Origin of the sequence: Aeromonas sp. 602396 (assembly GCF_049173735.1) — a bacterium.
GTDB lineage: Bacteria > Pseudomonadota > Gammaproteobacteria > Enterobacterales > Aeromonadaceae > Aeromonas > Aeromonas veronii_A.
This window is the reverse complement of the sequence record NZ_JAAKSD010000007.1, coordinates 111,976-169,404: the sequence shown is the minus strand read 5'-3', so window position 1 is coordinate 169,404 and position 57,429 is coordinate 111,976. Positions and strand designations below refer to the sequence as shown.

Annotated in this window: 52 protein-coding genes (2 of these 52 cut by a window edge); 29 read left to right on the top strand and 23 right to left on the bottom strand. The window is 60.5% G+C overall.

The features are described from left to right. The 9 genes from rph to G5229_RS11070 all read left to right on the top strand — a co-directional run. Positions 1–130 carry the 3' end of a ribonuclease PH gene (gene rph, locus G5229_RS11110; protein WP_005339589.1) on the top strand. It extends 587 nt beyond the left edge of the window, so the window shows 130 of its 717 coding nt (coding positions 588–717); its start codon lies beyond the left edge, outside the window; the stop codon is at positions 128–130. A 341-nt stretch (positions 131–471) separates the two neighbouring features. Beyond that, complete coding sequence (gene pyrE, locus G5229_RS11105; RefSeq protein WP_139460235.1) at positions 472–1,125, top strand: orotate phosphoribosyltransferase; 654 nt, start codon at positions 472–474, stop codon at positions 1,123–1,125. A 179-nt stretch (positions 1,126–1,304) separates the two neighbouring features. Next, positions 1,305–3,737: a heavy metal translocating P-type ATPase gene (locus G5229_RS11100; RefSeq protein WP_421209111.1), complete on the top strand. Its 2,433-nt coding sequence runs from the start codon at positions 1,305–1,307 to the stop codon at positions 3,735–3,737. A 10-nt stretch (positions 3,738–3,747) separates the two neighbouring features. Next, entirely contained in the window at positions 3,748–4,137 is a 390-nt protein-coding gene (gene cueR / locus G5229_RS11095; protein WP_106844324.1) for a Cu(I)-responsive transcriptional regulator, read from the top strand. Between the two features lie 127 nt (positions 4,138–4,264). Further along, positions 4,265–5,419, top strand: a complete 1,155-nt coding sequence (locus G5229_RS11090) for a GGDEF domain-containing protein (RefSeq protein WP_216952339.1) — start codon at positions 4,265–4,267, stop codon at positions 5,417–5,419. A 30-nt stretch (positions 5,420–5,449) separates the two neighbouring features. Then, entirely contained in the window at positions 5,450–5,713 is a 264-nt protein-coding gene (locus tag G5229_RS11085) for a YihD family protein (protein ID WP_005339598.1), read from the top strand. A gap of 155 nt (positions 5,714–5,868) precedes the next feature. Further along, a complete protein-coding gene (gene ccoG / locus G5229_RS11080; RefSeq protein WP_005356121.1) occupies positions 5,869–7,320 on the top strand; it encodes a cytochrome c oxidase accessory protein CcoG in 1,452 nt (483 codons plus the stop codon). A gap of 103 nt (positions 7,321–7,423) precedes the next feature. Beyond that, positions 7,424–8,413 carry a serine/threonine protein kinase gene (locus G5229_RS11075; RefSeq protein WP_421209110.1) on the top strand — a complete coding sequence of 330 codons (990 nt, stop codon included), beginning with the start codon at positions 7,424–7,426 and terminating at the stop codon, positions 8,411–8,413. A gap of 229 nt (positions 8,414–8,642) precedes the next feature. Next, positions 8,643–9,251, top strand: coding sequence for a thiol:disulfide interchange protein DsbA/DsbL (locus G5229_RS11070; RefSeq protein ID WP_005339604.1), 609 nt, complete (start codon positions 8,643–8,645; stop codon positions 9,249–9,251). Between the two features lie 73 nt (positions 9,252–9,324). Here G5229_RS11070 and pncB read toward each other — a convergent pair whose 3' ends face one another. Both pncB and G5229_RS11060 read right to left on the bottom strand, forming a co-directional pair. Beyond that, positions 9,325–10,503: a nicotinate phosphoribosyltransferase gene (gene pncB, locus G5229_RS11065; RefSeq protein ID WP_075116071.1), complete on the bottom strand. Its 1,179-nt coding sequence runs from the start codon at positions 10,501–10,503 to the stop codon at positions 9,325–9,327. Between the two features lie 101 nt (positions 10,504–10,604). Beyond that, positions 10,605–11,240, bottom strand: coding sequence for a nicotinamidase (locus G5229_RS11060; protein WP_043823230.1), 636 nt, complete (start codon positions 11,238–11,240; stop codon positions 10,605–10,607). 74 nt (positions 11,241–11,314) lie between these two features. On the opposite strand from G5229_RS11060, the gene G5229_RS11055 reads away from it, so the two are divergent. The 3 genes from G5229_RS11055 to G5229_RS11045 are packed head-to-tail and all read left to right on the top strand — an operon-like array spanning position 11,315 to position 12,781. Next, positions 11,315–11,965, top strand: a complete 651-nt coding sequence (locus G5229_RS11055; RefSeq protein ID WP_005339607.1) for an NUDIX hydrolase — start codon at positions 11,315–11,317, stop codon at positions 11,963–11,965. 19 nt (positions 11,966–11,984) lie between these two features. After that, entirely contained in the window at positions 11,985–12,290 is a 306-nt protein-coding gene (locus tag G5229_RS11050; RefSeq protein WP_120416227.1) for a hypothetical protein, read from the top strand. Continuing rightward, a complete protein-coding gene (locus tag G5229_RS11045; protein WP_201990897.1) occupies positions 12,287–12,781 on the top strand; it encodes a DUF523 domain-containing protein in 495 nt (164 codons plus the stop codon). The genes G5229_RS11050 and G5229_RS11045 overlap by 4 nt, the downstream gene beginning before the upstream one ends. Here the strand turns inward: G5229_RS11045 and G5229_RS11040 are convergent. The 3 genes from G5229_RS11040 to G5229_RS11030 all read right to left on the bottom strand — a co-directional run bounded on the left by G5229_RS11040 (position 12,706) and on the right by G5229_RS11030 (position 16,218). After that, positions 12,706–13,671 carry an acyltransferase gene (locus G5229_RS11040; protein WP_421209109.1) on the bottom strand — a complete coding sequence of 322 codons (966 nt, stop codon included), beginning with the start codon at positions 13,669–13,671 and terminating at the stop codon, positions 12,706–12,708. The genes G5229_RS11045 and G5229_RS11040 overlap by 76 nt on opposite strands. Positions 13,672–13,677: 6 nt before the next feature. Further along, entirely contained in the window at positions 13,678–14,577 is a 900-nt protein-coding gene (locus G5229_RS11035; RefSeq protein WP_421209108.1) for an acyltransferase, read from the bottom strand. A gap of 126 nt (positions 14,578–14,703) precedes the next feature. Further along, on the bottom strand, positions 14,704–16,218 hold the full coding sequence (locus G5229_RS11030) for a YifB family Mg chelatase-like AAA ATPase (protein WP_421209107.1): 1,515 nt from the start codon (positions 16,216–16,218) through the stop codon (positions 14,704–14,706). Between the two features lie 384 nt (positions 16,219–16,602). On the opposite strand from G5229_RS11030, the gene ilvG reads away from it, so the two are divergent. The 5 genes from ilvG to ilvA all read left to right on the top strand — a co-directional run bounded on the left by ilvG (position 16,603) and on the right by ilvA (position 22,990). Further along, entirely contained in the window at positions 16,603–18,249 is a 1,647-nt protein-coding gene (gene ilvG, locus G5229_RS11025; RefSeq protein ID WP_421209106.1) for an acetolactate synthase 2 catalytic subunit, read from the top strand. Next, the gene (gene ilvM / locus G5229_RS11020) at positions 18,246–18,524 is read left to right on the top strand and encodes an acetolactate synthase 2 small subunit (protein ID WP_005342011.1); all 279 of its coding nucleotides are present in this window, start codon (positions 18,246–18,248) and stop codon (positions 18,522–18,524) included. Before ilvG ends, ilvM begins: the two co-directional genes overlap by 4 nt. A gap of 12 nt (positions 18,525–18,536) precedes the next feature. Beyond that, complete coding sequence (locus G5229_RS11015; RefSeq protein ID WP_040067634.1) at positions 18,537–19,481, top strand: branched-chain amino acid transaminase; 945 nt, start codon at positions 18,537–18,539, stop codon at positions 19,479–19,481. A gap of 143 nt (positions 19,482–19,624) precedes the next feature. Next, a complete protein-coding gene (gene ilvD, locus G5229_RS11010) occupies positions 19,625–21,466 on the top strand; it encodes a dihydroxy-acid dehydratase (protein ID WP_421209105.1) in 1,842 nt (613 codons plus the stop codon). A gap of 3 nt (positions 21,467–21,469) precedes the next feature. Then, complete coding sequence (gene ilvA / locus G5229_RS11005; protein ID WP_167570662.1) at positions 21,470–22,990, top strand: threonine ammonia-lyase, biosynthetic; 1,521 nt, start codon at positions 21,470–21,472, stop codon at positions 22,988–22,990. Between the two features lie 49 nt (positions 22,991–23,039). Here the strand turns inward: ilvA and G5229_RS11000 are convergent, their stop codons facing one another. Next, positions 23,040–23,492 carry an HPP family protein gene (locus tag G5229_RS11000; RefSeq protein ID WP_227342965.1) on the bottom strand — a complete coding sequence of 151 codons (453 nt, stop codon included), beginning with the start codon at positions 23,490–23,492 and terminating at the stop codon, positions 23,040–23,042. A gap of 76 nt (positions 23,493–23,568) precedes the next feature. Between G5229_RS11000 and G5229_RS10995 the strand changes: the two genes are divergently transcribed. From G5229_RS10995 to mgtA, 3 genes are all read left to right on the top strand, one after another. Then, positions 23,569–24,135, top strand: coding sequence for a TetR/AcrR family transcriptional regulator (locus G5229_RS10995; protein WP_182963048.1), 567 nt, complete (start codon positions 23,569–23,571; stop codon positions 24,133–24,135). A 126-nt stretch (positions 24,136–24,261) separates the two neighbouring features. Next, on the top strand, positions 24,262–25,356 hold the full coding sequence (gene ompA / locus G5229_RS10990) for a porin OmpA (protein WP_421209104.1): 1,095 nt from the start codon (positions 24,262–24,264) through the stop codon (positions 25,354–25,356). Between the two features lie 1,221 nt (positions 25,357–26,577). After that, positions 26,578–29,340 carry a magnesium-translocating P-type ATPase gene (gene mgtA, locus G5229_RS10985; protein WP_421209103.1) on the top strand — a complete coding sequence of 921 codons (2,763 nt, stop codon included), beginning with the start codon at positions 26,578–26,580 and terminating at the stop codon, positions 29,338–29,340. A gap of 129 nt (positions 29,341–29,469) precedes the next feature. On the opposite strand, the gene G5229_RS10980 is transcribed toward mgtA, so the two are convergent. From G5229_RS10980 to G5229_RS10960, 5 genes are all read right to left on the bottom strand, one after another. Beyond that, on the bottom strand, positions 29,470–30,579 hold the full coding sequence (locus G5229_RS10980) for a YeeE/YedE thiosulfate transporter family protein (protein ID WP_216952316.1): 1,110 nt from the start codon (positions 30,577–30,579) through the stop codon (positions 29,470–29,472). 129 nt (positions 30,580–30,708) lie between these two features. Continuing rightward, positions 30,709–31,632 carry an EamA family transporter RarD gene (gene rarD / locus G5229_RS10975; protein ID WP_421209102.1) on the bottom strand — a complete coding sequence of 308 codons (924 nt, stop codon included), beginning with the start codon at positions 31,630–31,632 and terminating at the stop codon, positions 30,709–30,711. Positions 31,633–31,757: 125 nt separating this feature from the next. Then, entirely contained in the window at positions 31,758–31,928 is a 171-nt protein-coding gene (locus G5229_RS10970; RefSeq protein WP_005341999.1) for a hypothetical protein, read from the bottom strand. A gap of 125 nt (positions 31,929–32,053) precedes the next feature. Then, entirely contained in the window at positions 32,054–33,550 is a 1,497-nt protein-coding gene (locus G5229_RS10965) for an aldehyde dehydrogenase (RefSeq protein WP_421209101.1), read from the bottom strand. Between the two features lie 125 nt (positions 33,551–33,675). Next, complete coding sequence (locus tag G5229_RS10960) at positions 33,676–34,218, bottom strand: cupin domain-containing protein (protein WP_042012327.1); 543 nt, start codon at positions 34,216–34,218, stop codon at positions 33,676–33,678. Between the two features lie 186 nt (positions 34,219–34,404). Here G5229_RS10960 and G5229_RS10955 point away from each other — a divergent pair, with 186 nt between their 5' ends. From G5229_RS10955 to G5229_RS10930, 6 genes are all read left to right on the top strand, one after another. After that, positions 34,405–35,736, top strand: a complete 1,332-nt coding sequence (locus G5229_RS10955) for an aspartate aminotransferase family protein (protein WP_266135664.1) — start codon at positions 34,405–34,407, stop codon at positions 35,734–35,736. An 82-nt stretch (positions 35,737–35,818) separates the two neighbouring features. Continuing rightward, positions 35,819–37,315: a CoA-acylating methylmalonate-semialdehyde dehydrogenase gene (locus G5229_RS10950; RefSeq protein WP_421209100.1), complete on the top strand. Its 1,497-nt coding sequence runs from the start codon at positions 35,819–35,821 to the stop codon at positions 37,313–37,315. Between the two features lie 86 nt (positions 37,316–37,401). Beyond that, a complete protein-coding gene (locus tag G5229_RS10945) occupies positions 37,402–38,130 on the top strand; it encodes a glutamine amidotransferase-related protein (RefSeq protein ID WP_421209099.1) in 729 nt (242 codons plus the stop codon). A 155-nt stretch (positions 38,131–38,285) separates the two neighbouring features. Further along, positions 38,286–39,257, top strand: a complete 972-nt coding sequence (locus tag G5229_RS10940; protein WP_033114758.1) for a LysR substrate-binding domain-containing protein — start codon at positions 38,286–38,288, stop codon at positions 39,255–39,257. Between the two features lie 106 nt (positions 39,258–39,363). Continuing rightward, a complete protein-coding gene (locus G5229_RS10935; protein ID WP_216952307.1) occupies positions 39,364–40,203 on the top strand; it encodes a PfkB family carbohydrate kinase in 840 nt (279 codons plus the stop codon). A gap of 356 nt (positions 40,204–40,559) precedes the next feature. Further along, positions 40,560–41,012 (top strand): Rrf2 family transcriptional regulator, encoded by a 453-nt coding sequence (locus G5229_RS10930; RefSeq protein WP_005341983.1) that lies wholly within the window; start codon positions 40,560–40,562, stop codon positions 41,010–41,012. A 68-nt stretch (positions 41,013–41,080) separates the two neighbouring features. Here G5229_RS10930 and G5229_RS10925 read toward each other — a convergent pair whose 3' ends face one another. Then, positions 41,081–41,602 (bottom strand): ferredoxin-type protein NapF, encoded by a 522-nt coding sequence (locus G5229_RS10925; protein WP_216947716.1) that lies wholly within the window; start codon positions 41,600–41,602, stop codon positions 41,081–41,083. Between the two features lie 140 nt (positions 41,603–41,742). Between G5229_RS10925 and G5229_RS10920 the strand changes: the two genes are divergently transcribed. Together G5229_RS10920 and rmuC are read left to right on the top strand one after the other, a co-directional pair. Further along, the gene (locus G5229_RS10920) at positions 41,743–41,958 is read left to right on the top strand and encodes a hypothetical protein (RefSeq protein WP_033114762.1); all 216 of its coding nucleotides are present in this window, start codon (positions 41,743–41,745) and stop codon (positions 41,956–41,958) included. Then, positions 41,955–43,295, top strand: coding sequence for a DNA recombination protein RmuC (gene rmuC / locus G5229_RS10915; RefSeq protein WP_421209098.1), 1,341 nt, complete (start codon positions 41,955–41,957; stop codon positions 43,293–43,295). The genes G5229_RS10920 and rmuC overlap by 4 nt, the downstream gene beginning before the upstream one ends. A gap of 66 nt (positions 43,296–43,361) precedes the next feature. Here the strand turns inward: rmuC and G5229_RS10910 are convergent, their stop codons facing one another. From G5229_RS10910 to glnA, 6 genes are all read right to left on the bottom strand, one after another. Then, on the bottom strand, positions 43,362–43,658 hold the full coding sequence (locus G5229_RS10910) for a hypothetical protein (RefSeq protein ID WP_421206314.1): 297 nt from the start codon (positions 43,656–43,658) through the stop codon (positions 43,362–43,364). A gap of 204 nt (positions 43,659–43,862) precedes the next feature. Continuing rightward, positions 43,863–44,864: an adenosine deaminase gene (add, locus tag G5229_RS10905; protein WP_236095642.1), complete on the bottom strand. Its 1,002-nt coding sequence runs from the start codon at positions 44,862–44,864 to the stop codon at positions 43,863–43,865. Between the two features lie 141 nt (positions 44,865–45,005). Continuing rightward, positions 45,006–46,424 (bottom strand): nitrogen regulation protein NR(I), encoded by a 1,419-nt coding sequence (gene glnG / locus G5229_RS10900; RefSeq protein ID WP_005339666.1) that lies wholly within the window; start codon positions 46,422–46,424, stop codon positions 45,006–45,008. Between the two features lie 9 nt (positions 46,425–46,433). Continuing rightward, the gene (gene glnL, locus G5229_RS10895) at positions 46,434–47,489 is read right to left on the bottom strand and encodes a nitrogen regulation protein NR(II) (RefSeq protein ID WP_005356202.1); all 1,056 of its coding nucleotides are present in this window, start codon (positions 47,487–47,489) and stop codon (positions 46,434–46,436) included. Positions 47,490–47,569: 80 nt separating this feature from the next. Next, positions 47,570–48,151 (bottom strand): DUF4124 domain-containing protein, encoded by a 582-nt coding sequence (locus tag G5229_RS10890; protein WP_100647086.1) that lies wholly within the window; start codon positions 48,149–48,151, stop codon positions 47,570–47,572. A gap of 115 nt (positions 48,152–48,266) precedes the next feature. Then, positions 48,267–49,676 (bottom strand): glutamate--ammonia ligase, encoded by a 1,410-nt coding sequence (gene glnA / locus G5229_RS10885; protein WP_005339672.1) that lies wholly within the window; start codon positions 49,674–49,676, stop codon positions 48,267–48,269. A 351-nt stretch (positions 49,677–50,027) separates the two neighbouring features. On the opposite strand from glnA, the gene typA reads away from it, so the two are divergent. Then, positions 50,028–51,839 (top strand): translational GTPase TypA, encoded by a 1,812-nt coding sequence (gene typA, locus G5229_RS10880; RefSeq protein ID WP_106844305.1) that lies wholly within the window; start codon positions 50,028–50,030, stop codon positions 51,837–51,839. A gap of 239 nt (positions 51,840–52,078) precedes the next feature. Here the strand turns inward: typA and G5229_RS10875 are convergent, their stop codons facing one another. From G5229_RS10875 to def, 5 genes are all read right to left on the bottom strand, one after another. Beyond that, positions 52,079–53,521 (bottom strand): TrkH family potassium uptake protein, encoded by a 1,443-nt coding sequence (locus G5229_RS10875; protein ID WP_216952300.1) that lies wholly within the window; start codon positions 53,519–53,521, stop codon positions 52,079–52,081. A 96-nt stretch (positions 53,522–53,617) separates the two neighbouring features. Continuing rightward, positions 53,618–54,994 carry a Trk system potassium transporter TrkA gene (trkA, locus tag G5229_RS10870; RefSeq protein ID WP_005339689.1) on the bottom strand — a complete coding sequence of 459 codons (1,377 nt, stop codon included), beginning with the start codon at positions 54,992–54,994 and terminating at the stop codon, positions 53,618–53,620. Between the two features lie 87 nt (positions 54,995–55,081). Continuing rightward, on the bottom strand, positions 55,082–56,374 hold the full coding sequence (gene rsmB / locus G5229_RS10865) for a 16S rRNA (cytosine(967)-C(5))-methyltransferase RsmB (protein ID WP_421206317.1): 1,293 nt from the start codon (positions 56,372–56,374) through the stop codon (positions 55,082–55,084). A 60-nt stretch (positions 56,375–56,434) separates the two neighbouring features. After that, a complete protein-coding gene (fmt, locus tag G5229_RS10860) occupies positions 56,435–57,379 on the bottom strand; it encodes a methionyl-tRNA formyltransferase (protein WP_421172637.1) in 945 nt (314 codons plus the stop codon). 12 nt (positions 57,380–57,391) lie between these two features. Continuing rightward, positions 57,392–57,429: the 3' portion of a peptide deformylase gene (gene def, locus G5229_RS10855; RefSeq protein WP_216952294.1), read on the bottom strand. The gene runs 475 nt beyond the window's last position; 38 of the gene's 513 nt are visible here — the last part of the coding sequence; its start codon lies off the right edge, out of view; the stop codon is at positions 57,392–57,394.

The window sequence follows — 57,429 nt, the reverse complement described above, 5'->3', positions numbered from 1 at the left end:
TCGCATCATCGAGGTGCAGGGCACCGCGGAGGCCGAGCCCTTCACCCATGAGGAGCTGCTGGAGATGCTGGCGCTCGCCAAGGGCGGCATCGCCGACATCATTGCGCTGCAGAAGCAGTCGCTCTCCTGATACCAGGACCTGTTGATGTTTCGGCACAAGTCGCGTTGCAGTGTCAAAGGATGCCAGGCTAGGCGCAGGATGCCGCCAATGGTTATTCCCTTGGCAAGTCCTGCAACAACGCATGGCATCCTTTGCCACGCAACCCGTAGGGACGGGTCTGTTTTTGTGCATAACGTCGTTATTCGATGCCTCGTTTGGATTACCAAACTTCGCATCTCATGCCTAGTTCTGCGCAAAAACCGACTCCGTCGCGGCTGTGACGAAGCGTCAACAGATCCTGCAAACGCGGCATTGACCGCGTTTTTTTATACCCCCACACAAGACAACGACAAGCCAAGCAAGGAGCCAGAATGAAAGCCTACCAGCGTCAATTTATCGAGTTCGCCCTGGAGAAACAGGTCCTCAAATTCGGTGAATTTACCCTGAAATCCGGTCGTAAAAGCCCCTACTTCTTCAACGCCGGTCTGTTCAACAGCGGCCGCGATCTGGCCCGTCTCGGCCGCTTCTATGCCGCCGCTCTGATGGATGCCGGTATCGAGTTTGATGTGCTGTTTGGCCCGGCCTACAAGGGGATCCCCATCGCCTCCGCTACCGCCGTGCAGCTGGTGGAGCAGCACGATGTGGACGTGCCCTGGTGCTTCAACCGCAAGGAGGCCAAGGATCACGGCGAGGGCGGCAATCTGGTGGGCAGCCCGCTCAAGGGGCGCGTCATGCTGGTGGACGACGTCATCACCGCCGGCACTGCCATCCGCGAATCCATGGATCTGATCCAGGCCAACGGCGCCTCGCTGGCTGGCGTACTGATCGCGCTGGACCGTCAGGAGAAGGGCAAGGGCGAACTCTCCGCCATTCAGGAAGTGGAGCGTGACTACGGCGCTCACATCATCGCCATCATCCAGATGAGCGACTTGATCCAGTATCTGGAAGAGAAGCAGGCCGAACAGCCGGAGCTGGCGGCGCAACTGGCGGCCATGAAGGCTTATCGCGCCCAGTACGGTATCTGAGCTCCGCTCGCACCGCGCAATAGCTGAATGCGGCGCCCGTTTGTTCTCTGGCAGCAAACGGGCGCCGTTTTTTTCATCTGCAAAAAGTGGATCATGTGGCTTGAGCTTGCCCTTACAGTAAAGGTTAGGGTTTGCCAGTCGGCGTTTTGTTGTGCCGACGGGTTCCGGGGAGGAACAACATGACCACTCATCTTCAATCACCCATTCATCTGCAGTTGCCGCTCAGCGGCATGAGCTGCGCCAACTGCGCAGGCCGCATCGCGACCGCCCTCAACAAGCTTGAAGGGGTCGAGGCCACCGTCAACTTCGCGCTGGAGCAGGCGGCCATCGAGCTGGCCAGCCCCGATCGCCTGCCTGCGGTGCTCGACAGCATCAAGAGTCAGGGTTACGACTACGGCAGCGAGACCTTTTTGTTCCAAATTACCGGCATGACTTGTGCCGGTTGTTCGGCTCGGTTGAACAAGATGCTGGCCGCGCTGCCCGGCGTTATCTCGGCCGAGGTCAATTTCTCTATCGAACAGGCCCGCATCGTGCTGGTCCCCGGGATGCAGACGCCCGCCGCTTTGCGCGAGCAGATCGAAGCGCTCGGCTTTGGCGCCCAGCTGGCACAAGGCTCGGCCAGCGGCCGCCGCCAGCAGTTGCTGGAGCGGGAAGCGCAGGAGGCCGCCACAGCCCGTCAGGCTCAAACCCGGGTCATCGTCTCGGCTTTGCTGACGTTGCCGCTGCTGGTGGGGATGCTGGCCATGGCCGGACTGTTCCCCTGGCATCTACCCGCCTGGCTGGAGCTGGTGTTCGCCACCCCGGTGCAGTTCTGGATCGGGGCCCGTTTCTATCGCGGCGCCTGGCTTGCCATCAAGAATCGCGCAGCCAATATGGATGTGCTGGTGGCCACCGGTACCAGCGCCGCCTACTTCTACAGCCTCTATCTGCTGCTGACGTTGGGGATGGCCGCCAGCGGCAAGCTCTATTTCGAGGCGAGCGCCATCATCATTACCCTGATCTCCCTCGGCAAGTTGCTGGAGGCTCGGGCCAGACGCAGCACTCAGTCCGCTATTCGCGAACTGATGGCGCTGCGGCCGGAAACCGCCACCGTCTGGCGTGGTGAGAGCTGGCAGAGCGTCGCCATCGACGAGGTGCTGCGCGGCGATCGGCTGCGGGTGCTGGTGGGTGAGCGGGTGCCGGTGGATGGCAAAATCGTGAGCGGCGCCAGCGAGCTGGACGAGTCGATCCTCACCGGCGAGAGCCTGCCGGTGCCGCGCGGCGAGGGCGACAAGGTGCTGGGCGGTGCCATCAACCGCTCCGGCGTGCTGGAGATCGAAGCCACTACCGTGGGGGAGGATTCCAGCCTCAGCAAGATCATCGCCCTGGTGGAGAGCGCCCAGATGGGCAAGGCCCCGCTACAACAGCTGGTGGACAAGGTCTCTGCCGTGTTCGTGCCGGTGGTGATGGCCATCGCCCTGTTCACTCTGTTGGTGTGGTATGCCATCAGCAACGACTTCGGTCAGGCGCTGCTGGCGGCGGTAGCGGTGTTGGTGATCGCCTGTCCCTGTGCGCTGGGACTGGCCACGCCGGCTGCCATCGTCACCGGTACCGGAGTGGCGGCGCGCCACGGCATTCTGATCAAGGATGTGGATACCCTGCAAAAGGCTCACGCCATCAAGGCGCTCATCTTCGACAAGACCGGCACCCTGACTCAGGGGCGGCCTGTGCTGGCCAGCTGGAGCGGCACAGCCGAGCAGCTTCGTCTCGCCGCCGCCCTGCAGCAGGCGAGCGAACATCCGCTGGCGCTGGCCATGCGCGAGGCGGTCGGCAAGGAGGCTATACTGCCCCAGCCGGAGGCGGTCGAGGTGCGGGTCGGTGCCGGTATTGTCGGTCAGGTGGCGGGCCACAGGGTCGCCATCGGCAATCGTTCTCTGCTGGCCCAGCTCGGCATTGAGGTGCCACAACAGGATGAACAAGCCGCCGACGGTGCGACCCGGGTCTGGATGGCCATCGACGGCGTGGTGGCCGGCATTGCGGCGCTGGCTGATACCCTGCGCCCCGAGAGCCCGGAAGCCATCGCCACCCTGCGTCTGCGCGGCATCGCCAGCTGGCTGGTGAGCGGCGATGCGCCGGCGCCGGTGGCCCATATCGCAGCCAAGCTGGGACTGGACGGAGCCTTTGACTCCGTGTTGCCGGCCGGCAAGGTGGAGAAGGTCGCGGCGCTGCGGGCGCAAACCCGCGGGCTGGTGGCCATGGTGGGGGACGGGGTGAACGACGCCCCGGCGCTGGCGGCGGCGGATGTCGGCATCGCCATGGGCTCCGGCTCCGATGTGGCGATGGAGACCGCCTCCATCACCCTGATGCGATCCGACCCGCGGCTGGTGGCCGATGCCATCGACATCTCGGCGGCGACCTGGCGCACCATACAGCAGAATCTGTTCTGGGCCTTCGTGTTCAACATCATTGGCATTCCGCTGGCGGCATTGGGCTACCTCAGCCCCGAGTTGGCGGGGGCGGCCATGGCCCTGAGCAGTATTACCGTTTTGAGCAATTCCCTGTTATTGAAGCGTTGGCAGCCGCGGGCCCTCGCCCAAGTCGGCCACAATCTCAGCACAGAATCGAACCGTTAAGGAGTCATCCATGAACATCAGCAAGGTAGCCAAGGCGACGGGGCTGACCGCCAAGACCATCCGCTACTACGAGAGCATCGGCCTCATCACAGCCCCGGTACGCAGTGACAACGGCTATCGCAGTTACACCGAGGGGGCCTTGCGCGAGCTGCGTTTCGTCAAGCGGGCGCGGGAGACCGGCTTCAATCTGGAGGAGTGTCAGGAGCTGCTGGCGCTCTACCGGGACGAGCACAGAACCAGCGCTCAGGTGAAGAAGTTGGCGCAGGAGAAGATCGTCGATCTGCGTGCTCGCATCGCCGGGCTGCAGGCCATGCTCAGCTCGCTGGAAGGGTTGGTCTGCTGCTGCCACGGGGATGAAAATCCCGAGTGCCCGATCCTAGACGAGCTGGAGAAGGGGTGAGCAAGGGCTCACCGGCCAGCGCAGGAGAAAGCGCCGATGATTGATTAACTTCTTAATAAACGGCGCTTTATTGTTGCCGGTCAGGGGGGAGTGGTAGACTGCTCGGCTCTTGTACAGGAGTACTCAGTTGACCCAGAGTGTGACACGCCAGGTTAAGCAGGCCATCATGGTCCAGCTCTATACCCATGCATCGTTCAGTCTCCCCTGTTTGGGCCTGCTGGCGTTTGGCTGGAGTCTGCTGTTTCACGACTATCTGCCTGCCGTCGAAGCGCTCGGCTGGTTGGCCGGGATCTTCTTCTGGCTGCTTGGTCGGGGGTGGCACCTGCGCTGGAGGCAATCCCGCCTGTACCAGACGCCATTGCCGGTGCTGGAGCGGGAGCTCTTTATCGGAGCCACCATCACCTCCATTATCTGGGCCCTCGGGGTGCTGCTCTACATGGACAAGTTGCCCGACACCTACCGGGCCGCCATGATGATGCTCTCCAGCCTCATTCTTACCGGCAGCGCCATCATGCTGTTTGGCAGCCGCCGTACCCTCTATGGTGCCGTGTTGCCGCTGGGTTGCGCTATGTTGTTTGAACTGGGGGCGGGCAATGAGCAGGAGCGAATCGTCTCCTGCATGCTGGCGGGCTATCTGTTTGTCTTTCTGCCGACCCTGTTGCGCCGGATGCGGCGGGAGCAGATCGCCTCGCTCCACCACCGTTTCTCCAACGCCGAACTGGTGGCCGAGCTGAAGGCGGTCTCCGAACATCTGCGTCTAACCTCCCGCCTCGATGGCCTGACCGGCATCGCCAACCGCGCCCACCTCGACGACTCTCTGGAGCGGGCCTGGCGCCGCTGTCACCGTGCCCGGGCACCGCTGTCGCTGGTGCTGGTGGATGTGGATTACTTCAAGCAGTTCAACGATCTCTACGGCCATCAGCTGGGGGATGACTGCCTGCAACAGGTGGCTGGCTTGCTGGCCGAGGTGGAGCGGCGCGAGGACGATCTGGCAGCCCGTTACGGTGGCGAAGAGTTTGCCTTGCTGCTGCCCTGCACCGGCATGCAGGGGGCACTGCAGGTGGCGGACAATGTGCGGCAGGCACTCAAGGAGCTGGCCATCCCGCACCAGAAGTCACTGGTCTCCGGTCGGGTCACATGTAGTTTTGGTGTTGCGACACTGATACCGGACAACAGCATGAAAATCGCCGATTTGATCCAAAAAGCGGATGCGGCACTCTATCAGGCCAAGCATAATGGACGGGATCGAATCGAAGTAGCCTTGATGGGTAAGGTTGCCTGAATTTAACGTGACAGATTAAAGAGGTTGTCTATGCAATGTCATCGTATCGAAGAGCTGCTGGAGTTGTTGCAGCCTGCCTGGATCAAGGAACAGGATCTCAGCCTGGTGCAGTTTGTTGCCAAACTGGCCCAAGAAGCGGGATTTGAAGGGCCTCTGTCCGAGCTGACCGACGACATGCTGATCTATCACCTCAAGATGCGGGAATCCGACAAGCAGGCGATGATCCCCGGTCTGGCCAAGGATCATGTGCCCGATTTCAAAGAGGCGCTGCTCAAGGCGCGCGGAATCAAGTGAATCTTTAGCGGAAGCGCATCACCTCGTGGTGATGCGCTTTTTTGTTGCCGAAAATTGCGATCCAACCCCAATGTTAGATACATCTAATCCACACAATTAGCATGCCGTTTAAGATATAATCCGCTCCATAACAAATAAGGGAGCGATGTCTTGCAATGGCCGATCACGACAAAATCGATATCAAGGATGTCACCGACAAGGGCGTAACCGGGACCTTCAACCCCAATACGTTCAAAGCCAGCGACGACAGATTCAACCCAGGCAACCGCATCTATGTGCGGGCCCAGAAAGGGTATTGGCAGCGGATGCGCAAGGCCATGGGCTGGTTCTTTGTGGCGCTGTTCGTGCTGCTGCCCTGGCTGCGTTACGACGGGCGACAGGCGGTGCTGTTCGACCTCGGTCACCAGCAGTTCCATATCTTTGGCGCCACCATCTGGCCGCAGGATCTGACCCTGCTCGCCTGGCTCTTCATGATCGCCGCCTTCGGACTCTTCTTTATTACCACCTTCCTCGGTCGGGTCTGGTGTGGCTATCTCTGCCCGCAGACGGTGTGGACCTTCATGTTCATCTGGTTTGAAGAGAAGCTGGAAGGGCCCGCCAACAAACGGCGCAAGCTGGACGAGGCGCCCTGGAGCGGCGAGAAGCTGGCTCGCAAGGGGGCCAAGCATCTGGCCTGGCTGGCGATCTCGCTGGTGACCGGTCTGACCTTCGTCGCCTACTTCCAGGATGTGACTGAACTGGTGCCGGACCTCTTCACTCTGCAGGCCAGCGGATGGGTGCTGTTCTGGGTGCTCTTCTTCACCATCATCACCTACGGCAATGCAGGCTGGATGCGTGCCATCATGTGTATCCACATGTGCCCCTATGCCCGCTTCCAGTCCGCCATGTTCGACAAGGACACCTTCATCGTCGGCTATGACACCAAGCGTGGCGAGACCCGTGGTGCCCGCTCCCGCAAGGCAGATCCCAAGGCGATGGGGCTGGGCGACTGTATCGACTGCGATCTTTGCGTGCAGGTCTGCCCGACCGGTATCGATATCCGCGACGGCCTGCAGTACGAGTGCATCAACTGCGGCGCCTGCGTCGATGCCTGCGACCAGACCATGGAGCGGATGGGCTACCCGAAAGGGCTCATCAGTTACACCACCGAGCACAAGCTGGCCAACGACTCCACCCATGTGGCGCGGCCCAAGCTGATTGGTTACGGTCTGGTGATGGCGGTGATGCTGGGGGTGTTTGTCTACAACGCCATGTCCATCATGCCGATGGGGCTCGATATCCTACGGGATCGCAACCAGCTGTTCCGCGAAAACAGCGAGGGGCTGATTGAGAACACCTACACCCTCAAGATCCTCAACAAGACCCTGCAGTCCCAGACCTACCAGCTGGATGTGGAGGGCTTGCCCGAGTATCAGTGGTTCGGCCCCCGTGAAGTGACCCTGAAGGCGGGCGAGATCTACACCCTGCCGGTCAGTCTGGCGGTCGATCCTTACAACCTGAAACGGCCGGCGCTGGATATCCAGTTCGTGCTGAAACGGGAGGGTGCGGCGCCCGATGACAGCAAGGGCAACCTGCGCCAGGGCAGCAAGTTTATCAGCCGGTTGTAACTGCGTGTGGCTGCGGGCCGGGCGTGACACCAGTCCGGTCACCAACGAGCACGGCAATGCCGGTCAGTAGTGATAGAATGGGGCGCAACGGCGCCCCTTTCTTATGGTGGATGACATGCGTTTCAACTATTCCGACCTCAATCCCGACCTCATCATGGATGCGCTCGATCTCAGTGGCCTGCGGCTCGACTCCGGCCTTATCGAGCTCAACAGCTACGAAAACCGGGTCTACCAGTTTCAGGATGAGGATCGTCGCCGCTATGTGGTGAAGTTCTACCGTCCCGGCCGTTGGAGCCGGGCCCAGATCCTCGAGGAGCACGAGTTTGCCACCCGCCTTGCAGAGGCGGAGATCCCGGTCGCCGCGCCACTCGCCTTCGCGGGCGAGACCCTGCTGGAGCACGAGGGCTACCCCTTTGCCATCTGGCAGAGCGTCGGTGGCCGCCAGTTCGAGGTGGATAACCTCGATCAGCTGGAGTGGGTGGGGCGTTTCCTCGGCCGTATTCATCAGATCGGCGCCAGCAAGCCGTTTCATCATCGGGTGCGGCTCGATGTGGAGAGCATGCTGCACGAACCGCGTCAGCTGCTGGCGTCTGGCGAGTGGCTGCCAAGCGGGCTGGCGAAGCAATTCTTCGGGGTGCTGGACGAGCTGATCAAGCATGTGAGCGACGCCATGACCCTGGATGTGGCGCAGATCTCCCTGCATGGCGACTGCCACCCGGGCAACATCCTCTGGCGTGACGGTCCCATGTTTGTCGACCTCGATGATTGCCGCACCGGCCCCGCGATTCAGGATCTTTGGATGATGCTCAGCGGCGAGCGCCACGAGCAGCAGATCCAGCTCGACACCCTGCTGGCGGGCTACGAGGAGTTTATGGAATTCGAGTCGCGGGAGCTGGCGCTGATCGAGCCGCTGCGGGCGATGCGCATCGTTCACTACATGGCGTGGCTGGCGCGGCGCTGGGAAGATCCCGCCTTCCCCCGTCACTTCCCCTGGTTCAATACCGATCACTACTGGCGTCAACAGATAGCGACACTGCACGATCAGCTGGAGACGCTGAAGGCACCGCCGTTGACCCTTATGCCGGGGTGGTAACTTATCCGGCGGCCAGCAGATAGCCCCACCTTTGGCACGATCAGCTGGAAGTACTGAAGGCACCGCCGTTGAGTCTGATGCCAAACTGGTGAAATAGAAGGGATCTTGCGCGGCAAGCGGGACTCGATCTCCGGCCCTGACCATTGACGTCAGCATGGCGAAACAATAGGCTTGGCACTGCTTCGGTTCGCCGGGCGTGCCTCACAGTGATCCCTTAACAGGAAACATCATGAAAAAAGTTCTATTTTTCCTTGCTGCCATGCTGATGATCCCCATGGTTCACGCCGCCCCCGAGTTCAAGGAAGGCGTCAACTACGATGTGGTCAAACAGACTGGCAGTGCCCAGCCGGAAGTGATGGAGTTCTTCTCCTACTACTGCCCGCACTGCGCTACCTTCGAACCGATCGTTGAACAGTTGAAGGCCGGGTTGCCAGAGGGTGTGCCCCTCAAGAAGAACCCGGTTGCCTTCCTCGGCCGCGAGATGGGCCCCGAGATGCAGCGCGCCTATGCCGTTGCCAGCCTGCTCAATGCCGAAGCCAAGCTGACTCCGGCCATCTTTACCAAGATCCACACCCAGCGTCAGCCGCCGATGAGCCGTGACGATGTGAAGAAGATCTTCGTGGATAACGGCGTACCGGCTGAAGAGTTCGACGGTGCTGTCGACAGCTTCGCCGTCTCCGGCATGGTCTCCCAGTTCGATCGCAACACCGAGAGCTACAACATTCGCGGTGTACCGGCTTTCCTGGTGAACGGCAAGTACATGGTGAAGATTGAATCCATCACCTCTCAAGAGCAGTTCAACAAGCTGGTGCAGTTCCTGCTGGCCAAGAAAGACTGATACCTTTTGAGTTGATTAAAAAAGCCTGCCGGTGCGAACCAGCGGGCTTTTTGTTTTCTGGTGTTGGGGAAGATCAGACCCCGACGTGGAACGCCTGTTTGAGGTTGCGGATAAACTCCGCATCCCGGCAGAGGGTCTTGCCCGGGCTGTCGGAGATCTTGGCGACCGGGCCGCCATTGCACTCGATCAGCTTGAAGACGATGTTCATCGGGCTGACACCGGGCAGATCGCAGGTGAGCTTGGTGCCGATGCCGAAACTGGTGTTGATGCGGCCACGGAAGTGGCGGAACAGCTGCACCGCCTTGTCGAGGTTGAGCCCGTCGGAGAAGACCAGAGTCTTGTCGGTGGGGTCGATGCCAAGGCGCTGATAGTGGCTGATCGCCTTCTCGCCCCACACCACGGGATCGCCGGAGTCGTGGCGCAAGCCCTGATAGCTGCTGGCCAGCTCGAAGTCGAAGTCGCGCAGGAAGGCATCCATGGTGATGCAGTCGGTCAGGGCGATGCCGAGATGGTCGGTGAACTCGTCCAGCCAGCTGGTGAGGGCTGCGCGCTGGCTGTGCTCCAGCGGGAAGCCGAGCTGCTGGTGCGCCTGGAACCACTCATGGGCCTGGGTGCCGACCGCGGGCAGCTTGTACTTCTGGGCCAGCATATAGTTGCTGGTGCCGCGAAACGCCGGCAGACGCTCCTTGAGGCGACCCACTACCGCATCCTGTACCGCATGGGAGAAGCGGCGGCGGGTGCCGAAGTCGATGAGGTTGAACTCGCTCATCTCGTCGCTGCTCAGCTCCCGTTCCAGCTTATCGATCTTCTGATCGAGCCGATCCAGCGCGTGGCTGACGCCGAACTGGGGGTAGCGGAAGCGGTTGCGCATCTCGCTGATGATGGCGAGCACCGGGATCTCCCACAGGATCACATCCTGCCACGGGCCCTCGACCCGCACATTGATGCGGCCATCCTGCTCGAACACCTTGAGCAGGGAGGCATCGAGCGGCTTGCGGCGCAGGTGGTCGAGGTAGTCAGGAGTGAAGAAGGGACGCTCGGCCAGAAAATCGAGCTCTGGCCTGGTCAGTCGCAGGGAACCGGCGAGGCGCAGTTGCTCCTCGATCTGCCCCATCATGGGCAGCAGATCCTCTTCATTGCGGCTGTGAAACTCGGCCACCACCTCGGCATCCGGATAGCGATGGAACACCGCCTGCTGCATATGCAGCTTGTAGGCGTCGGTGTCGAGCAGGCTGGTGAGGATTGGGGGCATATCAGGCTCCTCGCAGACTGGTGAGCACGATGGAGCTCCCCTGCCGCATATGTAACGTGCAGGCGTCGGTGTCGAGCAGGCTGGTAAGAATCGGTGGCATATCAGGCGTCCAGCAGGCGTTGTACATCGATCAGGGTCTGGGCCAGTTCGGCGCCAGCTTCGATCATCTGGGTGTGGGCGCTGGCAACCGTCTCGGGGGCGATGCCACGGCAGGCATCGAGATGGACGATTACCCGGAAACCGGCGCGGCGCAGTTGCAGCACGCTGGTTTTGACACAGTAGTCGGTGGCAAGGCCGCCGACCAGTACGGTATCGACCTGGCGGGCTTGCAGGAATTCGATGAGTCCGGTGCTGCGCCGTTCTGCCAGGTCGTGGAAGCAGGTGCCGTAGGGATGGAGATCCGGCTCGACCCCCTTCCAGACGAAGAAGTCATAGTCGATGGGAGCGGGCAGGCCGTCGAGCAGCTCGAAGCCCTTGCTGCCCGGTACGCAGTGCACCGGCCAGGTGAGGTCGGCGTTGGGCAGATCCAGCGGCAACAGCATACCGGCAGGGTCAGAGACGGCCCAGTCGGCATTGGCAGGGTGAGAGTCCTTGCTGCCGATCCGCAGCGTGGCGAGGGTGGCCTGAGCGTTGAGCGCAGCCACAATATCATCACCGCCCGCGACGGGCAGTTCGTTCGGGCAGAGAGGGGTAAAGCCCTTCTGCGCATCAATATCCAGGCTGGCGACGGTTCCCATGATTGGCTCCTGCACATACTATTCGTGTGATATTATCTACCAAACATTAATGGAAGGCGAGCAGGGCGATCGGCATGCTGAGAATGAGTCTGGATATGGTGGTGCTGCGGTTGCATGAGGAGCGGCTCGAGCTGCTGCTCGAGACCCGCGATCGCCCCCCCTTTGCCCACTGCTGGCAACTGCCTGCGCTGCGCATCGACGAGACCCGGGATCGGGATCTCGATGCCGCCCAGCGCCGTCTGCTGGCGGAGTGGGGGCTCGGTCACTGCTACAGCGAGCAGGTCTGCACCCTCGGCAATCTGGAGCGGGATCCCCGCGGCTGGTCCACGACCCTGGTCTATCTCTGTCTGGTGGATCCGGAAGTGGAGGCGATCCACGGTTGCTGGCATCCGCTCGCCAACCTGCCGGGGCTGAGCCTCGCCTTCGACCATGTCCAGCTTATCGCCAAGGGACTGGAGCGGCTGCGGATCAAGAGCCGCTACAGCACCCTGCCGCTGCAACTGCTGGGGCCCGAGTTCACCCTCTCCGAGGTGCAGCGCGCCTTCGAAATCATCCTGCAAACACCCATGAATACGGCGGCATTTCGCAAGCGGATCCATCGCGCCGACATTCTGGTAGATACCGGCCGTAAGCGCACCGGCAAACAGCGCCCCGCCATTCTCTATCGGCTGGAGAGCCCCTGCTGCGTGATGTTCGATCAGGTGATGCACGGAGCAGAAGCGTAAAAGAGAGATCGTTGTTGCTATGAATTACAAAGTGAAACTTTCGCTAATTGTGCGAGATGTGGATAAAACCTGTTTTTGTGCTGGCGCCAAAGAGCTTAGCTTGCCCTTCGTTCCATTTGTTGGGCTCCGTTTGCATGAAGATATGCAAGTCTACACACTAGCGACTGTTGGGTGGGCAGACAATGAACAGTGCTTTTATTGTTCTGTAGAAATGAGTGAAGAATTATTGTCCGATGGTGATTTGATAGACATGGATTTCATTATTGAAACAGCAAAAAATTCCGGATGGGTTGGGTTCAATAAAATTCATAGAGCAGAAGTATGAGAGGGAAGGTTTTAGTTAGCGCCTGCTTGCTGGGTCAGCCGGTGCGTTACGACGGTCAGAGCAAGGGAATCGTCAGCGACTGGCTGAGTGCGCTGGGAGCCGAAGGACGGGCGCTGGCCTTCTGCCCCGAAGTGGCGGGCGGTCTGCCGACCCCGCGCCTTCCTGCCGAGCGGCAGGGCGAGCGCGTAGTGACGGCGAGCGGACTGGATGTGACTGACGAGTTTGATCGCGGCGCCGAGCTGGCGCTGGAAATCTGTCAGACGCAGGGCATTCGCTTCGCCCTGCTGAAAGAGGGGAGCCCCTCGTGTGGCAGCGGCCGTATCTATAACGGCCGCTTCGAAGGTGTTTCTGTGGCGGGCGAGGGCAAGACCACCGCCCTGCTGCGCCGCCACGGGATTGCTGTCTTTTCCGAAGATCAGTTGGCCGAGTTGGCTTCTGCGCTCTCTTTGGATTCATTCCCGGATTTGGCGGCAACTGGCAGCGGTGACTGACCGCTCTGCCACCCCTCCAGCACCTCGTCTTTCTCCTGCCAGCGCTGGTTTAGCCACTCCTGAAAACCGCGTTTGAACTGCTTGTCGTTGAAGTAATCTCCTATCAGTTGTTCATTCACCGGCAGCTCCTCAATCCGCACCTGAATGCGTTTTACCCGTCCCATCAGGAAGTCCTTGAACGGGGTCTCGGCGTTGTCCGGATAGCGGATGGTGACGTTGATCAGGCTGTCGAACTGTTCGCCCATGGCTGCCAGCGTGAAGGCCAATCCTGCCGCCTTGGGGGGCATCAGGTGACGATAGCGGGAGCGTGATGCGTCCCGTTTCTGCTCGGTGAAGCGGGTCCCTTCCACGAAGTTGATGACGGTGGTGGGGATGTGGCGAAACTTCTCGCAGGCATTGCGGGTGGTCTCGATATCCTTGCCGCGCAGGTGCGGGTTGCGCAGCAGGAATTCCCGTGAATAGCGGCGCATAAAGGGCATATCGAGCCCCCAGCAGGCGAGCCCCAACAGCGGGATGTAGATGAGCTCGTGCTTCATAAAGAACTTGGGCACCGGCATCCTATCGCGGAACAGGTGGCCGAGCACCACGATATCGGTCCAGCTCATATGGTTGCTGATGATGAGATACCAGCCATCCTTGCGCAGCTTGGTATTGTCCTCCACCTGCCAGTCAATGCGGGTGGTGAGGCTGATCACCAGCGCATTGCAGGCCAGCCACAGGCGCATGAAGCGGTTATTGAGGCGACTGCAGGCGCGACCAAAGGCCGGGATCGGCAGCACTAGTTTGGCCAGCGACACCAGCAGGATCAGGCTGGCGCACCAGGCGGTGAAAAGGATGGTCAGGCCCGCGCTGATGATCAGCACCAGCGGGCCGGGAAGCAGGGATAGCATGAATGTTTACTGCGCCTTGGTTGCCAGCAGTTGGCTCAGGGTCTGGTCCTTCTCGTGCCAGATCCCGTTCAACCACTGTTGAAACTCTTGTTGGAACTCGGGGTCATTGAAGTAATCCCCCACCAGCTTGCGGTCGATCGGCAAATAGCGGACCTGAACCTTGATTTGCCCGACCCGACCACACATGAAGTCCCAGTAGCTGGGGATGCCGTCCGGATAGGCGATGGTGACATCCACCAGTTGATGCAACTGGTCACCCATGGCTGCCAGGGTAAAGGCGATGCCGCCTGCTTTCGGGTGGAGCAGGTGACGATAGGGCGAACCCTGCTTCTGATGTTTGCCCTTGGTGAAGCGGGTGCCTTCGACGAAGTTCATCACACTCACTGGAATGTGGCGGAACCTGGCACAGGCTTTACGGGTTGTTTCAATGTCTTTTCCCTTCAGATGGGGATGCTTTTCCAGAAATTTCCTGGAATATCGCCGCATGAAGGGGAAGTCGAGCGCCCACCATGCCAGACCGAGAAAAGGTACCCAAATCAGCTCTTTCTTGAGGAAAAACTTCAGGAAGGGGATTTTTTGGTTAAAAACCCGCTGCAGTACCAGTATGTCGACCCAGGATTGATGGTTGGCAATCACCATATACCACTCATTCCGGTGCCCTTTGTCCACTCCGACCACATCGAAAGGGGTTTTGATGATGGTTTTCTGGATCAAATTGTTGAAACCGATCCAGCAGCTGGCACAGCCATCCAGCAGCCAGTTGCAGAGGGTGCGCCACCCCTTGAGGGGGAGCAGGAGCTTGAGCAGACCCAGCGAGAAGATGGGGACAAACCAGAAGAGGGTGTTGAAAAAATAGAGCAGGGTGGAGAGGCTGCCGCGCAGTCGCTCTGTCAGCTTGTTGGGCATGAGTCGGGTCCGTCTTGCTGTCGATAAAGGGCCATCAAGTGGTCAGATCTGTGGCCATAATATCAGCCGATTGCCCGTGAGACCATTCAGAGCCGTTATGGGGTCGGACTCACCCTTTCCCTTCTGTCAGCTGCTGCGCAGTCGCGACAGCAGCCTGTCCATGGCGCGATAACCGAGCGCCTCGATAAGATGCTCCTTGCTGATGGCGGGTTGCCCGGCCAGATCGGCGATGGTGCGTGACACCCGCAGGATGCGATGCCAGGCCCGGATGCTGAGCCCCAGCTTCTGGATGGCGTTCTCCAAAAATTCGGCATCTTGCGGTGATAGGCGGCAAATATCCTCTATCTCACGGCTATCCAGCAGGTTGTTGAGCTTGCCGTTGCGACTCAGCATGCGCTCCCGTGCCACCAGTACCCGATCGCGGATCTGCTGGCTCGACTCCCCCCGCTCCGCCTTGCCGGTCAGGCTGCCCTTGGGTAGCAGTGGCACTTCCACCGTCAGATCGAAGCGGTCGAGAAAGGGGCCGGAGAGCTTGCCGAGGTAGCGCAAGATCTGATCCGGGCTGGAGCGGGTCTGGCCGTCACCATAGTGGCCGCAGGGGCTGGGGTTCATGGCGCCCACCAGCTGGAAGCGAGCGGGAAAGTCTACCTGACGGGCGGCACGGCTGATGGTGATGTGGCCCGTCTCCAGCGGCTCGCGCAGGGAGTCGAGCACCTTGCGCTCGAACTCGGGCAATTCATCCAGAAACAGTACCCCGTTGTGGGCCAACGATATTTCGCCGGGCCTTGGGTGGCTGCCGCCGCCCACCAGCGCTACTGCGGAGGCACTGTGGTGGGGCGTGCGATAGGGTCTGTGGTGCCAGTGACCGGCGCGCGGAGTGAGGCCGCCGATGGAGTGGATGGCGGCGGTCTGCTGCGCCTCCTGCTCGCTGAGCGGCGGCAGAATGCCGGGCAATCGGCTCGCCAGCATGCTCTTGCCGGTGCCGGGTGGGCCGATGAACAGCAGGTTGTGGCTGCCGGCAGCGGCGATCTCCAGCGCCCGCTTGGCCTGTGACTGGCCAATCACATCCTGCAGGTCTGGCACATCGGGCAGGCTCTCCGCGCTTTGGGGATTCGGCAGTGGCAGTTCGTATTGTCCTGCCAGCCAGGCGGTGACTGCCAGCAGCTGGTGGGCGGTGCGCACCTCGGCATCCTGAATGAGGGAGGCTTCCGGGCCGTTCTCCCGCGGCACCAGCAGGGTGCGTCCCGCATCCCGGCAGGCGAGTACGGCAGGCAGTACCCCGAGTACGGGGCGGATCTCTCCGGTCAGGGCCAACTCCCCCAAAAATTCGTGATCGAGCAGGTATTTTGCGGGTATCTGCTTGGAAGCGGCGAGAATGCCGATGGCGATGGCCAGATCGAAGCGGCCCCCCTCCTTGGGCAGATCGGCGGGGGCCAGATTGACCGTGATGTGTTTGCTCGGGAACTCGAAATTGCCGTTGAGCAGAGCGCTGCGCACCCGATCCCGCGACTCCTTCACCGAGGTTTCCGGCAGGCCGACCATGTTGAAGGCGGGCAGGCCGTTGGATAGGTGGACTTCCACTGTAACTTGCGGGGCCGCGATCCCGAGGCTGGCACGGCTATAAACCACAGCTAATGACATAAATCCCGTCCTTGAGTTGATATATGTTCTGACTAACTGCCTATTGTTGGTTTTTTATTCCATAGTTCCGGCTGAGGAATAGCCAAAATCAGTGGGTTGTCACAGAAAAAAGGCTTGCCCAATAAAAATCACCGTGCTAGTTCTAATAGCCATTCGCGGTAGAAACCGCCCCAATTTCACAGGATTTCCGGTTGTAACTATGAACATGGCCTCCCGTTTCGTCAGCATTATTGTGGTCCTAGTGGTGATTATTATCTCACCGCTCGGGGCTCGTTTAGCTGCACGGAACAAGGGATAGACCCACCACCGGACAGAACGAAACAAGCGACCCCCGAGCCTCACAGCCCGGGGGTTTTTTTTCGACCAAAGGACAGGATTTTCCACATGAACGGCGCGCAGTTTTTGGTACAGGCTCTCAAAAAACAGGGTGTGACCCAGGTGTTTGGTTACCCGGGCGGGGCCATCATGCCGGTCTACGATGCCCTGTATGACGGTGGTCTGGCCCATCAGCTCTGCCGCCACGAGCAGGGTGCCGCCATGGCCGCGGTCGGTTATGCCCGCGCCTCCGGTCAGGTGGGGGTCTGCATCGCCACTTCCGGCCCCGGAGCTACCAATCTGGTAACCGGTCTGGCGGAGGCGCTGCTCGATTCGGTGCCTCTGGTGGCCATCAGTGGACAGGTGCCCTGTTCCGCCATCGGCACCGATGCGTTTCAGGAGGTCGACGTGCTCGGCATGTCCCTCTCCTGCACCAAGCACTCCTTCATGGTGACCGATGCCACCGATCTGGGGCGGGTGCTGGCAGAAGCTTTCGCCATCGCCACCGAAGGGCGCCCCGGCCCTGTGCTCATTGATCTCCCCAAGGATGTGCAGCTGGCCGCCGTGCCGCCCCAGAGCCCGCTGTTTGCGGTAGAAGAGCCGGAGGTGCTCAACCTCTCGGAGCTGACCGCAGCCCGCACTCTGATCGCTGCCGCCGAGCGTCCGGTGCTCTACGTCGGTGGCGGAGTGGGCATGGCCAATGCCGAGCAGCAGTTGCGCGACTTTGCTGCCGCAACCGGCATGCCTGCGGTCACCACCCTCAAGGGGATTGGAGCGCTCGACCCCGATAGTTCCGTTTATCTGGGCATGCTCGGCATGCACGGCACCAAGGCCGCCAACTACGCGGTGCAGCAGTGCGATCTGCTGCTGGTGGTGGGCGCCCGTTTCGATGATCGGGTGACCGGCAAGCTGGAGGAGTTTGCTCCCGAAGCCAAGGTGATCCATCTCGATGTGGATGCCGCCGAGTTCGGCAAGCGCCGCGCCGCCGAGGTGGGTATCACCACGGATCTCAAGCAGGTGTTGCCACGCCTCGCCATGACTCTCGACATCGCCCCCTGGCGTGAACACTGCGCCGCCATGGCCCGCGAATATGCGTTTCGCTACGACCATCCGGGTCAGGCCATCTACGCTCCGGCTTTGCTCAAACAGCTATCTGCCAAGTTGCCGGAGAGCAGCGTGGTCGCCTGCGACGTGGGTCAGCACCAGATGTGGGTGGCCCAGCACATGCGTTTCACCAGCCCGCGCAACCACCTCTCCAGCGCCGGCCTCGGCACCATGGGTTTCGGTCTGCCCGCCGCCATCGGCGCCAAGATGTCGCGCCCGGAGGATGAAGTGGTGCTGGTAAGCGGTGACGGCTCTTTCATGATGAACGTGCAGGAGCTCGGCACCATCCGCCGCGCCCAGCTCAAGGTGAAGATGGTGCTGCTGGATAACCAGCGCCTCGGCATGGTGCGCCAGTGGCAGGAGCTGTTCTTCGACGGCCGCTACAGCGAGACCATCCTCTCCGACAACCCCGATTTCGTTGCCCTGGCTGCCGCTTTCGGCATTCCGGGTGAGACCATCACATGCAAGGAGCAGATAGCCGGAGCCCTCGATCGCCTGCTGGCAAGCGAGAGTGCCTACCTGCTGCATGTGGCTATTTCAGAGGAAGAAAACGTCTGGCCCCTGGTTCCGCCGGGAGTCGCCAACCACCAGATGATGGAGCAACGCCCATGAACCCGCACACCCTTGCCCAGCCCGCATTTGCACAACACACCCTGCATATCCACGCCCAGCCCAGACCGGAAGTGATGGAGCGGGTGCTGCGGGTGGTGCGTCACCGCGGTTTCAATCTCTGCGCCCTTAATATGGAGCAGGATTGCCAACAGCTGCGGATCACGGTTACTGTCGAGTCGGTACGTCCCATCCAGCAGTTGTGGAGCCAGCTGGTGAAGTTGGTGGACGTCTCCCGGGTCGATGCACTGGAACAGCAACCCCGAATCAGAGCTTAAGGAGCCAAGCCAATGTCACAGCCTTCCCAATCCGCCACTCACCCGCAATACATCTGGTTCAATGGCAAACTGGTGCCCTGGCAGGATGCCCAGGTGCACGTGATGAGCCACGCCCTGCACTACGGCTCCTCGGTGTTTGAGGGGGTGCGTGCCTACGATACCCCCAAAGGCACCTGCATCTTCCGTCTGCAGGAGCACACCCGCCGCCTGTTCGACTCCGCCAAGATCTACTGGATGGATGTCCCCTACAGCGAGTCCGAAGTGAATGAAGCCTGCCGCACCGTGGTGCGCGAGAACGGCCTGAAGAGCGGCTACCTGCGCCCGCTGGCCTTTGTCGGCAACGTGGGGCTGGGGCTGCATCCGCCGCTGGATGCCAAGGCTGACCTGATGGTGGCTGCCCTGCCGTGGGGCGCTTATCTGGGGGAAGAGGGGCTGAAAAACGGGGTGGATGTGTGCGTCACCTCATGGAACCGGCTCGCTCCCAACACCATTCCCACTGGCGCCAAGGCGGGCGGCAACTATTTGTCATCCCAGCTGATCAGCCGCGAGGCCAAGCGCAACGGCTTTGCCGAGGGGCTGGCGCTGGATGTGAACGGCTACCTGAGCGAAGGGGCGGGGGAGAACCTGTTCCTGGTGAAGAATGGCGTGCTGTTTACCCCGCCTGCCACCGCAGCCATCCTGCCCGGCATCACCCGCGACACCATCATGACGCTCGCGCGTGACTTGGGTTACGAGGTGCGCGAGCAGGCGCTGCCCCGTGAGGCGCTCTACGTCGCAGACGAGATCTTTATGACCGGCACCGCCGCCGAAGTGACCCCGGTGCGCTCCGTCGATCGGATGAAGGTAGGGGCTGGCAGCCGTGGCCCGGTGACCGAGCAGCTGCAGAACGCCTTCTTCGGCCTGTTCAATGGCAAGACCGAGGACAAGTGGGGCTGGCTGACGCCAGTCAACGACTGATGAGAGAGGGGAGGCGCTGTGCCTCCCCGAGTCGCTTCCGGTGAGAACTTCCCAGAGGAGCTTTCACCAGGATCGATTCCGATCCACTCGTATCATCACCGCATAACGCATCGAGCCCATATGGGCATTCAGGGAGTAGAGACATGCCGAAGTTGAGATCCGCCACCACCACCCACGGACGTAACATGGCCGGGGCCCGCGCCCTGTGGCGTGCCACCGGAATGACCGATCAGGATTTCGGCAAGCCCATCATCGCCGTGGTCAACTCCTTCACCCAGTTCGTGCCGGGCCACGTCCACCTCAAGGATCTGGGCCAGCTGGTTGCGCGCGAGATTGAAGCCGCTGGCGGCGTCGCCAAGGAGTTCAACACCATAGCAGTAGATGACGGCATCGCCATGGGCCACGGCGGCATGCTCTACTCCCTGCCGTCGCGCGAGCTTATCGCGGATTCGGTGGAGTACATGGTCAACGCCCACTGCGCCGACGCCATGGTCTGCATCTCCAACTGCGACAAGATCACTCCGGGGATGCTGATGGCCGCCCTGCGCATCAACATCCCGGTGATCTTCGTCTCCGGCGGCCCGATGGAAGCGGGCAAGACCAAGCTCTCCGACCAGATCATCAAGCTGGACCTGGTGGACGCCATGATCCAGGGCGCCGACCCCAAGGTTTCCGACGCCCAGAGCGAACAGGTGGAGCGCAGTGCCTGCCCCACCTGCGGCTCCTGCTCCGGCATGTTCACCGCCAACTCCATGAACTGTCTGACCGAGGCGCTGGGTCTCTCCCAGCCGGGTAACGGCTCGCTGCTGGCGACCCACAGCGACCGCGAGCAGCTGTTCAAGCTGGCGGGCCAGCGCATCGTGACGCTGGCCAAACGCTGGTATGAGCAGGACGATGCCTCGGCACTGCCGCGCAACATCGCCACCAAGGCGGCGTTCGAGAACGCCATGGCGCTCGACATCGCCATGGGTGGCTCCACCAATACCGTGCTGCACCTGCTGGCGGCGGCCCAGGAGGCGGGCGTCGACTTCACCATGGCCGACATCGACCGCATGTCGCGCAAGGTGCCGCAGCTCTGCAAGGTGGCGCCTTCTACCCAGAAATACCATATGGAAGATGTGCACCGTGCCGGTGGCGTGGTCGCCATTCTGGGTCAGCTGGAAAAAGCGGGCCTGGTGCATGGGGATACCCGTACCGTGCTGGGTTGCTCCCTCGTCGAACAGCTCAATGAATATGACGTCAGCCGCCAGCCGAGTCAGGAGGTGGTGGACTTCTACCGCGCCGGGCCGGCCGGGATCCGCACCACCAAGGCGTTCAGTCAGGATTGCCGCTGGCCGGAGCTGGATCTGGACCGCGCCGAAGGCTGCATCCGCTCGCTGGATAACGCCTACAGCCAGGAGGGGGGGCTGGCGGTGCTCTCTGGCAACCTCGCGGTCAACGGCGCCATCGTCAAGACTGCCGGGGTGGATGAGGAGAACCTCACCTTCCGTGGCCCGGCCCGGGTATTCGAGAGTCAGGAGAGCGCGGTGAGCGGCATCCTCGATGGTACCGTGAAAGCAGGCGAGGTAGTGGTGATCCGCTACGAAGGGCCGAAAGGGGGTCCGGGCATGCAGGAGATGCTCTACCCCACCACTTATCTCAAGTCCATGGGGCTCGGCAAGGCGTGCGCCCTGATCACCGACGGCCGCTTCTCCGGCGGTACCTCGGGCCTCTCCATCGGCCACGTCTCGCCGGAAGCAGCCTCTGGCGGCACCATAGGTCTGGTGGAGGATGGCGACATCATCAGCATCAATATCCCGGCCCGCAGCATGGTGCTGGAGGTGGCCGACAGCGTGCTGGCCGCCCGCCGCGTCGCCGTCGAGGCTCGGGGCTGGAAGCCGCTCGATCGTCAGCGTCAGGTCTCCTTTGCCCTGCGCGCCTACGCCATGTTCGCCACCAGTGCCGACAAGGGCGCGGTTCGCGATCGCTCGATGCTGGGGGAATAAATCATGGTCTCTGCGGCGGATTATCTACGCAAGGTGTTGCTCTCCCCCGTCTATGAGGCGGCGCGGGTGACCCCCCTGCAAACCCTGAAGAAACTTTCCGAGCGGCTCGGCAACCATGTCAGCCTGAAGCGGGAGGATCTGCAACCGGTCCACTCCTTCAAGCTGCGCGGCGCCTATCACAAGATCGCCACCCTGACCGAGGAGCAGAAGGCGCGCGGCGTTATCGCCGCCTCTGCTGGCAACCACGCACAGGGGGTCGCCCTGTCGGCCGCCAAGCTCGGCATCAAGGCGATCATCGTGATGCCCAAGACCACGCCGGATATCAAGATCGACGCGGTGCGCCGGCAGGGCGGCAACGTCATGCTGTTTGGCAACAGTTTCGACGAGGCCTACGGCGAGAGCCGCCGCCTCTCCGAGCTGGAGGGTTACACCCTGATCCCGCCGTTTGACGACGTCGAGGTGATCGCCGGGCAGGGCACCATCGGCAAGGAGTTGCTGGAGCAGGATACCCACCTCACTCACGTCTTTGTGCCGGTGGGCGGCGGTGGGTTGGCCGCCGGGGTGGCGGTCTATATCAAGCAACTGCTGCCGGATGTGAAGGTGATCGGGGTGGAGGCTGAAGGGTCTGCCTGTCTCAAGGCGGCGCTGGCGGCCGGCGAGCCGGTCAATCTGGAGCGGGTCTCGCTGTTTGCGGACGGGGTGGCGGTCAAGCGCATCGGCGAGGAGACCTTCCGCCTGTGCAACCAGTATCTGGACGAGGTGGTGACCGTCTCCAACGACCAGATCTGCGCCGCACTGAAAGACATCTTCGACGACTGCCGCGCCATCGCCGAGCCGTCGGGCGCCCTCTCGCTGGCGGGCCTCAAGGCCTACAGCGAGCGGGAGCAGGTCAAAGGGGGGCGGATGGCGGCCATTCTCTCCGGCGCCAACGTTAACTTCCACAGCCTGCGCTACGTGTCGGAGCGCTGCGAGATCGGCGAGAAGCGCGAGGGCATGCTGGCGGTGACCATCCCCGAGCGCAAGGGGGCCTTCCTCGACTTCTGTCGTCAGCTTGGCCCCCGCATGGTGACCGAGTTCAACTATCGCTACGCCGATGCCGAACAGGCGTCGCTGTTCGTTTCGGTGCGCCTCACCGGCGGTGACGAAGAGCTCGGCCAGATCATCGATCAGCTCGGTGGCAACGGCTATCCAGTGGTCAACATGACCGAGAGCGAGCTGGCCAAGAATCATGTGCGCTACATGATTGGCGGCCGCCCGGCCCGGCCCCTTGGTGAGCGTCTCTACAGCTTCAAGTTTCCGGAGCAGCCGGGCGCCCTGATGCGCTTCCTCGAGACACTGGGTTGTCGCTGGAACATCAGCCTGTTCCACTACCGTAACCACGGTGCCGACTATGGCCGCGTGCTCTGCGCCTTCGAGCTGCCGGATGAAGACGTGGCAGCCTTCCACGACTACCTGCGCGAGATTGGCTACGGCTGGAAAGAGGTGAGCGACGACCCCGCCTACCGGCTATTCCTGGCTAGTTGATGGCGGGATCGCGATGAAGCAGGAGGGAGGCGTTGTCCTCCCTCTGTTTTTAGGCTGCAATTGGGAACTTCTGTCTGAGCCATTGAAATCCATGGGCCAGTGCCATCAGCAGCAGGGTGCCGGGCAGCACCGTTTGCCACAGGAAGGCTGGCTCTTGTCCTGTCATCAGGATCAGCAAGGGATTGGCGCCCGCCGGAGGGTGAAGAATATTCAGTCCCTGCATCAGGGCGATGGCCAGCCCGGTTGCCAGAGCCATCTGCATTTCAGCAGGGAGGGGAAGCAGGCCGATGACCAGTCCGACGCAGGCCGTCAGCAGGTGTCCACCCAGCACGTTTTTGGGGCGCGCCAGCGGACTATCTGGCAGGGAAAACAACAACACACAGCTGGCCCCGAAAGGTGCCATGACTAGCGCGACATGCCAGCTCAGATTGAGCCATCCCAATATGCCGATGGTGAGTGCGGCGCCCACACCTGCCCATAACGGGCCATACCATTTTGTCATCATGCTTTCCTCTTGGTTTGCCAGAACTGATTAGGCACATTAGGTAGACAGATCGGTGTACTTCAAGAGGCAAATCATGAGTGAGAAGCGTCAACAACTGGTGGCGACGGCCTACCGTCTGTTCAACCGTCATGGCTTTCATGCCACCGGCATAGATCGCATCTGGGCCGAGGCGGGGAGTACCAAGCGCACCCTCTATCGCCACTTCCCGACCAAGGATGCCTTGATTGAGGAGGTGCTGCTCGCTCGTGACCGGGAGTTCTTCGCCTTGCTTGACCAGCGGCTGGCCGGTGTGAGCGGACGTGAAGCTCGCCTCCAGGCGCTGTTCGATGGTTTCGCGGCGTGGTTTGGCCGCTCTGATTTCTATGGCTGCAACTTTATCAACGCCAGCGCCGAGTTTGCCGACCCACGCCATCCGGTGCGCAAGCTGGTGATGGCCCACAAGCAGGCGTTATTGGGCTGGGTGATAAACCAGCTCAACTGTTCTCTGGCACAGGCCACCGAGCTTTGCCTGTTGCTGGAGGGGGCGATCGTGATGGCTCACAGCTATCAGCAGCCACTGGCGTTGGAGCAGGCCAGAATGCTGGCAAAGACCATTTTGGCCGACGATGGCGCGATAATGCAGGCCGCTTCACACTCCTGAGATGCTGGTCATTTGAGGCTGCGTTCGGATGGGATACCCTGAATAGCGGAGAGGCCGCCTGACGGCTTCACACAGGGAAGAGTGCGCACTCAGGCGCCCATAACGACTTATTGCAGAGGCGAAAATATGAATAAATCCATGCTTGCCGTATTGGTCAGTGGTTTGCTGGCGGCCGGAGCCGTGCAGGCCGCTGCTCAGGACAATACCTGGTATGTCGGTGGCAAGGCCGGTTGGTCCAATTACTATGGCGTTGACCACAACCAGTATGCCGAGTCGATTGCCCAGACGTTGGGTAATACCAGCGAGAACACGGATGATCTGGGTCTGGGTCTGTTCGCCGGTTACCAGCTCAACCCCAGCCTGGGGTTCGAGCTGGGTTATGACTGGCTTGGCAAATACGACACCACCTCGGGCACCGGCGCCAATACCCTCAATACCGAAGCCAAGAGCCAGATGATTCAGGCCACCATGAAGATCAGCTTCCCGGCAACGAATGTGCTCGATCTTTATGGCCGGCTCGGCGGTGCCTATGCCTGGACGGATAGCGAGATCAGCTTCGCCAATAGCAGCGAGACCGGTAAAAAGCATGGCGCCGCATTTGTCGGGGCGCTGGGTGCCGAGTACGCCATCGATCGTGACTGGGCCGCCCGTCTGGAGTACCAGTACACTACGCCGCTGGGAGATGCCTCTCTCGATCGCTCAGGCATCGAGCTGGATAACGGCCTGATTTCGTTCGGCATGCTCTATCGTTTCGGTCAGCAAGGGGGTGAGGTTGCTGTGCCGGCGCCAGCTCCGGCAGCCGAGCCTGCCCCGGCTGTGGTGGTGGAGCCCAAGACCTTCAGCCTGAGTTCCGATGTGCTGTTCGAGTTCAACAAGGCGACCCTGAAACCAGCCGCCAGCCAGGCGCTCGATGCCCTGTTCAGCCAGATTGTGGCGGCCAATCCGAAGGATGGCGTCGCGACCGTGGTCGGTTATACCGACCGCATCGGCTCCGACAACTACAACCTGGCCCTCTCCGAGAAGCGGGCCCAGAGCGTGGCCAGCTATCTGGTAGCCAAAGGCTTGTATGCTGACAAGGTGCGGGTCGAAGGGCGTGGCAAGGCCAATCCGGTTACTGGCAACAACTGCGCCAGCCGTTCCAAACAGGAGCTGATTGCCTGTCTGGCACCGGATCGTCGGGTTGAAATCCATCTGGAAGGGGTTTCCCAGCCGGCGCAGTGATGCTGCGGCTAGAGATGGGATTCGAGAAGAACGGGAGGCCAGGCCTCCCGTTTTCTATGGTCAGCGTGATCGGATGGTGGTGCAGACCTGATTTGCCAACATCATGAGTTATCGAATCTTTTCCTAATAGGAATAGTTATTATATTTCCAGGAAATTACAGGGTAAAAAAATAGAATTAAACTTTGCGCCTGAAGATCCTTTTGGTTAGAATCTCTGCGTGGTATCAATAGATAGGTAAATATTATGGACTGCGACAGTTGTAGCCGATTGCAAATCGCGATGCGGGTTTACCAGAGCTGAGGCCGAATATTTTATCTTCTCTCTCACTCTGATTGCTCGAATCACAAGCATAGAGTGCAGCATCTATATGAGTCAGCATCGACTCTCACAACCTCTTTATCCCGCCTTCATCAGGGATTCCGGTTGTAAATCTGGATCGTTCCGCTCATCTGCGAGCCATGCGCGCCTCGCGACCCCTGCAATTGAACGCTTCATCATGCATCCCGGTACTGCCCGTCAGGGCCGTCACAGCGTCGGAACCATGCATCCGTGCCGTGGTCGGGAAGGGATCAAGCGTAAAATAACAAGATGGATAATCTCATATTGAAAACTATTTCGTTTTCGATATGGCAGGTTGCACATTAAAATAAATGATGTGATTGATTAATATATTTCGGCGGTGGCAAGGGTCGCGCTGTAATATTTCTATAGGCGTGGTTTTCTCCGATGTTCTTACCCGCCAGATATCACTGATACTATTTCCTGCCCGCATCCAGTTATTTCAAACTGTCGTAATCCTGATTTTCTTTATGGGTGATGCCGCTCTAGTTGCGGGATCACCGGATTGGTCCGCTGATAATGCAGACTCGCGGCCATGCCTGCCAACGACAGTGTGTATCGCTGTCCATGGTTCGTCCGGCCCTCTCTCCACCCCACTCGGAGGATATCGTATGACCGAAGAGCCCAAACCTCGACCCTCGGGGTTCACGTCTCCCCACTCCTGATCCCCCCTGCGGGGACGGGATGCGGTGTTCTGACCCCTGATCTGACCCAACCATGCAGGTTAGCTCGACGGCAGACATTTGTCTGACGAGCCGCCCCGTGCGCGCCAGTTGAGCGTGCCGGCAACGAGTCGGGTTCACAGCTTTCGATATCAGTACTGACGCCTGGCCTGGCCCGCGACAGGGCCCTTCTGCAAGCGAAAATCAGGATTTAAAGTTATGAAGCAACAACATACTGCCAGCCGGCACAAGCAACAGGGGTTCGTCGCCCCGGGCCGTGCCAATGAGAAGCTCTCCTCCCGGGTGCTCGACGAGGCCGACAAGTCCCTCGAATACACCCTCACTGCCGTGCGCGGCAATATCGACGGCCTGACCGCGACCGAGGCGGCCAACCGTCTGGTCCAGTTTGGCCCCAACGAGGTGACCCACGACAAGCCGCCCCATCCATTGATCCAGCTGCTGCAGGCGTTCAAAAACCCGTTTGTGATGGTCTTGATGGTGCTTGGGCTGGTCAGTTACGTGATGGACGTGCTGATGGCCGAGCCGGGTGATGAGGACTGGGTCAAGGTGATCATCCTCGGTGTCATGGTGGGCCTGAGCGGTCTGCTGCGCTTCTGGCAGGAGTACCGTTCCGCCAAGGCGGCCGAGGCGCTCAAGTCACTGGTGCGCAACACTGCCACTGTACAGCGTCGTCCCTCGCCGGGCGCTACCCCCCAGCGCAAGGAGGTGGCAATGACCGAGCTGGTGGCCGGAGACATAGTGCACTTGCAGGCGGGAGACATGATCCCCGCCGACATCAAGCTGATTGAATCCCGCGATCTCTTCATCAGCCAGGCGGTGCTGACCGGTGAAGCACTGCCGGTAGAGAAGTATGACACTCTGGGAGCTGTGGCCGAGAAGTCGGCAGACGGCAACAGCACAGGGGACGTGGGGTTGCTCGATCAGCCCAACATCTGCTTCATGGGCACCAACGTGGTGAGCGGTACAGCCAAGGCTGTGGTGGTGGCCACCGGCAGCGACACCTACTTCGGTTCGCTGGCCCGCAACGTGGTGAGCCACAAGCGCATCGAGACCAGTTTCGATCGCGGCGTCAACAGCGTCACCAGGCTGCTGATCCGCTTCATGCTGGTGATGGTGCCCATCGTCTTTATGCTCAGTGGTATCAGCAGTGGTGACTGGATGTCGGCGCTCACCTTCGCGCTGGCGGTGGCGGTAGGGCTCACCCCCGAGATGCTGCCGATGATCGTCTCCGCCAACCTGGCGCGAGGGGCGGTGGCCATGGCCAAGCGCAAGGTGGTGGTCAAACGGCTCAACTCGGTGCAGAACTTCGGTGCCATGGACGTGCTCTGCACCGACAAGACAGGTACCCTGACCCAGGACAAGATCATCCTCGAGCACCACTACGACGTGCGTGGCAACCGGGACGACCGGATCCTGCTGCTGGCCTGGCTCAACAGTTATCATCAGAGCGGCATGAAGAACCTGATGGACATCGCGGTGATCGAGCATGCCGATGTGCTGGGAGCTGGCTGCAAGCCGGCTGGTTACAGCAAGGTGGATGAGTTGCCATTCGACTTCGTGCGCCGCCGTCTGTCGGTGATCGTACAGGATGAGCGTGGCCAGCAGCTGATGGTCTCCAAGGGGGCGGTGGAAGAGATGCTGGCCGTCTCCAGCCAGATCGCCGATGGCCAGGAGGTGCGGGATCTGACCGACGCCGATCGCCTTGCCCTGCTGCGCCAGAGCGAGGAGTTCAATGCCGAGGGCTATCGGGTACTGATCGTGGCGACCCGCGAGATCCCGGCAGGCGAGTGCAAGCAGAGCTATCGTACCAGTGATGAGGTCAATCTGGTGGTGCGCGGCTTCCTCACCTTCTTCGATCCGCCCAAGGATTCGGCCGCACCGGCCATCCGTGCGCTGAACGACTATGGTGTGGCGGTCAAGGTGCTGACCGGTGACAATCCCATCATCACCAGCAAGGTGTGTCGTGACGTAGGGCTGGAGCCCGGCTTACCGCTGCTCGGCAAGGATATCGAAGGAATGGATGACGTGGCGTTGTGCGAGGTGGTCAAGCAGACCACCATCTTCGCCAAGCTCACCCCGCTGCAGAAGTCGCGGGTGGTGAAGGCGCTGCAGGCCAACGGCAACACCGTCGGTTTCCTCGGTGACGGCATCAACGATGCGCCGGCGCTGCGGGATGCGGACGTAGGGATCTCGGTGGACAGCGGTGCCGACATCGCCAAGGAGACCGCCGACATCATCCTGCTGGAGAAGAGTCTGATGGTGCTGGAGGAGGGGGTGATCAAGGGGCGCGAGACCTTTGGCAACATCCTCAAGTACCTCAACATGACCGCCAGTTCCAACTTCGGCAACGTCTTCTCGGTGCTGGTGGCTTCCGCCTGGCTGCCATGGGCACCCATGCTGGCGATGCAGATGCTGATCCAGAACCTGGTGTATGACGTCTCCCAGATGCTGCTGCCGTGGGACAAGATGGATCCCGAGTTCCTCAAGCGGCCGCGCAAGTGGGAGGCGAGCAACATCAAGCGCTTCATGCTCTGGCTCGGCCCGACCTCGTCGGTGTTCGATATCAGCACCTACTGCCTGATGTGGTTCGTGTTCGGTGCTGGCGCCCTCTATGCCACCGCCAACGGCAGTATGGATCCGCTGGTCAACGGTCAGGCCATCATGAACTCCGGCTGGTTTATCGAGGGGCTGGTGTCGCAGACGCTGGTGGTACATATGCTGCGTACCCGCAAGATCCCGTTCCTGCAGAGTACCGCTACCCTGCCGGTGCTGCTCTCCACCTCGATCGCCATTGCCATCGGCTGTTACCTGCCCTTCTCGCCTGTGGCTGAGCACTTCGGCTTCATCACTCTGGATGGGCCCAAGTACTTCATGTGGCTGGTGATCACCATGCTGGCCTACATGGGGCTGACCCAGACCGTCAAGACCATCTACATCAAGCGCCACGGCCAGTGGTTCTGATGACGTGCTAGCTGACGGGCCGGTGTGATCCCGGCGCGACAGAAAAAAGAGAGCCAGCCCACGCAAGCGGACTGGCTCTCTTTATTTGGTGTGACCCGACTCCCTTGTTGGCGAGTACCGGCCTGTGGCTTAGAGCTTGAACAGCGGGCGCAGGCGAATACCGATCAGGCTGCCGGCGAGGGCCATCAGCATCCAGACCCAGCCGTGCAGGCTGCCGGAGGCGGTGCCGTCGAAGAAGCCGCCGAGGTTGCAGGCGCTGTACATGGCGCCCATCCCCATCAGCAGGCCGCCGAGGATGGATGCCAGACTGTTGCCGATCCGCATCGGGGCGAAGTTTCCGCCACCGCTGATGCAGCGCGCCAGCATGGCCCCCAGAATGCCGAGCCAGAACATGCCGACCATGGGATTGATGAAGAGTGGCTGGGCCAGCTTGGGGTTGCCCTCGAACAGGCCGAACAGAGAGGCGCCGCGCAGCGCCATGTCATAGACGGCGCCTGTGATGGTCCAGGCCGAGCCGTGCAGGGCGACGACAGTGGAGTTGAGTATGGCGATGATGATGCCGCCGGTCAGCACGGTGAAGCGGCCATCGCGCCAGAACAGGTTGCCGCCGCTGAAGAGGGGCTTGAGTTCGCCGGTACGCTTGAGTTCGCTGTTGCGAAACAGCAGGAACAGCGCGGCGACCAGCGCCAGGTTGAGCAGCATGCCGCTCCAGATATTGCCGGTCAAATCCTTGGCCAGCACCACATGGCTGGAGAAGGTGGCCTCCAGTTCGGGGCGGAACTGGTTGCTGATGAGGGTGCCGATTCCGTAGCAGATCAGCACCAGCCAGAAGCGGGGTTGTCCCTCGCCGCAGCAATAAAGAGTGCCGGTGGCACAGACGCCTGCCAGCTGCATGCCGATGCCGAACAGGAAGGCACCGACGATGAAGGGAATGCCGATAGCCATCACGTTGCCCACCATGGCATCGCCAAACAGGGCGTGACTAAAGGAGAGGAAGGTGGTGAACAGCAGAATTTCGATGGCGATGGTGAGCAGGTGAACCCGCACATAGTAACTGTTGCGCTTGGTCAGCATTTCGCGCCAACCGAACACGATGCCGAAGCGGCTGAAGGAGAGGGTGAAGCCAAAGCCGAATCCGATCAGGGCCATCAGGGCCCATTTCATACCAAAGGTGTTGCCAAGCCAGAGTAACGCTCCCCCCGCGATTGCCACGATGGGGAGCGACCATTTTCGAGTCATAGCTGTAATTCCTTATAGCTGGATGGAGAATAGGGAGTGCGGATCCTATTCCCACATTGAGTCCAAGGCTACCGGTTTAACAGGTCAGGGGGCGAGAAAATGGCATATCGCTTCTGATGACTTTGTTAGCTACTGATTTGATTTTGAAGGCTTTATATTGCTCGTTGCAGCAGGACGCTTGCCGTTGCGCAGCCCATCCAGCGTGAAGATCAGCAGCGCGCTCCAGATACAGGCGAAAGTAAGAGCCTTGTCCATTGCCAGCTCCTCGCCGTAGAGAGTGACAGCGAGGATGAACATCAGGCTGGGGCCTATGTACTGGAAGAAGCCCAGGGTGGAGAGCTTGAGCCGTGTCGCGGCGGCGGTGAAGCAGAGCAGAGGGGCTGTGGTGACGGCGCCAGCAGCGATCAGCAGCAGGTTGAGGTGCCAGTCGTTCTGGGTGAGATGGCTGGTGGGGCTGTCGGCAATGCCCCACAGATAGATTGCTGCCGGTGGCAGCATGATCATGGTTTCGATCAGCAGACCGGTAAGTGCATCGAGGGCCAGTTTTTTGCGCACCAGGCCATAGATGGCGAAGCTCGATGCCAACACCAGTGCAATCCAGGGCAGGGAGCCAAAGGCGATAAGCTGGATCGCCACCCCGGCAAAGGCCAGCGCCACCGCCCACCACTGCAGGCGGCGCAGTTTCTCGCTCAGAAACACCATCCCCAGCAGCACGTTGAACAGCGGGTTGATGTAGTAGCCGAGGCTGGCATCCAGCATGTGGCCGTTGTTGATGGCCCAGATAAACAGCAGCCAGTTGCCGCCAACGGTGACCGAGGTAAAAGCTAGGGTGAGCAGCACTTTTGGCTGACGCAGCACTGCCTGCACCTTGTGCCACTGGCGGCCAGCCAGGGTGAGCACCATCAGCAGCACGCAGGACCAGATCATCCTGTGGGTCAGAATTTCAGCGGCCGGGACGGCAGAGATGGTCTTGAAATAGATGGGGGCTATGCCCCAAAGGGTATAGGCGCACAGGGCGTAGATGACGCCCTGACGCTGGATCTGTTGCGGCATGCGGATGACCTTTACTGAAGCGTTGGATGCGGGAAAACATCGCAAAAAATCAGTGTAGCGATCCTTTTGCGGGGAAAGAAGCGAATAAACGAAGTTTGAGGGATAGGAGGAGTGTGGCTGGCAGGTCAGCCTTTACCGCGACGGATCTTGTCGACGTCCATCAACAGCCACAACATCAGGGCGATGGCGGAGATCCAGGGGCCCCAGGTCACGTAGGCCTCGCCGTGCCCCAGCACGAAAAACAGCAGGGGCAACCCGATCACCAGAAAAAGTACGCTTCCCAGAAAAAATAGCATTTTTGTCTTTATATTTAATGGTTTGCTTATTTGATGATTATATCGATTGTGCCGCCTGATGGAAGACCAAAATGCAAAAGGGGGGATTTCTCCCCCATTGCTGATGATGATGGCTATATATACCTTTATTCGAGCTGGATCCAGGTACTTTTCAGCTCGGTGTACTTCTCCAGCGCGTGCAGCGACTTGTCACGACCGTTACCAGACTGCTTGAAGCCACCAAACGGCATGGTCATGTCGCCGCCATCCCAGTTGTTGACGAATACGGTGCCAGCACGCAGGGCGCGGGAACCCTTCACCGCCTTGTTGAGATCCGCGGTCCAGATCGCCGCCGCCAGCCCGTAGTCGGTGTCGTTGCCCAGAGCAATGGCCTCTTCGAGCGTGTCGAAACCGGTCACTGCCAGCACAGGGCCGAAAATCTCCTCGCGGAAGATCCGCATCTCGGGTGTCACCTCGTCGAAGATGGTGGGCTCGATATAGAAGCCGCCGCTCTCAAGATTGGTGCGTTTGCCTCCCAGCAGTAGCTTGGCTCCCTCCTGCTTGCCAATCTCGACATAGCGCAGCACCTGCTCCATCTGGATGTGATCCACCATGGCGCCGATGCGGGTCGCAGGGTCGAGCGGGTTGGCTGAGATCCACTCGCGGGCATGGGCCAGCAGTCGCTCCATAAATTGCGGCTTGATGCTGTTTTGCACCAGCAGGCGAGAGGCGGCGGTACACACCTCGCCCTGGTTGTAGAAGATGGCGCCAGCGGCGCTCTTGGCCGCGGCGTCCAGGTCCGGCGCATCTGCCAGTATGATGTTGGGGCTCTTGCCGCCGCACTCCATAAAGGCGCGCTTGAGGTTCGACTTGCCGGAGCACTCCACCAGATGCTTGCCGATTTTGGTGGATCCGGTGAAGGTGATGCAATCCACATCCATGTGCATGGCCAGCGCCTCGCCCACGGTATGGCCAAAGCCCGGGAGTACGTTGAACACGCCGTCAGGAATGCCTGCCTCTTTGGCCAGACCTGCGATACGCAAGGCGGTCAGGGGGGACTTTTCGGAAGGTTTGAGAATGACCGAGTTGCCGGTAGCGAGCGCCGGCCCCAGCTTCCAGCAGGCCATCACCAGCGGGAAGTTCCACGGCACGATGGCGGCAACGACTCCGAGCGGTTCCCGGGTCACCAGCGCCAGGGCGGATTCCTCGACCGGCGCGACCTGATCGTAGATCTTGTCGATCGCTTCGGCGTTCCAGGCGATGCAGTTGGCGGCGGCAGGAGCATCGTAGCCCATGGCATCGCCGATGGGCTTGCCCATGTCCAGCGACTCCAGCAGTGCCAGCTCCACCTTGTTGAGACGCATCAGTTCGGCGAAGCGCTGCATGATCAGCTTGCGCTGTTTCGGCGGCAGGCCGCTCCAGCGCTTGTCGTTGAAGGCATCACGCGCGGCCTGTACCGCCAGCTCGGCATCGGCGGCATCGCAGGCTGCTACCCTGGTCAGCAGCTTGCCGTTGGCCGGGTTGATACAGTCGAAGGTGGCACCATCGACGGCATCCCGATAGCTACCGTTGATAAAGGCTTGTGAGGGCAGGGTCAGATGGGCGGCCTTGTGTTGCCACTGGGCCAGGGTCAGGTCACTCATGTTCACTCCTTGAACCGGCAAAAGTCATTGTCCGCGTATCAATATGCTAAACATCCTGCCACTTGTAAATCCATTTTGTAACAATTCATTAAACATTGGCGGCTGGCTGACCCCTTATCACCCTGTTAGAAACTGGCGGGGGTATTGGCCGAAATCAATACGCACTCCTGCTCGCCCACATTGCGAAAACGGTGAGGAGTGCGGCTGTCGAAGTAGTAGCCGTCCCCCGGTGTCAGCAGGTAGATCTGCTCACCCACGGTCACTTCAACCTCGCCCTTGATGACGATGCCGCACTCTTCACCCTCGTGGCTCAGCATGTCGTCGCCAGTGTCGGCGCCCGGTGGCAGCACCTCCTGCAACATGCCGATGGCACGGTTGGCACGGCTGTGGCCCACCAGCCGGTAGCTGATGGGGTGAGTGCCGAGATCCGGCATATCGGCGGCGCGAAAGATCACTTCGGAGTCCATTTCGGTCTCGTCAGTAAAGAAGCTGGCCAGTGACATGGGGATCCCTTCCAGCACCTTGCGCAGGGAGGCAACTGACGGGCTCACCTGATTCTTTTCGATCTGGGAGATGAATCCGTTGGTCACGCCCGAGCGTTTGGCCAGCTCGCGCTGGGAGAGGGCCGCCTTGGTGCGAACCGCCTTGAGACGGTGACCGATATCCATCGATAGACACTCCTTGACTGTTTACTATTATTAAATTTGTGTTAAATATCTTATACCACCCTGTAGAGTCATCTAGCTAGGGGTGGCATCAGACAGGGCGATAATGAGCCCTTTTTTATGGATTCAGGTGTTTAATTTAATGGGCAATAGCCAATAGTTGCTAAACACCTTAAGGATGAGGTGACCATGAAACCGATCAGCGACATCAATACCCCCTCCGACATGTCCGCCTTCTGGATGCCGTTCACCGCCAACCAGCAGTTCAAGGCGGCGCCGCGCATCCTGAAGTCGGCGGAGGGGATGTATTATCACTCAGAGGATGGCCGCAAGATACTGGATGGCACTGCCGGACTCTGGTGTTGCAACGCGGGCCATGGTCGGCGCGAGATTGCCGAGGCGGTCTCCCAGCAGATTTCCCACCTCGATTTCGCCCCCACTTTCCAGATGGGCCACCCCTTGCCGTTCGAGCTGGCCAACCGGCTGGTGGAGATCGCTCCCCAGGGCTTTGGCCATGTCTTCTATACCAACTCCGGCTCAGAGTCGGTCGATACCGCACTCAAAATCGCGTTGGCCTGGCAGCGGGCTCGCGGTCAGGGCACCCGCACCCGGCTGATTGGTCGCGAGCGGGGTTATCACGGGGTTGGCTTTGGCGGCATCTCGGTGGGGGGCATTCCTGGCAATCGCAAGTGGTTTGGATCCCTGCTGACCGGGGTGGATCATCTACCCCATACCCTCAATATCGCCAAGAATGCCTTCACCAAAGGACTGCCCGAGGAGGATGTGGCGCTGGCCGACGAGCTGGAAAAGATCGTCTTTCTGCACGATGCCAGCAATATCGCGGCGGTGATCGTCGAGCCCATCGCTGGCAGTACCGGCGTGCTGATGCCGCCGAAAGGCTATCTCAAGCGGCTGCGGGAGATCTGTACCAAACACGGCATCCTGCTGATTTTTGACGAGGTGATCACCGGTTTCGGTCGTCTTGGCTCCCCCTTTGCCGCACAGGAGTTCGATGTCATCCCCGACATGATCACCTGCGCCAAGGGGCTCACCAACGGCGCTATCCCCATGGGAGCTGTACTGGTGCAGAAGCACATTTATGACGACATGATGGCGGCAGGCAAGGGGGCCATCGAGCTGTTCCACGGCTACACCTATTCTGGTCATCCGGTGGCTGCTGCTGCGGGGCTCGCGACCCTCGAGATCTATCGCAACGAGAACCTGCTCAGCCGTGCCACCGATCTGGCGGGCTACTGGGAGGAGGCGGCCCATTCGCTGAAGGGCTGCAAGCATGTGAAGGATGTGCGCAACTACGGGCTGGTGGCGGGTATCGAGCTGGAATCGATGCCGGATGCGCCGGGCAAGCGCGCCTATGAGGTGTTTGTCCGCTGCTTCGAGAAGGGGGCTCTGATCCGGGTGACCGGCGACATCATCGCCCTGTCGCCACCCCTTATCATCGAGCGCAGCCAGATCGACGATCTCTTCACCCTGCTGCAGGATGCCCTGCAGGCACAACCCTAACCCATATTTGATGGCCCCGCACTGCGGGGCCTTGCGTTGATTTGCTCAGCGCATTTACCACATCAGTTATCACGGAGGATACATGACATACAGGGTCAGCAACTTCATCAACGGCCAGCCGCAGGAGAGTCGTAGCGAGCGCCAGGGCGCCATCTTCAACCCAGCCTGCGGCAAGCAGCAGGGGAGCGTCGGGCTTTCCAGCGCCGCCGAGTGTCAGGAGGCGATCGCCATCGCCGAGCGTGCCTTTGCCGACTGGTCGCAAACCCCGCCGCTGGTGCGGGCTCGGGTCTTTTTCCGCTTCAAAGAGTTGATGGAGCAGCACAGGGACGAGCTTGCCCAGCTCATCAGCCGCGAACACGGCAAGGTCTTCTCCGATGCGCAGGGTGAGTTGACCCGAGGGTTGGAGGTGGTGGAGTTTGCCTGCGGCATTCCCCATCTGCTCAAGGGGGAGCACTCCCTCAACGTCGGCCGTGGGGTGGACAGCTACTCCATGATGCAGCCGGTCGGGGTCTGCGCCGGTATCACCCCGTTCAACTTCCCGGCCATGGTGCCGCTCTGGATGTTCCCGGTCGCCATCGCCTGCGGCAACACCTTTATTCTCAAACCCTCCGAGAAGGATCCCTCTCTCTCGCTGCGGATGGCCGAGCTGCTCAAGGAGGCCGGTCTGCCGGACGGCGTGCTCAACGTGGTGAACGGTGACAAGGAGGTGGTGGATGTGCTGCTGACCGACCCGCGAGTAGGTGCCGTGTCGTTTGTCGGTTCCACCCCTATCGCCCAGTACATCTATGCCACCGCCTCGGCCCACGGCAAACGGGTGCAGGCGTTGGGCGGCGCCAAGAATCACATGGTGGTGATGCCGGATGCGGATCTCGATCAGGCGGTCTCTGCCCTGATGGGGGCCGCTTATGGGGCCGCGGGCGAGCGCTGCATGGCCATTTCGGTAGCCGTGGTAGTGGGTGACGAGACCGCCGATGCCTTGGTAGCCAAACTGAAACCGCTCGTTGAGAAGCTGCGGGTGGGCCCGGGGCTGGGCCAGAGCCCGGAAAACGAGATGGGGCCGCTCATCAGCAAGGAACATCTGGCCAAGGTGCGCGGCTACGTGGATCAGGGGGTGGCCGAAGGGGCCACGCTGCGGGTCGATGGTCGCACGCTGAGCCACGACGAGGGTTACTTTATCGGTGGCTGCCTGTTTGACGAGGTGACCCCCGAGATGCGCATCTATCGCGAGGAGATCTTCGGCCCTGTGCTCTCCATCGTGCGGGTGCCGGACTACGAGACGGCACTGCGGCTCATCAACGAGCACGAGTACGGCAACGGTACCGCCATCTTTACCTGTGACGGCGACACCGCGCGGGACTTCACGGCGCGGGTGCAGGTCGGTATGGTAGGGGTGAACGTTCCCATTCCGGTGCCGATGGCGTTTCACAGCTTTGGCGGCTGGAAGCGCTCCATCTTCGGGCCGCTCAACATGCACGGGCCGGACGGGGTTCGCTTTTATACCCGGATGAAGACGGTCACGGCGCGCTGGCCCCAGAGCCTGCGCAGTGGTGCCGAGTTCTCCATGCCAACCATGAAGTGATGAGCCAAAGGCTCACCACCATGATTTGATTCTCTTGCCCCCGCAGATCGCTGGTCTGCGGGGGCACTTCTGTAAAGGAGCAACAGATGCGATTGGGAATTCTCGATTGTGACCGGCTGGATCCCGATCTGGCGGATCGTTTTGGCCCCGTCTACTCCGAGATGTTTATCAGGGGGTTTCAGCCGCTGGCACCCGAGCTGGAGTTTCGGGTCTGGTCAGCCATCGATGGCGAGTTGCCGGAGGATATGCATGAGTGCGATGCCTGGCTCATCACAGGTTCACGCCACGATGCCTACAGCGATATCCCCTGGATCCAGGCACTGCGTGGCTGGATCCGCCATGCCCATGATGCCGACGTCAAGCTGGCCGGGATCTGTTTCGGCCATCAGGTGATCGCTCAGGCGCTCGGTGGCGAAGTGGTGAAATCAACCAAGGGGTGGGGGCTGGGGGTGTCGGTTCACCCCATGCTGGAAGATGCCCCCTGGATGGCGCCGGCGCGGGATCATATCCGCATTCTGGCGAGCCATCAGGATCAGGTGGCGTTGCTGCCACCCGGAGCAACCCGGCTGGCGGGCAACGATTTTTGTCCCAACTTCATGTTCCTGCAGGGGGACAACATAGTGGCCATTCAGGGGCACCCCGAGTTCTCTGTGGAGTACAACCGGGCGCTGATCGAACGGCGCCGTGGCCTGCTGCCCGACGAGCGTTACCAGAGCAGCCTCTCCTCGCTGGAGGGGGAGGTGGATTCGACCACCATGATGCAGTGGTTGCTGCAGTTTTTGGGGATCCTGCCGCTGCGGGCTGGCGCGGCCTGAGCCCGGTTTGTCAGCGACCCCCTTCGGGTGCTAGATTTTGTAGCAAAATGAAGGATCAAGCGCTGCGATGTCGGGATCGGATGATACACTGGCCGCCCTTTGTGGCGGCCTGTTTGTCTGGCGTGATCGCCGCACCAGCTTGAGAGGGTGAAGCCTTGAAACTACAGCAATTGAAGTACTTGATCGCGATCCGGGACCACAACCTCAACGTCTCGGTGGCGTCCGATGCGCTCTATACCAGCCAGCCCGGGGTCAGCAAGCAGATTGGCCTGTTGGAGAGCGAGCTGGGAGTGCGGATCTTCGAGCGCCGTGGCAAGCATCTGCACCGCATTACCCCGGTAGGCGAGGAGATCATCAAGTGTGCCGAGGCGATGCTCAACATCGAGAGCAAGATCAAGGCGATCTCCCGCGAGTATCTGGATCCGACCGTTGGCACCCTCAACATCCACACTACCCACACCATCGCCCGCTATCTGCTGCCCAAATCGGTTACCTACTTCACCAAGAAGTACCCCAAGATCTCGTTCCACCTCCATCCGGTGATGTCGGCGAGCAAGGAGCAGATCAGCAAGGGTTACTCCGATTTCTCCATCGTTGCCCACGAAATTGGCTTCGACAAGGAGCTGATCGCGTTGCCCGCCTACCTTTGGACCCTCTCGCTGGTGGTGCCGCAGGATCACCCGCTGGCCAAGGTGAAGAAGCCGACGCTGGAGCAGCTCTGCCACTACCCCATCCTCAGTTACGAGAGCGGTGCCACCGGTCGGCAGGTGCAGGACGAGGTGTTTCAGGCGGCGGGGCTGACCCCGAGCTACTACATGACGGTAATGGATGCCGGAGTGATCAAGCGCTATGTGGAGCTGGGCTTTGGCATCGGCATCATCTCCTCGCTGGTGGCCAACGACACCGACAGCCCCGGGCTGGTCTCAATCAATCTGGAGCACCTGTTCAAGCCCTGCCCGGCCCAGATCTGCTTCAGCAAGAGCATCCTGCTGCAGAACTACATGTATGACTTCATCAGCTCCTTCTCGCCCCACCTCACCAAGGAGGTGATCCAGAGCGTGATGCAGCAGCCGACCCAGGCGCGCATCGACGAGCTGCTGGCCGGGGTGGAGCTGCCCATCTATTGATCCTGATCGGATTCCCGATCGCTGCCGGTTGTCTCTTCTGTCAGGCTGGGCTCTACTCGGGGTTCAGCCTGTCTCTTTTGGGCTATATCCATCGTCCGAGGTCTCTATGTCCCGTATTCTGCTGCTTGCCAATCTCAACTGTGATCATGTGCTCTCCCTCTCCGAGCCGCTGGTGGCGGGGGCCCGGCTGCAATACGTGGATCAGGGACGCAGGCTGGGAGGTGGTGCCGCCAATACCGGCATCGGGCTGGTGTGGGCGGGTCACGAGGTGACCATTGCCTCACGCATCGGGCTGGACGAGACCGGCGACTGGCTGCTGGAGCAGGCGGCCGGTTACGGGCTGGATTGCAGCCATGTGGAGCGCTTTGGCGGCGAGACCGGCGAGTTGCTGATCCTAGTTGACTCCACCGGCGAGCGCACCATACTTCGCCGTCCCCGTCGTCCCGATCTGCCCGGTGATCTGCCACAGGAGGGGATCGACTGCCTCTACGTGAACTATCCCGGCACCGCCATCATCAGCTACATGCGCCAGATGCTCGGCAAGAGCTTCGTGGTGGCCCAGTATCCCAAGGGCGGCCAAGCGCGCCGTCCCTGCCATGTGCTGGTGGCCTCCCGCTCCGATCTCGGCGAGGTGAGCGACCCCTGGCAACATGCCCGCCAGTTGGCGGGGGATCAGCTCGAATGGTTGGTGTTGACCGAAGGCAAGGCGGGCGCAGTGGCCATCCATGGCGAGGAGCAGATCAGGGTCGCCGCCCGGCCGGTTTCAGTGGTTGATACCACGGGGGCAGGGGATGCTTTCGCTGGCGGATTGATCCATGGTCTGGCACGAGGCATGGCGATCAAGGATGCGTTGCAGTGTGCGGTGGACTGGGGCGCGTTTGCCGTCGCCTCCGAGAGTTCCATCCCCTCGGTCGCGCTGAAAAACTGGCTGAAACAGCCCCACTGAACCACCTCTCTACTGGTCGATTGAGGGGCGGTTCGCAGGCCATATGACTGCTGGTCGAAGGGGCTTGACGAGGGGGACTATTCGGGAGATTTACCCGCCATAAAGCGGGCAAACGCCCGGCTAACCCGGCAAGTTTGCGATCAATCAAAGAAAGTGTCGATTTATGTGCATCTTCATCGACACCCGGTTGTGCTGCTCTTAACCTGTGACTCCGCAACTCAGATTAAGAGACAGGCCCACCCTCTGGCGAACCAATGGCGAACCAATGGCGAACAGAGGCAAACCGGTTGTCTCCTGCCTCTTAGCTCAATGTTGTCGTCCTGATTCCTGGCTTGTAGTAAGAGGCAAGTGCGACCATGCAACTGACACGATTTACCGACTACGCCCTGCGTACCCTGACCTTCCTGGCGGTGCAGCCGGGCGATCGCCTGTCGACCATTACCGAAGTGGCCGATACCTTCGGCATCTCTCGCAACCACGTGGTCAAGATAGTGCACCAGCTCGGCATCAAGGGGTACATCGAGACGGTGCGTGGCAAGCATGGCGGTATCCGCCTCGGTCGCTCCGCGGTCTCCATCAACCTGCGCGATGTGGTGATGGACATGGAGCACGTGCTCTGTCCGGTCGACTGCAAGCGCGAGAACTGCCGTCTCTCCGGTGGCTGCCGCATTCAGGGCATTTTGCGCCGCGCCATGAACGCCTTCCTCGAAGTGCTGGGTGAGTACACCCTGGCTGATGCGGTGCGCGACCCGACCCGTCTCTGTCACCTGCTGGGCATTGAGCAGGAGTCCATTCTGGCGATGGCCTGACTGGTAGAAAACAAGAACAGATATAGAAGGGGCCTGATGGCCCCTTTTGCTTTTGTACGCAGGTGGTTTTAACGACTGCCCGGCTGGCGGATCAGGGTGATGGCGCCGTGCAGACAGGCTAGGCCGCAGGCACCGCAGCCATTGCAGGCATCCATATTGACGTTGATACCGTCGGCTGTGGCCTTGATCGCCTGCTGGGGACAGGCATCTTCACAGAGCAGGCAGTAGAAGCCCTGCCGTGCCTGACAGCTCTCTTCAATCTGCACCCGGGTCTGCACCTGACGACCCAGCTGCAGGTCGAGGGCGCCGGTGGGACAGGCTCTGGCGCAGCTGCCGCAGTAGCTGCACTGGCCACAGGCGAGATCGAGTACCGGCGTACCGGCGATGGGGCTCCCCTCGTACTCCTCCTGGGTGGCCGGTTTGAGCAGACCGCGCGGGCAGGCCTTGAAACACTCGCCACAGCGGCTGCAGAGGGAGAGGTACTGGGACTCCTCGATGGCCCATGGCGGGCGCGCTTCATGGCAAACCACTGCGGGCTTGCGGGAAGCTTGCCAACCTTGTGTCAGCCAACGGAGGAAATAGTGAGTCATGCTCGCCCCTTATACCTATTAGGGGTTAATTTTATCGAAGTTTCGGGAAGCAGGCCAGAGAATAGCGGCCGTCAGGATCGCAAGCGCAGTTGCCCTTGTGTAAGCTAGGCGGGTCTTTTTACGTGGTTGAATGAAAACATATGTGGCTTTTTCTCTGGCGTTCGTCCCTGCTCTATATCTTTCCCCTGCTGATGTGGGGCTACTGCCGCATCAAGGGCATCGAGTTCGTCGAGCTCGATACCGGGGTTAACAGCCACAAGTGGGTGGTGCTCGCCGCCTACCTCATCTACGTGCTGCTCTGGCTGCTGGCCAACCGCTATCTCGAACTCTTCCTGCGCCAGCGGAGCCGTAAATGATCGAGCCCGGGCTCTGGGTCATCCTGCTGCCAGCCGCCGTGCTGGCCCTCGGGCTTGGCTGGCTGATCGGGCGACGGGCCGCCACGGCACAGGCTCAGGAGCTGATGCTGGCGCAGGAGCGGCATCAAGCGTTGCAGGATCGCTTCGACGAGTTGCAGGATGAGCGCATGCAGGGCCAGCAGAAGCTGGATCAGCAGCAGACCCTGCTCATCAAACTCACCGCCCGACTCAAGGATGCGGAAGCGACCCTGCGCAGCGAGCGGCTGGCTGCCGCCGAGAAGCTGCAACTGCAACAGGAGGCGGAGCAGCGCCTCAGCCAGCAGTTCGAGAACCTTGCCAACCGGATCTTCGAGCAAAACTCCGGCAACTTCCGTGAACTCAACCAGAACAGCCTCGATCTGCTGCTCACGCCACTCAAGGAGCAGCTCGAGGGCTTTCGTCGTCAGGTGGGGGAGACCCACGCCCAGGAGACGGCCCAGCGCCACAGCCTCAAGTTCGAGCTGGAGCGCCTCGCCGAGCTCAATGCCCGCATGACCGAGGAGGCGGCGGCGCTGACCCGCGCCCTCAAGGGCGACAGCAAGCAACAGGGCAATTGGGGGGAAGTGGTGTTGGCGCGGATCCTCAGCGAATGCGGCCTGCGCGAGGGCCACGAGTACCACACCCAGGTCAATATCGAGGTGGAGAAGGGCAAGCGCTACCAGCCCGATGTGATTGTCCACCTGCCGCAGGAAAAAGACATCATCATCGACGCCAAGGTGTCGCTGACCGCCTACGAGCGCTGGTATAACGCCGGGGACGAGCTGGAGAAGGCTGTGGCGCTCAAGGAGCACGTCGCCTCGGTGCGCAACCACATCCGCGAGCTGGGCCGCAAGGATTATCAGCAGTTGCCCGGGGTGCGCACCCTCGACTATGTGCTGATGTTCGTGGCGGTGGAGCCCGCCTTCCTCACCGCGATGGAGGCCGATCCCTCGCTGGTGCGTTACGGTCTCGACAACAATATCCTGCTGGTGAGCCCCACCAATCTCATGGTGGCTCTGCGCACCATCGAAAACCTGTGGCGCTACGAGCGGCAGAACCAGAATGCCCGCCAGATTGCCGAACGGGCCGGTCGCCTCTACGAGAAGCTGCGGCTGTTTGTCGAGGAGATGCAGCAGATGGGCGGCAGCCTGCACAAGGCGCAGGAGAGCTACGACAAGGCGATGGGACGGCTGGTCAACGGCCGTGGCAACCTGATTGCGCAGGTCGAGCGTTTCCGCGAGCTGGGGGTGGAGGTAACAAAGAGCCTACCCGAGCCGCTAGTTGAGCGCGCGCTGGAACGCGACAAGGAGCGGGAGTAGTTTTTCCCTGCATCGCCATCCGCAAAAGGTCCAACCCCGGTTTGGGCCTTTTGCCATTTAACTTTGTTAACAGGCGATGGCTCCCATTCCCACTCGTCTTCTGAGTTTTTGGTATTGCTGGCCAAAGCTGGTTGTTTTTAGAACTGCACTGGTTGGTTGAGTCAATATATGAGCTGCGAGATAAAACATCCCTCGTTGTTTTAATGTCTGCGATCCATATTCCCCCCAACGGCTACCCCCTGTCTCATAGCTCGCTTCTTGCAAGGCGAAGATAACTTTCTCGGTAGGGTATGTATCTTCCTTACCGAATTGACCGAAAAACGAAGCGCGGAAGTGCCCAACAATATCTGGTGTAATATCCATCAAAAACCCTCTTTGTAAGAAGTAACCTCACGGTTACGCAATTAGAATGAGGGAGTTTGGAGTATTGCTCAACTCATTGTTTATAATGGTTTTTCATTGGCGAATTCGTCATGTGAGGCTTTTGGTTTTATGTCTGACCATGTAACAGGCAAATAGAAACGGCCCACCGAAGTGGGCCGTTTCTATTTGCAGTGCCGGTGTGGATCAGCGGCTGGCGGCGCGGGCGCTCAGCTCGGCTTTCTCGCTATCGCTCAGGAAGGCCAGGGTCAGGCCGTTCTGCTGGGCGGTGCGGATTTCGCTCGCGGTCATGCCGGCGGCCGGAGCGGCCACTTCATATTCGTGGGGCAGGTCGATCCCTTCCACCGCCGGATCGTCGGTGTTGAGGCAAGCCAGCACGCCAGCGGCCAGGAACTGGCGGATCGGGTGTTCGGTCAGGCTCGCCACTGTGGTGGTCTGGACGTTGGAGGTGAGGCAGGATTCGATGCCGATGCGGTGCTCGGCCAGATAGGCCATCAGGGCCGGATCCTGAATCGCTTTGACGCCGTGGCCGATACGCTCGGCGCCCAGCTCGCGAATGGCTTGCCACATGCTCTCGGGGCCAGCGGCTTCACCTGCGTGTACGGTGACGCGCATGCCTGCATCGCGCACCTGACGGAAGTGATCGACAAAGAGTTCCCCCGGGAAACCCAGCTCGTCACCGGCCAGATCGATGGCGACCAGCTTGTCGCGGTGGGCCAGACAGGCGGCCAGCTCCCGATTGCACTGCTCGGTGCCGAAGGTGCGGCTCATGATGCCGATCAGGTTGGTCTTGATACCGAAATCGCGGCTGCCCGCGGCCACGCCGTCGATGATGGCTTCTACCACGCCCTGCGGGTGCAGCTTGTGGGCCATCGCCATATAGGCCGGACTGAAACGCAGTTCGGCATAGTCGATACCGGCGCGCAGCAGATCTTCCACGTTCTCGTAGGCGACCCGGCGGCAGGCATCATAGTCGGCCAGCACGGCAACACCCCAGTCCAGCTTCTTCAGGAAGGCGACCAGGCTCGGCTCGTTCTCGACGATCTGTACGTGGGGGCGCAGCGCCTCCAGCTCGAAGGCGGGCAGCTGAATATTGTGTTGGCGACCCAGCTCGAGGATGGTTTGCGGGCGGATGTTGCCGTCCAGATGGCGGTGCAGGTCGGTCAGGGGGAGAGATCTGTCAATCATGATGGCGCCTTCTTCGAGTCGGGTTTGAAAGCCTGCCATTCTAGGCGGGGCTTTCAAAAAAGATACCCCGTTTGCTGGCAAACGGGGTCTTATTGGTCGGTGATTTATCAAGGCGTGATGGGAATCGTTTTTCCCCAGGACTCAGGAGAGATCGAGTTCCTTCAGCTTGCGGGTCAGGGTGTTGCGACCCCAGCCAAGCAGGCGGGCGGCCTCCTGCTTGTGGCCATGGGTGTGCTCCAGCGCTGTCTCCAGCATGATCCGCTCGAACTGGGGCATAGCATCGGCCAGGATGTCTGTCTCTCCCAGCGCCAACTTGCTGGCCACCCACTCTTGCAACTGTTGCTGCCAGCAACCGGGCAACGCCGGTTGGCCCGGTTCGGCGTTGTGGGTGATGGGGGTGAGCAGCTCGGCAGGCAGGTCGCCGACCAGCACTTCTTGCCCCGAGGCCATCACGGTGAGCCAGCGGCAGACGTTTTCCAGCTGGCGCACGTTGCCCGGCCAGGGCAGGCGGCTGATATAGGCCTGGGTATCCGGGTGCAGGCTCTTGGCCTCGACGTTCAGCTCTTTGGCGGCGCGCAGCAGGAAGTGACGTGCCAGCTGGGGGATGTCCTCACGGCGCTCCTTGAGGGCGGGGATGTGGATGCGGATGACGTTGAGACGGTGGAACAGATCCTCGCGAAACTCGCCATCGGCGACCCGTTTCTCCAGATTCTGGTGGGTGGCGGCGATGATCCGTACATCCACCTGCACCGGCTGGTGGCCACCGACCCGGTAGAACTGGCCATCGGCCAAGACCCGCAGCAGCCGAGTCTGCACATCCAGCGGCATGTCACCGATCTCGTCGAGAAACAGGGTGCCACCGTCGGCCTGCTCGAAGCGGCCGTGGCGGATGTTGTTGGCGCCGGTGAAGGCCCCCTTCTCGTGACCGAACAGCTCGGATTCGATGAGATCTTTCGGGATAGCCGCCATGTTGAGGGCGATAAAGTTCTTGTGGGCGCGCGGGCTGTGCTTGTGCAGGGCGTGGGCGACCAGCTCCTTGCCGGTACCGCTCTGACCGTTGATCAGCACCGAGATGCTGGAGCGTGACAGGCGGCCGATCGCGCGGAACACCTCCTGCATCGCCGGTGCCTCACCGATGATTTCGGGAGTGGCGGTGGCCTCTTGCTGACGAGACTTGCGCTTGGTGCGCTGCTCCTTGAGATGATTCTCGGCGCGGCGCACCAAGGTCACCGCTTCGTCGATGTCGAACGGTTTGGGCAGGTACTCGAAGGCGCCGCGCTGGTAGGCGTTGACCGCGCTGTCGAGATCCGAGTGGGCGGTCATGATGATGATGGGCAGATCGGCCTGACGGCGGTGGATCTGCTCCAGCAGGCTCAAACCATCGATGCCGGGCATCCGGATATCGGAGAGGATGACATCGGGCGATCGCAGCTCAAGGGCGTGCAGCAGGGCTTCGCCATCGGCAAAGCTCTCGCAGTTGAAGCCTTCGCTGCCGAGAGTGCGCTCCAGCACCCAGCGGATAGAACTGTCGTCATCGACGATCCACACTTTGGCGGTCATGGGGTTCCCTTACTTGCGAAGCGGTAGAAAAATGGTGAATTCGGTGTGACCCGGCCAGCTGATGCAGTCAATCCGCCCCTTGTGCTGGTCGATCAGGTTCTGGGCGATGGAGAGGCCGAGCCCGGTTCCCCCCTCCTTGCCGGTGATCATGGGGTAGAACAGGGTGTCGCGAATGGCATCGGGAATGCCGGGGCCGTTGTCGATGATCTTGATCTCCGCCGCCAGCCGGTAACGCTGGCCGTGGATGGTGATCTGGAACGCGGTGCGGGTCTTGATACGGATAAGCCCGGTCTGATCCCCCAGTGCTTCGGCGGCGTTGCGCACTATGTTGAGAAACGCCTGCTGCAGCTGATCCGGCTCCATCTCGAATTCGGGGATGCTGGGATCGTAATCCCGCTCGATGCGAACAGAGGGAGGGAGTTCGAGCTCCACCAGTCGGCGTACCTGTTCCAGTACCGAATGGACATTGTGCATCTGGTGACGGCCGGGGCGCTGGGGGCCGAGCAGCCGATCGACCAGTACCCGCAGCCTGTCAGCCTGTTCGATGATGATGCCGGTATATTCGCGCAGGGCCGGATCCGGCAGCTCTTTTTGCAGCAGCTGGGCCGCGCCACGCAGGCCGCCGAGGGGATTCTTGATTTCGTGTGCCAGGCCGCGCACCAGCTCCTTGGCCGCCAGCTGCTGGGCATGTTGCTGCTGCTCCTGACTGATCTTCTTCTGCTGGTCGATCTTGCGCAGCTCCACCACCAGCAGGCGCTGTTCGTGGTCGGCCATGGGGGTGGCGCTCAGCTCCACCAGTCGCGGTTCTCCCTCTACCACCAGAGTCACTTCGCTATCGGTAAAGCCTTGCCCTGAAACGAGGCACTGCTTGAGCCGTTGCAAATCGAGGGAGATATGTTCCAGCAGATGAGGCAGTTCGATGCCGATCAGCCGGCGTTCACTGAGGGAGAGCAGCTGTTCAGCCGCCGGGTTGACGAATTGGATGCAGAGCCGTTCATCCATCAGGATCACGGCGGTCAGCAAATTATCCAAGAGTGTTTTGGCGTTGTCCGAGCGGGTTGGCACAGGTTTCTCCCTAAAACGGTGCTACACACCTATTATGCACCGATATGGTGCATAGAGTTTACCCGCATCGGTGCGCTATATCACCCCTGGTTGGCTTTGGGGGTGGGTTTGGGAGCCGGCGTCACGGTCGCTCTATGCAGGTAAAAGGTGACTGGTGTGGATTTAGCAAGGATCGTACCGTCTTTGGCGAGCAGTTCTAGCTGAGCTTCGTGGGCACCGCGATCGACATTTTCGACCCGGATAGAGAGGCTGTTGCTGACGATGGGGGCAGCCTTGCCATCCAGGGTCAGGCGCACATCATACTGGGTTGGCGGTTTGGGGCTGATTTGACCCTGAAAGACGATATTGCCTGTGTTGTCGCGCAGGGTGCTGCCCTGTTCAGGGGAGAGCAGCTCGATCACCAGTTTGGCCGCCTCCTGCTCCTTCTTGGCATCGGCGCCAGTCAGGCTGTTGAAGTTGTCTACCTGTACCGAGCTGGGGGCGCTACCCAGCAGGGGAGCAGCCCGCAGATCCACCTCCTTTACGTTTTTGCCGGGAGGAGGGGCATCCGTGTAGTGGGTAATGCCATTGCCATCGACCCAGGAGTAGACCTTGGCCGCATGAGTACTGAATGAGGTCAGTAACAGGAGGGTAATTGCTCCTATGCCATGTATCTTGTTCATCCATCTCTCCTTGACGGTATCTTGCTTAATCCTATCAGAGAAAAAACCCGCCATCTGGCGGGTTTTGTCACGATTCGGCAAGCTGCCCCAATCTAAATGGGCTGTCTGCTGCGACTTAGACGGAGTAGTACAGTTCGAACTCCAGCGGGTGCGGGGTCATGCGCACACGGTCAACATCCTGCTGTTTCAGTTCCAGATAGGAGTTGATGAAGTCATCGCTGAACACGCCGCCACGGGTCAGGAACTCGCGGTCAGCATCCAGAGCAGCCAGGGCTTCGTCCAGAGAGCCAGCAACGGTCGGCACTTCTGCAGCCTCTTCCGGCGGCAGGTCGTACAAGTTCTTGTCCATGGCATCGCCCGGATGGATCTTGTTGATGATACCGTCCAGACCGGCCATCAGCTGGGCTGCGAAGGCCAGGTACGGGTTGGCAGCCGGATCCGGGAAGCGCACTTCGATACGACGAGCTTTCGGGCTCGGTACCACCGGGATACGGATGGAGGCAGAACGGTTGCGGGCAGAGTAGGCCAGCATGACCGGTGCTTCATAACCCGGAACCAGACGCTTGTAGGAGTTGGTGGTCGGGTTGGCGAAGGCGTTGATGGCCTTGGCGTGCTTGATGATACCGCCAATGTAGTGCAGCGCCATCTCGGACAGACCGCCATACAGGTCCCCGGCGAACAGGTTGACGCCGTTCTTGGCCAGAGACTGGTGGCAGTGCATGCCGGAGCCGTTGTCACCGAACATGGGTTTCGGCATGAAGGTGACGGTCTTGTTGTAGGCGTGGGCCACGTTGTGGATCACGTACTTCAGTACCTGCACTTCATCTGCTTTCAGCGTAAGAGTGTTGAAGCGGGTAGCGATCTCGTTCTGACCGGCAGTGGCCACTTCGTGGTGGTGAGCTTCAACGACCTGGCCCATCTCTTCCAGCACCAGACACATGGCGGCACGGATATCCTGGGAGGAGTCGACCGGTGCAACCGGGAAGTAACCGCCTTTCACGAACGGACGGTGACCCTTGTTGCCATGCTCATAGGCAGTGCCGGAGTTCCATGCGGCTTCTTCAGATTCGATTTTCACGAAGCTGTGGCCCATGGTGTTGGAGAAGGTGATGTTGTCGAACATGAAGAATTCCGGCTCCGGCCCGAACAGCACGGTGTCAGCGATGCCGCTGGACTTCAGGAAATCTTCTGCACGCTTGGCGATGGAGCGCGGATCGCGGTCGTAGCCCTGCATGGTGGCAGGCTCCAGTACGTCACAAACGATGTTCAGGGTGGTCTCTTCGGTGAACGGGTCCAGCTTGGCGGAGGCTGCGTCCGGCATCAGTACCATGTCGGATTCGTTGATGCCCTTCCAGCCGCCGATGGAGGAACCATCGAACATCTTGCCGTCTTCGAAGAAATCTTCATCAACCTGGTGAGCAGGGATGGATACATGCTGCTCTTTACCCTTGGTGTCGGTAAAGCGCAGATCAACAAACTTGACTTCGTGTTCCTGGATCAGGGCCAAAACGTTCTGGGCTGACATGCTAAGTAACCTCCGGTGTTAAAACTCTCTGGGTGAATGCGTCGTCGTATTCACATAAGCCAGTATCGTGCCAAGTTTGTGACAGCTTGATTTCAGGGCAATCTCGCTGAAGAGGCTCCCCAAAATCAGGCGATCTCGACTCGCGTTGCATCAATTTAGTGCGATGGTGGATCGTTTTGGTGCACTGTAATGGTGCGCGAAATACGGTCACCGCCCATCTAAGCAGGGTTTGTCAGAGAGGTCTATGATCCAGATCTGTTGTTATGCGCGAATGTACTGCAATTCTGCTAGGCAGATCACAAAGGCAAGAGTACAATTAGCGCCCAATTTTACCCGGTGATTGAGGCGAGAATGTTAGAGAATTTACGCAATATTGCGATTATTGCGCACGTTGACCACGGCAAAACGACTCTGGTTGATAAGCTGCTGCAGCAGTCCGGCACCCTGGACCGCTCCACGGAAGGCCAGGAACGGATCATGGACTCCAATGATCTGGAACGGGAACGTGGCATCACCATTCTCGCCAAGAACACTGCGATCCGCTGGAATGACTACCGCATCAACATCGTTGATACCCCGGGTCACGCCGACTTCGGTGGTGAAGTAGAGCGCGTACTGTCCATGGTTGACTCCGTGCTGCTGCTGGTTGACGCCGTAGACGGCCCGATGCCGCAAACCCGTTTCGTGACCCAGAAAGCGTTCGCTCAGGGTCTGAAGCCGATCGTGGTCATCAACAAGGTTGACCGTCCGGGTGCTCGTCCTGACTGGGTAATGGATCAGGTATTCGACCTGTTCGACAACCTGGGCGCGACTGACGAACAGCTGGATTTCAAAGTTGTTTACGCCTCTGCACTGAACGGTTGGGCCACCATGGATCAGGACGTCGAGTCCGAAAACATGGAGCCGCTGTTCCAGGCCATCGTTGACAACGTTGAAGCGCCGAAGGCTGATGCCGAAGGCGGTTTCCAGATGCAGATCTCCCAGCTGGACTACAACTCCTACGTGGGCGTTATCGGTATCGGCCGTATCACCCGTGGTCGCGTCAAGACCAACCAGCAAGTCACCATCGTTGGTGCTGACGGCAAGACCCGTAATGGTAAAGTCGGTCAGGTGCTGGGTTACCTGGGTCTGTCCCGTACTGAAGTTGCCGACGCGCAAGCGGGTGACATCATCGCTATCACCGGTCTGGGCGAGCTGAAAATCTCCGACACCATCTGTGACAACGGTGCCGTTGAGGCCCTGCCGCCGCTCTCCGTTGACGAGCCGACCGTGAACATGACCTTCCAGGTCAACACTTCACCGTTCGCCGGTAAAGAGGGCAAGTTCGTGACCTCCCGCAACATTCTGGAGCGTCTGAACCAGGAGCTGGTCCACAACGTGGCCCTGCGCGTGGAAGAGACTGATGATCCGGACAAGTTCCGCGTATCCGGTCGTGGTGAACTGCACCTCTCCATCCTGATCGAAAACATGCGTCGCGAAGGTTACGAGCTGGCGGTATCCCGTCCGGAAGTAATCCTGCGTACTGTTGACGGCGAACTGCAAGAACCGTTCGAAACTGTGACTGTGGACGTTGAAGAAGCGCACCAGGGTTCCGTGATGGAGCAGCTGGGTCTGCGTAAAGGCGAAATGACCAACATGACCCCGGATGGCAAGGGTCGTGTCCGCCTGGACTTCATGATCCCGAGCCGTGGCCTGATCGGCTTCCAGACCGAGTTCATGACCATGACCTCCGGTACCGGTCTGCTGTACCACACCTTCGACCACTACGGTCCGCACAAGGGTGGCAGCATCGGTGAGCGTCAGAACGGTGTGCTGATCTCCAACGCAACCGGTAAGGCACTGACTTACGCCCTGTTCGGTCTGCAAGACCGCGGTCGTCTGTTCATCGGTCACGCGACCGAGGTGTACGAAGGCCAGGTAATCGGTATTCACTCCCGTTCCAATGACCTGACTGTTAACTGCCTGAAAGGCAAACAGCTGACCAACATGCGTGCCTCCGGTACCGACGAAGCTCAGGTGCTGACTCCGCCGATCCGCATGACTCTGGAACAGGCTCTCGAGTTCATCGACAACGACGAACTGGTAGAAGTGACTCCTAAGAACATCCGTATCCGCAAGAAATTGCTGACCGAGCTGGATCGCAAACGCTCTGGCCGTGGTTAATGCCATGTGCTGAGTCTCGGCAGCCCTTGCGGCCGCTGACGGTTCACTGATAAACGGACCCAAACCTCTGGTTTGGGTCCGTTTTTTTATGCTTGTGATCCGCTCTGGCCATGCCGATGAGGTCGTTCAGGCCACCGGTAATGGGGCTGATGAGCGTTGAGGGAAGGTCGTGGGGATGGACGAGATAAAAAAGCCGCAGCGGGTGAACGCTGCGGCTTTTTGCTTGCTTACGGTGAGCGTTACTGGCGCCAGAAGGAGGGGAAGAAGAGCACGGCGACCGTCAGGATCTCCAGTCGTCCCAGCAGCATGCCGAATGACAGCAGCCATTTGGCCGATTCCGGCAGGCTGGCAAAGTTGGTGCTGGGGCCGACCACCGGGCCCATGCCCGGGCCGACGTTGGCAACGGCGGTGATGGAGCTGGATATGGCTGTCAGGGGGTCAAGCCCGATGGCGCCCAGCAGTGCGGCTATCATCAGAATGATGGCGAAGTAGGCCAGCACGAAGGAGATCATTGAGCGGATGATGGCGTCATTGACTGTCCGGCCGTTGTACTTCTGGGGAAATACGCCGGAAGGGTGCATCAGTTGGCGCATCTGCTTCTTGAACAGGGCAAAGGCCACCTGTACCCGGAAGATCTTGAGGCCGCCCGCAGTGGAGCCAGAGCAGGCCCCAAGAGCCAGCAGCACGATGAAGACGATGCTGGCGAGCGGCCCCCAGGTGCCGAAGTCACCAAGACCATAGCCGGTGGTGGTGAGTACCGAGACGATGTTGAAGCAGCTGATGCGCAGGGCATCCCAGAAGCCGAACAGATCTCTCTCCCACAGATAGAAGGTCATGATGACGGTGACCCACACCACCAGCCAGAAGAAGCCGCGCACCTGGGCATCCTTGAGCAGGCTGTAGTCCCTGTGATTCAGGCTCTGCACATAGAGTAGAAAGGGCAGGCCGCCGAGGAACATGAACAGGGTGCCAATCCAGTGTGCCGAGTTGGAGAAGTGGGACATGGATTGATCGGAGGTGGAGTAGCCGCCGGTACTGAGGGTGGTCATGGCGTGGTTGATCGCCTCGAACATATTCATGCCGCTGGCCCAGTAGGCCATGAAGCAGAGCATGGAGAGCACCAGATAGACCACAACGATGTTGTTGGCGACCGTCTTGGCACGCGGGGCGCTTTTGTCTGACCAGTCCGAGCTCTCGGTCTGGAACAGCTTCATGCCGCCGACGTTGAGATAGGGCAGTACGGCAACCGCCATCACGATAAAGCCGACCCCCCCCAGCCACTGTAGGATGGATCGCCACAACAGGATGCTGTGGGCCATGTTGTCGAGGCCGGAGAGCACGGTAGAGCCCGTGGTGGTCACCCCCGACATGGTCTCGAAGTAGGCGTCGGTAAAGTTGATGTGGGTGATGAAGACAAAGGGCAGCGCCCCGAAGATACAGGCAACCACCCAGACCGAGGTGGTGAGCAGGAACATCTCCCGCACCCCCAGATGAAACTCCGCCTTGCGGCCGTAATGGAGGCAGAGCAGGGCGGCGCCGTGGGTGATCAGCACGGACTTGAGAAACTCGACAAATCCCTCTGACCCGGTGAGCAGTGCCAGCAAGGTGGGCAGCCACATGAAGAGCGCCAGCTTGGAGAGCACCAGCCCGAGGGTGAAGATAATGGGACGCAGTTTGATCATGTTCGATAACCTGGTCGTTGATTAACAAAAGACCCGGACCATCCCCTTGGAGGAGCTGAGCCGGGTCTGGTTTGACAGCCTGTGCGCATGAAGACGTTACAGGAAGAAGGGGCTTGGCTGGAACAGCCGCTCCACTTCCGGGATGTACTTCTTGTCCACCAGGAACATGACCACGTGGTCATCCTGCTGGATCTTGGTACGATCGTGGGCGATCAGCACCTCATCCCCGCGCACTACGGCACCGATGGTGGTGCCCGGCGGCAGCTTGAGCTCGCCCACCGTCTTGCCGACCACCTTGGAGGTGTTCTCGTCACCGTGGGCAATTGCCTCGATCGCCTCGGCAGCGCCGCGGCGTAGGCTGTAGACGTTGGCGATATCGGCTCGGCGCACGTGGGTCAACAGGGCCGAGATGGTGGCCTGTTGGGGCGAGATGGCGATATCGATGGAGCCACCCTGCACCAGATCCACGTAAGCGCCGCGCTGGATCAGCACCATGGTCTTCTTGGCACCCATCTTCTTGGCGAGCAGCGCCGACATGATGTTGGCCTCATCCTCGTTGGTCACGGCGATGAAGACGTCGATTTGGTCGATGTGCTCCTCTGCCAGCAGCTCCTGATCCGCCGCATCGCCGCAGAAGACGATGGTGTTCTCCAGCAGTTCGGAGAGCTGCTCCGCCCGCTTCTGGTTGCGCTCGATGAGCTTGACGCTGTAGCGCTTCTCCAGCTGGCGGGCGAGACCCGCGCCGATGTTGCCACCACCGACGATCATGATGCGGCGGTAGGGGCTCTCGAGGCGCTGCAGCTCAGACATCACGGCACGGATATGGCCCGCGGCGGCGACGAAGAAGACCTCGTCATCCGCTTCGATGATGGTGGTACCTTGCGGGCGGATCGGGCGGCCCTGACGGAAGATGGCCGCTACCCGGGTCTCGATGTTGGGCATGTGCTCGCGCAGGGTGGAGAGGGCGTTACCTACCAGCGGGCCACCGTAGTAGGCCTTGACCGCCACGAGACCGACGCGGCCACCAGCGAAATCAACCACTTGCAGGGCACCCGGATACTCGATCAGGCGACGAACATAGTCGGTCACCAGCTGCTCCGGCGCGATCAGGTGATCCACCGGCACCGATTCCGGCAGGAACAGGCGATCCCGTTCGGTCAGATAGGCTGGTGAGCGGATCCGCGCCACCTTGTTCGGGGTGTTGAACAGGGAGTAGGCCACCTGACAGGCGATCATGTTGGTCTCGTCACTGTTGGTGACGGCGACCAGCATGTCGGCATCCTGAGCCCCCGCTTCGCGCAGCACCTTGGGGTGGGCGCCGTGCCCGTTGACTACCCGCAGGTCAAACTTGTCCTGCAGTTCGCGCAGGCGCTCGCTGTCGGTGTCGACGATGGTGATGTCGTTGTTCTCCCCGGCCAGGTTCTCGGCCAGGGTGCCGCCGACTTGGCCGGCTCCCAAAATGATGATTTTCATAGGGAACGTCTACTCACATTGAGGCAGTAAAGGGGAGCGCCAGAACGGAGCTGGCGGCTCTCCCGAATGAGGTTTGTCATGCCCGGCTCAGAGCTTGACCAGTTTGGCGTAGTAGAAGCCATCCATCTCGGCTTCACCCGGCAGGAACTGGCGGCCCGGGCAGTCCGGGGTGTCATGTTCGTGCAGCGGTACCAATTTGGCATCTTTGGTCGCGGCAAGGAAGGCACGGATCTGTTCGCGGTTCTCTTCCGGCAGGACGGAGCAGGTAGCGTAGAGCAGGGTGCCACCGCTTTTCAGCTTGCCCCAGAGGGCATTGAGAATACGGCGCTGCAGCTCGGCCAGCTCGCGGATGTCCTGATCACGGCGCAACCACTTGATGTCGGGATGGCGACGGATGACGCCGGTGGCGGAGCAGGGGGCATCCAGCAGGATGCGGTCGAACTGACCCTCCGGCCACCACTGTTCCGGTGCCGCGGCATCGCCATGGATCACCTTGGCGGTGAGGCCGATGCGGTCCAGGTTCTCCTGCACTCGCTTGAGGCGGTTTTCGTCGGCATCGACGGCGACCACGCCAGCCAGCTTGGGCTGACGCTCCAGCAGGTGGGCAGTCTTGCCACCGGGTGCCGCGCAGGCATCCAGTACCCACTCACCCGGTTGTGGGTCGAGCAGTGCCGCGGCCTGTTGTGCGGCACCATCCTGTACCGAGCAGTCACCGACCTCGAAGCCGGGCAGCTTGGTCACATCGCAAGGTCGCTCCAGCAGGATGCAATCCTCGCCCTCTTCACCGGCCACGGCATTGATGCCGACTTCAGCCATGCGAGCCAGCATGGCATCGCGGCTCTGGCGCTGGCTGTTGTTGCGGATCCACATGGGAGGGCGTTGGTTGTTCGCCTCCATGATGAATTCCCACTCATCGTGATAGGCCTGACGCAGGCGCTTGGTGAGCCACTCCGGATGACCGAGGCGAATGCTGGGAACGCGGTCGATGCGCAGCAGAATGACTTCGGCGCTGCGCTGGAAGTTGCGCAGCACGCCGTTGATGAGGCCACGCAGTGAGGTGCCTTTGAGCAGTTTGACGGCGTTAACGGTCTCGGCCACCGCGGCGTGAGCCGGAATGCGGGTGTAGATGAGCTGATAGAGACCGACCAGGATGAGGTAGTGGAAAATGCGGCTCTTGTTTTTGAGCGGCTTGTCCATCATCTCGTTGACTGCCGCATCGAGGCGGGGCAGCCAGCGCAGGGTGCCGTAGCAGAGTTCTTGCAGGAGAGCACGATCGCGAGGCGCGACCTTCTCCTGGGCAGCAGGCAGAACAGCGGAGAGGGATTGACCCTGATCCAGCACCTGTTGAATAACGAGAGCGGCCTGTGCACGTGTTTTCATAGAGTTACCTTAGATGCGCAAGTCGGGGCCTGGGCCCCGCTTGTGTCAATTCAATCCAGTTCAATTCAATTGCGTGCCGGGTTCAAACCAGTCGCGGCGAGAGTTGAGCAGATCCGAAACGGACATCGCTTTCTTGCCGGGCGGTTGCAGGGTCAGCAGGCGCAGTACCCCTTTGCCGGTCGCGATATCGATCCCCTGCTTGTCGGCCTTGAGCAGGGTGCCGGCGGGTTGGCCGTGGTCGATGTCGATGACGGCGGCTTGCCATACCTTGATGGTCTGGTCAGCTACTTCAAACCAGCTGATGGGCCAGGGGTTGAACGAGCGGATGCAGCGTTCGATGGCAACAGCCTCCATCGACCAGTCGATGCGGGCCTCTTCCTTGGAGAGCTTTTCGGCGTAGTTGGCCAGCGCATCATCTTGCGCCTCGGCAGCGGTTTCACCGGCAGCCATGGCATCGATGGTGTCGACCAGCGCCTGCGGACCCAGCTCTGCCAGCTTGTCATAGAGGCTGGCAGAGGTCTCGTCGGCGGCGATGGGGCAGCTTACCTTGCGGATCATGGCGCCGGTATCCAGCCCCACATCCATCTGCATGATGGTGACGCCGGTTTCGCTATCGCCCGCCCAGATTGAGCGCTGGATCGGTGCCGCGCCACGCCAGCGGGGCAGCAGGGAGCCATGGACGTTGATGCAGCCCAGACGCGGGGTATCGAGTACCGCCTTGGGCAGGATCAGGCCATAGGCCACCACGACCATCAGGTCTGCGCCAAGGGCGGCCAGTTCGGCTTGCGCCTCTTCCTTGCGCAGGGTAGCGGGCTGGTAAACCGGCAGGTTGTGGGCCAGTGCCAGCTCTTTGACCGGGCTGGCGGTGAGCTTCTGGCCACGGCCGGCGGGCTTGTCGGGCTGGGTATAAACGGCAACGACCTCGTGGTCGGAAGACAACAACGCCGCCAGGTGACGGGCGGCGAAGTCGGGAGTACCGGCAAAAATCAGTTTCAGCTTATTCAATGGGGCAGATCCTCAGAGGACTTTGCGATCTTCACGGGCCATCTTTTCCA

Bases quoted from the DNA above. Each gene is read 5' to 3' on its own strand.
- pyrE (WP_139460235.1), top strand. From the start codon at position 472: ATGAAAGCCTACCAGCGTCAATTTATCGAGTTCGCCCTGGAGAAACAG.
- G5229_RS11100 (WP_421209111.1), top strand. From the start codon at position 1,305: ATGACCACTCATCTTCAATCACCCATTCATCTGCAGTTGCCGCTCAGC.
- cueR (WP_106844324.1), top strand. From the start codon at position 3,748: ATGAACATCAGCAAGGTAGCCAAGGCGACGGGGCTGACCGCCAAGACC.
- G5229_RS11085 (WP_005339598.1), top strand. From the start codon at position 5,450: ATGCAATGTCATCGTATCGAAGAGCTGCTGGAGTTGTTGCAGCCTGCC.
- ccoG (WP_005356121.1), top strand. From the start codon at position 5,869: ATGGCCGATCACGACAAAATCGATATCAAGGATGTCACCGACAAGGGC.
- G5229_RS11075 (WP_421209110.1), top strand. From the start codon at position 7,424: ATGGTGGATGACATGCGTTTCAACTATTCCGACCTCAATCCCGACCTC.
- G5229_RS11070 (WP_005339604.1), top strand. From the start codon at position 8,643: ATGAAAAAAGTTCTATTTTTCCTTGCTGCCATGCTGATGATCCCCATG.
- pncB (WP_075116071.1), bottom strand. From the start codon at position 10,503: ATGCCCCCAATCCTCACCAGCCTGCTCGACACCGACGCCTACAAGCTG.
- G5229_RS11060 (WP_043823230.1), bottom strand. From the start codon at position 11,240: ATGGGAACCGTCGCCAGCCTGGATATTGATGCGCAGAAGGGCTTTACC.
- G5229_RS11055 (WP_005339607.1), top strand. From the start codon at position 11,315: ATGCTGAGAATGAGTCTGGATATGGTGGTGCTGCGGTTGCATGAGGAG.
- G5229_RS11050 (WP_120416227.1), top strand. From the start codon at position 11,985: ATGAATTACAAAGTGAAACTTTCGCTAATTGTGCGAGATGTGGATAAA.
- G5229_RS11045 (WP_201990897.1), top strand. From the start codon at position 12,287: ATGAGAGGGAAGGTTTTAGTTAGCGCCTGCTTGCTGGGTCAGCCGGTG.
- G5229_RS11040 (WP_421209109.1), bottom strand. From the start codon at position 13,671: ATGCTATCCCTGCTTCCCGGCCCGCTGGTGCTGATCATCAGCGCGGGC.
- G5229_RS11035 (WP_421209108.1), bottom strand. From the start codon at position 14,577: ATGCCCAACAAGCTGACAGAGCGACTGCGCGGCAGCCTCTCCACCCTG.
- G5229_RS11030 (WP_421209107.1), bottom strand. From the start codon at position 16,218: ATGTCATTAGCTGTGGTTTATAGCCGTGCCAGCCTCGGGATCGCGGCC.
- ilvG (WP_421209106.1), top strand. From the start codon at position 16,603: ATGAACGGCGCGCAGTTTTTGGTACAGGCTCTCAAAAAACAGGGTGTG.
- ilvM (WP_005342011.1), top strand. From the start codon at position 18,246: ATGAACCCGCACACCCTTGCCCAGCCCGCATTTGCACAACACACCCTG.
- G5229_RS11015 (WP_040067634.1), top strand. From the start codon at position 18,537: ATGTCACAGCCTTCCCAATCCGCCACTCACCCGCAATACATCTGGTTC.
- ilvD (WP_421209105.1), top strand. From the start codon at position 19,625: ATGCCGAAGTTGAGATCCGCCACCACCACCCACGGACGTAACATGGCC.
- ilvA (WP_167570662.1), top strand. From the start codon at position 21,470: ATGGTCTCTGCGGCGGATTATCTACGCAAGGTGTTGCTCTCCCCCGTC.
- G5229_RS11000 (WP_227342965.1), bottom strand. From the start codon at position 23,492: ATGACAAAATGGTATGGCCCGTTATGGGCAGGTGTGGGCGCCGCACTC.
- G5229_RS10995 (WP_182963048.1), top strand. From the start codon at position 23,569: ATGAGTGAGAAGCGTCAACAACTGGTGGCGACGGCCTACCGTCTGTTC.
- ompA (WP_421209104.1), top strand. From the start codon at position 24,262: ATGAATAAATCCATGCTTGCCGTATTGGTCAGTGGTTTGCTGGCGGCC.
- mgtA (WP_421209103.1), top strand. From the start codon at position 26,578: ATGAAGCAACAACATACTGCCAGCCGGCACAAGCAACAGGGGTTCGTC.
- G5229_RS10980 (WP_216952316.1), bottom strand. From the start codon at position 30,579: ATGACTCGAAAATGGTCGCTCCCCATCGTGGCAATCGCGGGGGGAGCG.
- rarD (WP_421209102.1), bottom strand. From the start codon at position 31,632: ATGCCGCAACAGATCCAGCGTCAGGGCGTCATCTACGCCCTGTGCGCC.
- G5229_RS10970 (WP_005341999.1), bottom strand. From the start codon at position 31,928: ATGCTATTTTTTCTGGGAAGCGTACTTTTTCTGGTGATCGGGTTGCCC.
- G5229_RS10965 (WP_421209101.1), bottom strand. From the start codon at position 33,550: ATGAGTGACCTGACCCTGGCCCAGTGGCAACACAAGGCCGCCCATCTG.
- G5229_RS10960 (WP_042012327.1), bottom strand. From the start codon at position 34,218: ATGGATATCGGTCACCGTCTCAAGGCGGTTCGCACCAAGGCGGCCCTC.
- G5229_RS10955 (WP_266135664.1), top strand. From the start codon at position 34,405: ATGAAACCGATCAGCGACATCAATACCCCCTCCGACATGTCCGCCTTC.
- G5229_RS10950 (WP_421209100.1), top strand. From the start codon at position 35,819: ATGACATACAGGGTCAGCAACTTCATCAACGGCCAGCCGCAGGAGAGT.
- G5229_RS10945 (WP_421209099.1), top strand. From the start codon at position 37,402: ATGCGATTGGGAATTCTCGATTGTGACCGGCTGGATCCCGATCTGGCG.
- G5229_RS10935 (WP_216952307.1), top strand. From the start codon at position 39,364: ATGTCCCGTATTCTGCTGCTTGCCAATCTCAACTGTGATCATGTGCTC.
- G5229_RS10930 (WP_005341983.1), top strand. From the start codon at position 40,560: ATGCAACTGACACGATTTACCGACTACGCCCTGCGTACCCTGACCTTC.
- G5229_RS10925 (WP_216947716.1), bottom strand. From the start codon at position 41,602: ATGACTCACTATTTCCTCCGTTGGCTGACACAAGGTTGGCAAGCTTCC.
- G5229_RS10920 (WP_033114762.1), top strand. From the start codon at position 41,743: ATGTGGCTTTTTCTCTGGCGTTCGTCCCTGCTCTATATCTTTCCCCTG.
- rmuC (WP_421209098.1), top strand. From the start codon at position 41,955: ATGATCGAGCCCGGGCTCTGGGTCATCCTGCTGCCAGCCGCCGTGCTG.
- G5229_RS10910 (WP_421206314.1), bottom strand. From the start codon at position 43,658: ATGGATATTACACCAGATATTGTTGGGCACTTCCGCGCTTCGTTTTTC.
- add (WP_236095642.1), bottom strand. From the start codon at position 44,864: ATGATTGACAGATCTCTCCCCCTGACCGACCTGCACCGCCATCTGGAC.
- glnG (WP_005339666.1), bottom strand. From the start codon at position 46,424: ATGACCGCCAAAGTGTGGATCGTCGATGACGACAGTTCTATCCGCTGG.
- G5229_RS10890 (WP_100647086.1), bottom strand. From the start codon at position 48,151: ATGAACAAGATACATGGCATAGGAGCAATTACCCTCCTGTTACTGACC.
- glnA (WP_005339672.1), bottom strand. From the start codon at position 49,676: ATGTCAGCCCAGAACGTTTTGGCCCTGATCCAGGAACACGAAGTCAAG.
- typA (WP_106844305.1), top strand. From the start codon at position 50,028: ATGTTAGAGAATTTACGCAATATTGCGATTATTGCGCACGTTGACCAC.
- G5229_RS10875 (WP_216952300.1), bottom strand. From the start codon at position 53,521: ATGATCAAACTGCGTCCCATTATCTTCACCCTCGGGCTGGTGCTCTCC.
- trkA (WP_005339689.1), bottom strand. From the start codon at position 54,994: ATGAAAATCATCATTTTGGGAGCCGGCCAAGTCGGCGGCACCCTGGCC.
- rsmB (WP_421206317.1), bottom strand. From the start codon at position 56,374: ATGAAAACACGTGCACAGGCCGCTCTCGTTATTCAACAGGTGCTGGAT.